The organism is Limnohabitans sp. (genome assembly GCF_031539105.1).
In the GTDB taxonomy this organism is placed as follows: Bacteria; Pseudomonadota; Gammaproteobacteria; order Burkholderiales; family Burkholderiaceae_C; genus Limnohabitans.
Window position 1 is genome coordinate 1 of sequence record NZ_JAVKLM010000036.1, and the last position, 55,254, is coordinate 55,254.

Genomic DNA, 55,254 nt, shown 5'->3' on the forward strand with positions numbered 1-55,254 from the left:
ATTTGGTATCGTTCTTCTCGGCTGAGGTGCTTGTACATTGGGCAACTTCGACTTGGCGGTTAAAGCGGCCATGATGCTCTCGCATCCTCAGCCACCTATAACCAGTTCATCTTTGTTGCACTTCGTCCTTGAATCCGCCAAAGAAGCCTTGGCGCTAGCTGCTGCTAAAGGCAACAAAGCGGCTAAGGCCTCAGAGTTTGTGTTGTACCCAGACGCACCACACGCGTTTCATGCCGACTACCGCGCCAGCTTCCGTGCTGGTCCCGCAGCTGACGGCTGGAGCCGCGCTATCGCTTGGCTCAAGCAATACGTCTAAAAGAAAAGCGTTTAGGCCACAAACACTCGCGCTTTGCGCGGTGTGAGCACCAAGGTCTCACCTTCCGTAAATCCCTGCTCGTAGAACTGCGATGCAGGGATTTGCGCTTCAATGATCTGCTGATCGGACGGGCCATCGCCCTCAGCCGCCACCAGCTCTAAGCGCGCAATCGGGCCCACCACAATGGCGCGGATGAGTTGCGCCACGATGCCGCCTTCGTCGTCTCTGCCAGATGCGTAGCGACGCACATCCAAATCGTGCGGGCGCACATAGGCAAAGGCTTTGGCGTCTTGTGCGGCGTGGTGTTCGGGGCTGGCCATGCGCACAGTTTGATCTTCCACACCAATGTGCATTTCGCCTTCATGGGCACGGCCATGGAACAAGTTCACATCGCCCAAGAAGCCATACACAAAGGGGCTGGCCGGGTGTTCCCACACCTCTTGCGGGCTGCCCACTTGTTCCACATTGCCTTTGTTCATCACCACCACGCGGTCGGCCACTTCGAGGGCTTCTTCTTGGTCGTGGGTCACAAAGATGGTGGTCACATTCAAGTCGTCATGCAAGCGACGCAACCAACGGCGCAGTTCTTTGCGCACCTTGGCGTCCAAGGCACCAAACGGCTCGTCGAGCAACAACACTTTGGGCTCCACCGCCAAGGCACGCGCCAAGGCAATGCGTTGGCGTTGACCGCCAGAGAGCTGCGAGGGGTAACGGTCGGCCAACCAATCCAGCTGCACGAGGCTCAACAAGTCGTGCACCTTCTTTTTGATTTGCTCTTCGCTGGGGCGTTCGCTGCGCGGCTTCACGCGCAGGCCAAAGGCCACGTTTTCAAACACCGTCATATGGCGGAACAAGGCGTAGTGTTGAAACACAAAACCCACTTGGCGCTCGCGCACATGCACGTGCGTGGTGTCTTCACCGCTGAACAAAATGGTGCCTGAGTCACCCGTTTCTAAACCCGCAATGATGCGGAGCAAGGTGGTTTTGCCGCAGCCCGATGGGCCCAACAAAGCGATCAACTCGCCAGAGTGAATGTCGAGGCTCACATCGCCCAGCGCTTGGAAGTCGCCAAACTGTTTGTGGATGTTTCTGATTTCGATGCTCATGATTCGGTACTCTTATTGATTTACGCGTGTGGATTCTCGGGAGGAAGATCAGCCGTGGCTTTGAGCTCACGCGCATGACGCCACTCCACCGTGGACTTGATGGCCAAGGTCACCAAAGCCAACAAGGCCAACAGCGAGGCAACGGCAAACGCCGCCACCGATTGGTATTCGTTGTACAAAATTTCCACATGCAAGGGCATGGTGTTGGTCTGCCCACGAATATGACCCGACACCACCGACACCGCACCAAACTCACCCATGGCGCGGGCGTTACACAAGATCACGCCGTAAATCAAACCCCACTTGATGTTGGGCAACGTGACATACCAAAAGGTTTGCCAACCTGTGGCACCCAACACAATGGCCGCTTGCTCTTCGTCATTGCCCTGCGCTTGCATGAGCGGGATCAACTCACGCGCGATGAAGGGGAACGTGACAAACACAGTGGCCAACACAATGCCGGGAACTGCAAAAATAATTTGAATGTCATGCGCTTGCAGCCAAGGGCCAAACCAGCCCTGCGCACCAAACATCAGCACATAAATCAAACCAGCCACCACGGGCGATACTGAGAACGGCAAGTCCACCAGCGTGGTCAAAAACGCTTTGCCTGTGAATTCATACTTGGCAATAGCCCACGCAGCTGCAACGCCAAACACTAGGTTCAAGGGTACGGCAATGAGTGCGGTGATGAAAGTCAGGCGAATGGCCGACCACGCATCGGGCTCTTGCAAAGCCACCCAATAGGCATCCAAGCCTTTGCGCAAGGCCTCGGTGAACACCGCCGCCAAAGGCAAAACCAAGAAGAAAAACATAAACGTCAGCGCCACACCTATCAGGCTGTAGCGCACCCATGCGGGTTCAGTCGTACCCGCTTGCGCCCTGCGCGCGGAAGGATTGATTGCTGCGGTACTCATGCTGGGGCTCCTGTGTGGCGACGTTGCCAAGCCTGCAGCGCATTGATGACCAACAACAAAATAAACGAGATGACCAACATCACCACTGCCACTGCGGTAGCACCTGCGTAGTCGTATTGCTCCAGCTTGCCAATGATGATGAGCGGTGTGATTTCAGACACCATGGGCATATTGCCCGCAATGAAAATGACCGAGCCATATTCACCAATCGCACGCGCAAAGGCCATGGCGAAGCCGGTCAACAACGCAGGCGCAATGCTGGGGAAGATCACCCGTGTAAACGTTTGCCAACGCGTGGCACCCAAACACGTGGCCGCTTCTTCGAGTTCTTTCTCTGCATCTTCCAGCACCGGCTGCACCGTGCGCACCACAAAGGGCAAGCCAATGAATATCAGGGCAATCACCACGCCATTGGGATTGAACGCGAGCTGAATGCCCATGGGCTCCAAGTACTGTCCCACCCAGCCGTTACCCGCCAACAAAGCGGTGAGCGAAATACCGGCCACCGCAGTAGGCAAAGCAAAGGGTAAGTCCACCAGTGCATCGACCACCTTCTTACCGAAGAAGTCGTAGCGCACCAGCACCCAAGCCACGAGCAAACCAAACACCACATTCACCAAAGCGGCAATGAGCGACGCACCAAACGTGAGTCGGTACGACGCCATCACGCGTGGGCCTGTGACAGCCTCAACAAATTGGTCCCATGTGAGTGTGAAGGTTTTGAAGATCAATGCGGAGAGCGGAATCAACACAATCAAGCTCAGGTAAGTGAGCGTGAAACCTAGCGTGATATTGAAGCCGGGAAGAACACGCGCCGCCTTGTGGCTGCGCGCCAGAGAAAACAATGCCATGAATGATTACTTCACCGTGTAAATCTTGTCGAACTGGCCACCATCATTGAAGTGCACTTTTTGCGCTTCGCTGAGTGAGCCGAAATACTCGCTCACAGGCACCAACTGAATGGGTTTGAAAGTCGATGCATATTTCTTGAGCAACGCGGGTGAGCGTGGACGCAAAGCATGCTTGGCAGCAATTTCTTGTGCTTCGTCTGAATACAAGTAGTTCAAATAAGCCTTGGCCAATTCGCCTGTGCCTTTTTTGGCCACCGTGCGCTCCACCACGGCTACGGGGTTCTCGGCAATGATGCTGACCGATGGATGCACGGCATCGACCTTGCCTTCGCCAAATTCGCGATCGACCGACACCACTTCGGATTCAAACGTCACCAACACATCGCCGATGTTGCGTTGCAAGAAGATGGTGGTCGCGTCACGGCCGCCTTTGGCGAGCACGGGCACGTTCTTGAAAATCTTGGCCACAAATTCAGCAGCTTGTGCATCGGTCTGGCCTTTTTTACGCGCATAGGCCCAAGCAGCCAAGTACGCCATGCGGCCATTGCCACCAGTTTTGGGGTTGACGATGATGACTTGCACGCCAGGCTTGGTCAGGTCGTCCCAATCTTTGATGCCCTTGGGGTTGCCATTGCGTGTGAGGAACAACATGGTTGAGGTGGTGGGAGACGCGTTGTTGGGGAACTTCTTCGCCCAGTCTTTCGCCACCACGCCGTTGCTGGCCAAGAACTCGATGTCGGTGGTGGTGTTCATGCTGACCACATCGGCATCTAAGCCATCGTTCACCGCACGGGCTTGTGCGCTAGAGCCGCCGTGGGCTTGGTCAATCTTGATATCTTTGCCCGTGGTCTTTTTGTAATGGGCAACAAAAGCGGCGTTGTAGTCTTTGTAAAACTCGCGGGCTACGTCATACGACGCGTTCAGCAATGTTTGTGCTGAGGCCAGAGAGCTGACTGCCAACAACGCAGCGGCCAAGGTGGTGTGTAGAAATTTTTTCATGCTGTTTGAAGCTCCAAAGAATGAATCGAAGTCGCAGCTGACGACGTTTTAAAAACCAAAGGTGTTTCTACCAATGACTGCAACAGCGCTAGCCCAAGTGGCCAGGCGCCAAAACCAGAATCGATGTTGATGTGCCCTGCGTTTTGCAATCGCACAAACTCGCTGCCCCAAGAGCGGGCATACGCGCCTGCAGTGCGCACAGGGCAATACGGGTCGTTGCTGCTGGCCACCACCACACTGCGGTAGGGGAGCGTATGGTACGGCACAGGCGCAAAGTCCACCAAAGGCGCACGTCTTTCAGGGTCAGCGGGGGCCACCAGCAAAGCACCCTGAATACGGGCCACCGCCTCGGGCGGTAAGTGGGTCGATGCAATGCAGCCTAGGCTGTGCGCCACCAACACCACGGGGCCGTTTTGGGCAAGGATGGTTTCGGCAATGCGGCCGACCCAAGCGCTGCGTGTGGGAGAAATCCAGTTGTCTTGTTGCACGCGCACCGCACCCTTGATGGACTCGGCCCACAGGCTTTGCCAGTGACCGGGGCCGGAATCGCGCCAGCCGGGCACGATGAGGATGGTGGGTGTTTGAGACATGGCTGCGATTGTGGGTGGCCTTGCACCAAACTCAAACGACTGTTTATTTGTTAGTTAATAACGCATCCGTATAAAGGAAAAAGCCCGCAAACATGCGGGCTTTGAAGGGTTGGGTCGCAATGGCCTTACAGAATTTGAGCCGCTTCGTCGAATGCAAAGCGTGGGCCGCGTGGGTACACACCCGCTGGGTCGGCCACACCGAGGTTGATGAGGAAGTTGGCTTTGAAGCGGCCATCGGCAAAGAAAGCCTCATTCACCAGCTGTGGGTTAAAGCCTGACATGGCGCCGCTGTCCAAGCCCAAGGCACGTGCGGCCACGATGAGGTACGCACCTTGCATGCTGCTGTTTCGCAAAGCAGTGGCTTCGGTCATGGCGGGATTGGCATCAAACAACGGCTTCGCGTCATAACCCGGAAACTGGGTGGGCAGATGCTCGGGAAAACGTGTGTCTTGCGCGACGATCACGGTCACCGCAGCACTTTGTACTTGGGGCACGTTGTTGGGCATCAACGCTGGCATGAGCTTGGCTTTGGCTTCAGCCGTTTTCAAAAACACATAGCGTGCGGGCTGCGCGTTGAAGGCGGTAGGGCCCCACTTGAGCAAGTCGTACAGCTGGTGAATCACCTCGTCAGACACAGGTGTGTCTTTGAAAGCGTGGACTGTGCGGGCTTCGCGAAACAGTTGGTTGAGTGCGGCGTCGTTGAGGACGTTAAATGACATGTTGATTTCCTAAAAAAAAGATGACGTGGCCTATGTTGCCACGTTAGCGCAGTCTTGATCGCGCTCATGCGCAATGACCCATCACTTCTTGATGTAAATCTGGTCAAACTGCGCGCCGTCGGCAAAGTGCTCTTTGGCCACTTTGTCCCAGTTGCCAAATGCACTTTCCAAAGTGAACAGGTTGAGCTTGGGCAACTGCTTCACATACTTGGCTTGCGCTTTGGCAGAGATGGGGCGGTAGAAGTTTTTGCCCGCAATGTCTTGGCCTTCTTCGGTGTAGAGGTAGTTGAGGTAAGCCTCGGCCACTTTGCGTGTGCCCTTGCGTTCGACGTTTTTGTCGACCACGGTGACAGGTGGCTCAGCCAAGATGCTGATGGATGGGTAGACGATGTCCACTTTGTTGCCGAATTCTTTTTCCAGCAAATGCGCTTCGTTTTCCCAAGAGATGAACACATCGCCTTGGTTGCGTTGTGCAAACGTGACCGATGAGCCGCGTGCGCCGGTGTCCAGCACGGGCACGTTCTCGTAGAGTTTTTTCACAAACTCTTTGGCTTTACTTTCATCACCTTTTGGACCGCCGTATTTGCGTTTGGCAAATTCCCAAGCGGCCAAGTAGTTCCAACGTGCGCCACCCGATGTTTTGGGGTTGGGCGTGATGACGCTGATACCGGGCTTGACCAAGTCGTCCCAGTCTTTGATGCCCTTGGGGTTGCCTTGGCGCACCACCAACACGATGGTGGAGGTGTAAGGCGACGAGTTGTGTGGCAAACGCTTTTGCCAGTCTTGCGGAATGAGGCCACCGTTTTTGTACAAGGCGTCTATGTCGCCAGCCAAGGCCAAGGTGACCACGTCGGCGTCGATGCCGTCAATGACCGAGCGGGCTTGTTTACCCGAGCCACCATGTGACTGCTTGATGGTCACGTCTTGGCCGGTTTGTGCTTTCCAGTGTTTGGCAAAGGCGGCGTTGAACTCGGAGTACAGCTCACGGGTTGGGTCATACGACACGTTGAGCAAGGTGACGGGCGCAGGTTGCGCGGCAGCCAAGCCGCTCACGGCCAACAAGGCTGTGGCCACCAGAGTTTTGAGAAAGTGTTTGCGTTGAATCATGTGGTTCCCTTTGAGTCCATCAAAAATGACGATGGACGGATTCTTAGTGCAGGCGCACTAAAAGGGAACGACAGAGTTATTGGTAGTTAATTACCGAAACATCTAAGGCAAATCAAATGGAGGCGACGGTGGCCTCGTCCGTGCGGGTATCGCCACGGTTGTCTTTCCACTGAATGGCCAGCTTGTCGCCAGCCTTGGTGCCTTTGAGAACGAACTGCCAAAACGGGTTTTTAGACACAGCGGTGCCCCACTCTGCGGTGATCACTGGCTTGCCATTGAGCAAGACCGTGACGTCTTGGATATGCCAAGCGGGAATGACTTTGCCGCTGCCGTCTTTGCGTTGGCCAGATTCCATTTCGTGGTTCATCAACACACGCACAGTGGCGTTGTTGCCAGCGGGAACGATGCGGATACGAGATGCTTCAGACATGGTGTGTGTTCCTCTCGTTATTCGCCGCAGCCACCGATGGTGACTTTGACTTCGCGTTTGGCAAAGAAGGCTTTGCCGTCTTGCGTCAAAGCCACGGCATACACGTCGGACGATTGGCTCATTTTGATGCGCAAAGAAAATTGAGGGTCAACGATTGGGCTGAGTTGAAAGTTAGCCACCAACGCTGATGGATTTTTTTCAACCAACAACAACACACGTTTCACGTTAGGCAGCGTTGTACCAAAGCTCAACAACACACTCGCACCACTGTCGGCAATCTCTGGCCCGTTGATGGTGACCTCTGTGCTGACCACCGGGGCAGATGCACCCAAGGCCTTCAAAGCGGCGTTCACCGACTTGGCGTCAAAGGCTGCTTTTTCATAGGCAATGGCTTTGAACGGCAAAAAGCCGGCTGTACCCAGCAGCGTGGCCACAGCCCAACTGTGTTGGAGGGTTTGACGTCGGTTCAACATGGTGTTTCTCTCGGTAAAAGCGCATCTTGCCTTAGCAAATCCGCTTAGACTTACGGCTTCGTTTTTATCAATTTTTAGATGAGCTGGAGTTCACCATGACACAACGCTTCTCTGTGCAACACCGCTTGGCTTTGATGGCCGCTGCGTCAGCATGTTTCATTTCAAGTGCCTACGCACAACCTGCCGCCGATGCGCTTTATCAACGCGCCACGGCCGCCACTTGCGCCAACTGCCACGGCACCGATGGCCGCACCACCGAAGGCTCTGCCATTCCTGCATTGGCTGGTATGCCCAAGGACTACATGGTATTGCAAATGAAAGCCTTCAAAGAAGGCACACGCCCTGCCACCGTGATGCACCAGCTCACCAAAGGCCTGACCGATGCACAAGTTGACAGCATCGCCACCTATTACGCCAGCCTCAAACGCTAAAAGGACACATCATGAAACGCCGTAGTTTTGTACAAGCCTCATTGGCCGTTGGTTCGTTGGGCGCCTTGATGGGTTGCGCGTCCACAGGTCGTATTCCAGAAAAAGCACGCGTGGTCGTGGTGGGTGGTGGTTATGGCGGCGCAACTGCTGCCAAATACATTCGCATGCTGTCGAACTACAAAATCGACGTGACCATGATTGAACCCAATTCAGCCTTTGTGTCGTGCCCGATTTCTAACTTGGTCATTGGCGGCAGCAAGACCATGGCCGACATCACCACACCGTACGACAAACTTTCCGGCAACCACGGCGTGAACGTGGTGCGCGACTATGTGACCAGCATTGATGCAGCCAAGAAAACCGTGACCTTGGCCAGTGGACCCAGCATTCGTTACGACAAGCTGGTGCTCTCACCTGGCATCGACTTGGTGTTGAACAGTGTGGAAGGTTTGCAGGCGGCCCATGCCTCCGGCCAAATCTTGCACGCATGGAAAGGCGGTCCAGAAACTTTGGGGCTGCGCAAGCAACTCGAAGCCATGGACGATGGCGGCGTGTTTGCCATCACCATTCCAGAAGCGCCCTACCGCTGCCCTCCCGGCCCGTACGAGCGTGCGAGCCAAGTGGCACATTACTTCAAGCAACACAAGCCCAAATCGAAGGTGTTGATTTTGGATGCCAACCCAGACGTCACCTCTAAAGGTCCGCTATTCAAAAAGTTTTGGGCTGACAACTACAAAGGCATCTTGGAATACCGCGGCCAGCACAAAACTGTGGGCGTGGACGCCAAAACCAAAACGCTCAAGTTTGAAGTGCAAGGCGATGTGAAGGCCGATGTGCTCAACATCTTGCCCACCATGCGTGCAGGCACGATTGCCATTCAAAGCGGCTTGGCCAACGCCAATGCGCGTTGGTGCGGTGTGAACTACCAAACCTTTGAATCCACCCAGGCCAAAGACGTGCACGTGATTGGCGACTCCATTTTGCTAGCCCCTGCCATGCCCAAGTCTGGCCACATGGCCAACTCGCAAGGCAAGGTCACGGCCGCGGCCATCGTGGCACAACTGTCTGACTTGCCTGTCAATCCAGACCCTTTGCTCACCAACACGTGCTACAGCTTTGTGAGCGACAAGCTGGTGGTGCATGTGGCCTCAGTGCATCAATACGACGCCAAAGACAAGACCTACAAAACGGTTCCCGGTTCTGGCGGTGTGTCAACAGCACCCAATGAGCTGGAAGGCATCTACGCTTTGAACTGGGCCCAAAACATTTGGGCCGATACCCTGCGTTAATTGGCGTGGCTGCGTAACGCAGCCACGGTGGCTTGCAGGTCTTGCGCCCAGTCTCGGCGACTGCGGCCATCGGCTACTTGCTTGTCGCCATAGCGCACTTGCGCCAGCAACGGTGGTGCGCACAACGTGCGCCACAGCGAGCTGACCAAGGTGTCGTCATCGCGGTAGCAAGGCGCAAGGCTGATGTCGTGGGTGTGCGCATCGATGAACTGCAAGGCAATGGGCTGAATGGGGGCCTCGGCCGAAATAGCGGCTTGCAAGAGGTTGGCATGAAACGGCAGCACCGTGATGCCGTCGCCCGTGGCTCCCTCGGGGAACACGGCCAGCACTTGGCCTTGGCGCAAGGCATCAGCCATTTGGTGGACCACGCGCATGGCGTCGTTGCGCGAACCGCGTTCGATGTAGAGCGAACCGCCACCCGTGGTGAGTGTGCCCAACACAGGCCAAGCGCGAATTTCAGACTTGGCCACAAAGCGGCAATGACAAGCGGCGTGCATGACCAAAATATCCAGCCACGAAATATGGTTGGCCGCCATCAGCACAGGGCCTTGTGCGGGGTGGCCTTTGACGCGCACCTCAATGCCAATGATGGCCAACATGCTGCGTGCCCACACCTCGACATAACGGGCTTGCTGCGCGTCATTGAGCTTGGGGAACTTAGTGCGTATGTCCCAATAAGCGCCCAAGATGCACGCGAGCACGCGCACAAACTTCGCAAGCGCAAGCACGTGTTTCATCATTTATTTTGGTAAGCCACGTGGCCCGCCACCAAAGTGGCTTTGACGCGAGCAGGCAAAGACATGCCCGTCATGTCAAACGCAAACGGCGTGTGTTTGCCTTGGCTGTGCAGGGCGTCGGGTGTGACGTGCCATTCAACCGCGGGGTCAAACACCACAATGTCGGCCACGCCGCCCACATGCAATTGGCCCAAGCTGGTGCTTTGGCCTTCGATCTTTCCCAACACTTTGGCGGGTTGCGCCGTCAGCACATCGAGCGCGCGCAACACACTCACCTTGCTGTCTTGCGCCCACTTGAGCGAGAGGCTGAGCAACAGTTCTAAGCCCGTCGCGCCTGATTCGGCTTCGGCAAATGGCAAGGCCTTGCCGTCGTTGTCAATGGGCGTGTGATCGGACACCAAAGCATCCAGCGTGCCATCGGCCAATGCGGCACGCAAAGCATCGCGGTCGCGCTGTTGGCGCAACACAGGCGTCACGCGTGCGCGGCTGTCAAAGTAGCCAATGTCGTGGTCGCTCAGGTGCAGTGAGTTGATGCTCACATCGGCCGTCACGGCCAAGCCTTCTTGCTTGGCGGCACGCACCAACTCCACACCTTCAGCGCTGGAGATGCGGCACAAATGCACCCGTGCGCGGGTAGCGCGCATGAGCGCAAAGATGGTGTGCAGTGCAATGGTCTCAGCTGCCACAGGCACGCCGCTCAAACCCAAACGGGTGGCGAGTGGGCCGCTGGCTGCCACGCCTTTGCCCAAATGCATGTCTTGTGGGCGCAACCACACGGTGTAGCCAAAGGTGGCGGCGTATTGCAAAGCGCGTTGCAACACTTGTGTGTTTTCTAGTGGCACTTCGGCTTGGCTAAAGCCCACACAGCCTGCATCGGTGAGGTCTGACATTTCAGTCAGCACTTCGCCTTTCAAACCACGGGTGAGTGCACCCAGTGGGAACACGCGAGCGCGGTGCAGTTTTTCAGCGCGGAACTTGAGCATTTCAATCAAGCCCGGCTCGTCCAACACGGGATCGGTGTCGGGCGGGCACACGAGGCTGGTGACGCCGCCGGCTACAGCGGCCATGAGCTCGGAGGCCAGCATGCCTTCGTGTTCGTAGCCGGGCTCGCGCAAGCGCACTTGCAAATCGACCAAGCCTGGGGCGACGATGCAGCCCTTGGCATCTATGGTGTGTTCTGCTTTGAAGTTCGCAGGCAACTTCTCACCTGCTTTTGCAATTGCTAGGACGTGACCATCTGCCACTGCCACATCGGCCACGTGGTCAAAACCAGAGGCTGGGTCAATCACGCGACCGTTTTGAATCAGGATGTTCATGCTTCATTCCCCGCCACGATCGACATCACGGCCATACGCACAGCAATACCAAACGTCACCTGCGACAAGATGACACTTTGCGGCCCATCGACCACGGCAGAGTCAATCTCCACACCTCGGTTGATGGGGCCCGGGTGCATCACGATGGCGTCGGGCTTGGCCAGTTGCAACTTCTCTTGCGTGAGGCCAAACGATTTGAAATATTCCTGACTCGATGGCAACAAGGCCCCGCTCATGCGTTCGTTTTGCAAGCGCAGCATGATGATCACGTCACAACCTTTGATGCCTTCTTCGAGGTTGTTGAACACCCGCACACCCATGGCCGACAGGTCGCTGGGCACCAAGGTCTTAGGGCCGACCACGCGCACTTCGGCGCAGCCGAGTGTGGTGAGCGCGTGAATGTCCGAGCGCGCCACACGTGAGTGCAACACATCGCCCACGATGGCCACGGTGAGGTTAGTGAAGTCTTTTTTGTAGTGACGGATGGTGTACATGTCCAGCAAACCCTGCGTGGGGTGTGCGTGACGGCCGTCGCCGGCGTTGACCACGTGCACATGCGGCGCCACGTGTTCAGCAATGAGGTAGGGCGCACCCGACTCGCTGTGGCGCACCACAAAAATATCAGCGGCCATCGCGCTCAGGTTGGCGATGGTGTCGAGCAGCGACTCACCCTTGGCTGCGGATGAACGTGCAATGTCGAGGTTGAACACATCCGCCGACAAACGTGTGGCGGCAATCTCGAACGTGGTGCGTGTGCGTGTGCTGTTTTCGAAGAACAGGTTGAACACGCTCTTGCCTCGCAAGAGGGGCACCTTTTTCACTTCGCGGTCGTTGACCGACACGAAGTTGGCTGCGGTGTCCAAGATGTGCGTCAAGATGTTGCGCGACAAACCTTCGGTAGAGAGCAGGTGAATCAGCTCGCCGTTTTTGTTGAGTTGGGGGTTGCGTTTGTAAAGCACTTTGGATCAGCCCTTCACTGAGAAATTAAATTGGCCGTGGTCGTCTTTGGTCAGCGCCAGCGATTGGGTAGCGGGCAAGGCCACACGCGCTGCCGCGTAGTCGGCCTGAATGGGCAGCTCGCGGCCACCGCGGTCGACCAGCACCGCCAACTGCACATGGGCAGGACGGCCATAGTCAAACAACTCATTGAGCACCGCGCGGATGGTCCGGCCGGTATAGAGCACATCGTCGAGCACGATGAGGTGCGCGCCGTTCACTTCAAACGGCAGCTTGGTTTGGCCGCCATCGGCCAAGCCGCGTTGCGCAAAGTCGTCGCGGTGCATGGCCGATGAAATGCTGCCGGCTTCGCCTTCGAGCTTCAAATCTTTTTGCAAGCGTGCCGCCAACCAAGCACCACCCGAGGTGATGCCCACCAACCGTGTGGTGGGCGTGAGCATGCTGCGCACGCCTTTGAGCAGCTCGGTGTACAAGCTCTCCGCGTCCAGCATGAGGTTTCCGTGGGTACTCATAAGTTCTCTCGAAAAAATTGATTGAGGATGATGCAAGCCGATGCAGCGTCTGCATCTTTGGCACCCTGGCTGTGGGCTTCGGTGGTGCTGTAACGCTCGTCCACTTCAAACACAAGCAGGTTGAAACGTCCGTTGAGTTGACGTGCAAATTTTTTGGCCTTGGCCGTGTTCTCGTGGGCCGCACCGTCGGGGTGATAGGGCACGCCCACCACCAACGCGTCTGGCTGCCACTCGGCAATGCACTTGGTGATGAGGGCCCAGCGGGCATCGCCTTCGGCATTTACCGTAGGTTGGGGTTGTGCGTCGCGCAACATGCGGCTGCCGTAGGCCACGCCGGTGCGTTTGACGCCGAAGTCAAAGGCCAAGAAAGATTGGAAGTTGGCGGGCACGGCGCTCATGAATGCCCCACTTCGCTAGACAACATCCACGACTCCAAGCCCAGCAACTTCATGGCACGCTCGTAACGTTGCTCCACCGGTGTGTCAAAAATCACCGCCATGTCTGCCCCCACAGTCAGCCAGCTGTTTTCAGCCAGCTCAGACTCCAGTTGGCCTTCGCCCCAGGCCGAGTAGCCCAGCGAGATCAGCACACGCTTGGGGCCCGCGCCAATCGACAGGGCTTCGAGCACGTCTTTGGACGTGGTCATCTCTAGGCCACCGGGGATGATCATGGTGGAGGCGTAAACAGATTCTTTGTCGCTCACGGCGCTGAGGGCCGCGGCCTCTTTTGCGGCTTCTTGTGCAGCCTCTCCACCTTCATCTGAAGGTAGCTGACTCGCGTCTTGGGGGCTTTCGCTTGCAGCAGCCTGAGCCCACATCGCATCGTGCAACACAAAGCCGCGCTCGGTGTGCACGGGGCCGCCTTGCAAAACAGGGGCGTTCATGAGGTCTTGGCGGTGCAGGGGCAAGTCGACTTTGTCGAACAAACCCTTCATCGACAACTCACCAGGTTTGTTAATAACCAGGCCGAGTGCACCACGTTCGCTGTGCTCGCACACATAGACCACGCTTTTGGCAAAAGTCTCATCCTCCAAACCGGGCATGGCGATCAAAAAATGATGCGTCAGGTTGATGGAGGCAGAATCAGCGGTCATGCAGCAATTTTAAAGGGTGAACATGCCTAGCCAGTCGTCTAAATCTACACACCACTTGCCCCACGTGGACAAAGGGCTGATGTGGTTCCGCCGCGACCTGCGCGCGTTCGACAACGCGGCCTTGTTTCAAGCGCTCAAAAGCTGCAACCAAGTGCACTGCGTGTTTGTATTTGACAAAGCCATCTTGGACAGCCTGCCCCGCGCAGACCGACGTGTGGAATTCATCCGCGAGTCACTGGCAGCGTTGGACGCCGAGCTTCACGCTGTGGCAGGCCAAGCAGGTGCGGGCCTGATCGTGCGCCACGCGGTGGCGGCATCGGAAGTGCCGCGCCTCGCCCACGAGCTGAGTGTGCAAGAGGTGTTTGCCAACCATGACGACGAGCCCGACTCACTGGCCCGCGATGCCCAAGTGCGTGGCAGCTTAGCCAACTTTGGTATTGGTTTTCAAACCTTCAAAGACCATGTGATTTTTGAGCGCAGTGAGGTGCTGACCCAAATGGGCAAGCCCTACGGCGTGTTCACCCCCTACAAAAACGCGTGGCTGCAAAAGGTGAACGACTACTATTTGAAGTCTTACCCCGTGGGCAAATACATCAAGGCGCTGGCCGCGCGGCCCAAGGCCTACCAGCTGCCTGTGCCGAGCTTGGCCGACATCGGCTTTGAAGCCACCAACCTCAGCAGCCTGCATGTGCCCACCGGCAGCCCCGGCGGCTTGGCCTTGTTTGAAGATTTCTTCGACCGCATGGACAAGTACGACGAAACCCGCAACTTCCCCGCCATCAAAGGCCCTAGCTACTTGGGTGTGCATTTGCGCTTTGGCACGGTGTCGATTCGCCAGTTGGCATCGACCGCCTACAAACGCATGTTGGTGGGCTCAGCAGGTGCAGAGGTGTGGCTGTCTGAGCTGGTGTGGCGCGATTTTTATCACCAAATCTTGCACCACCACCCACGTGTGGTGACGGGTGCTTTCAAGCCCGAATACAACGACATCAAGTGGGACCACCACAAGCACGCCAAAGAGCTGTTTGCCGCGTGGTGCGAAGGCCGCACGGGCTACCCGCTGGTAGATGCAGCCATGGCGCAAATCAACCAAACGGGCTACATGCACAACCGTTTGCGCATGGTAGTGGCGAGCTTTTTAACCAAAGATTTGGGCATCGATTGGCGCTGGGGCGAACGCTATTTCGCCGAACACCTGAACGACTTTGACCTCGCCGCCAACAACGGCGGCTGGCAGTGGGCCAGCTCGAGTGGTTGCGATGCGCAGCCCTACTTTCGCATCTTCAACCCCACCAACCAAAGCGAAAAGTTTGACCCAGAAGGCAAGTTCATTCGCCGCTACGTGCCTGCGCTGGCCAAGCTCAACAACAAAGCCATCCACGCACCGTGGCTGGCCAAACCGATGGAACTGGACGAAGCAGGTTTGGTGCTGGGGCGCGATTACCCCAGACCCATCGTGGACCACGCCGAGGCACGCACCCTCACGCTGGAGCGGTATGCGGTGGTGAAGAAGGTGAAATAAAAAAGCGAGGCTATTCGCCCCGACAGCGCGTCAGCGCTGTCACTCCGCTCTTAGTGCCGCCAACACATTCGGCTGCGGCTCGCGCATGCTGCCCACCGCAAAGTGTTGCAACAAACGGCTCACTTCTTGGGCACCGCTCAGGCTGGTTTTGATGTCGTCAGCCACGCGCTTGGCACGCAAGCGGGCCAGTTGCACGGCCAATGAATCGGCCACTTGCTGCACCGCGGTCAGCTGCACGTCTTGCGCCAGTTGGGCCATGCTTTGCACGTCCAGCTGGGCTTCGGTGGGCAGGTCAGACTCGGGCGACTCAGACCAATCGTTGAGGATGTTCACCAAGCGCTGCGAAATGACGTCGGCCTGCTCTAAAAACAACAGGTGATTGATGACTTGCAGACTGTCGTCGATGGGCGTGTCGTGTTCGTAGAACTGCTCGCGCAGCTGCAAACCACTCAGCACCTGGGAGGCAGCGCTGGCCTCAGGCTCTTCAATGCTGCGGTTGGGGGCCAAACGCAAGCCTTCAAAAAAGTGGGTGGCCAGCGACCAAAAGGTGCGCCAACCAGCAATGGTTTCAGCGTCTAGCTGACGCTGGCACAGCAGTTCTAGCTCGCGCGCTGCCTGCAAATTCACCGCTGGGCGCTGGCGCAGCAAGGCCAGCACTTGGGTTTCAAACTGCGCGCGAACTCGCATGGTGATTAGATTTGCACCATTTCGAAGTCTTCTTTGCGTGCGCCGCACTCTGGACAGGTCCAGTTCATGGGCACGTCAGCCCAGGCGGTGCCAGCGGCAATGCCGTGTTCAGGCGCGCCGGCCTCTTCGTCGTAAATCCATCCACAAATCAGACACATCCAGGTATTAGCCACAGTATTTCTTTCGTCAACGCATAGAATGAAAAGCATTGTATCGACCCACTTATGGCGCCAGAAAACACCCCTCCGTCCACCGAAATTGCTTTGTCTGACGAGACCAGCGGTGCACCCCCGTGCGTGCTGGTGTTCAACGCCAACGACCCCAGCGGTGCGGGCGGCTTGTCTGCCGACGTGTTGGCAGCGGGCTCCGTGGGTGCGCACGCGCTGCCTGTGGTGACGGGCGCCTACATGCGCGATACCGCTGAAATTTTTGACCACATTGCTTTTGACGAAGACGCCGTAGCCGAGCAAGCCCGCAGCGTGCTGGAAGACATCAGCGTGCAAATCATCAAGGTGGGGTTTTGCGGCAACCCCGACAACCTGAGCGTGATTGCCGAAATCAGCACCGACTACGCCGACGTGCCCGTGATCGCCTACATGCCCAACCTGTCTTGGTGGGAAGACGAAAAGATTGACGCTTATTTAGACGCCTTCCGCGAACTGATCTTGCCCCAAACCACCGTGTTGGTGGGCAACCACAACACCTTGTGGCGCTGGTTGCTGCCCGATTGGAGCAACGAGAAAAGCCCCAGCCCGCGCGACATTGCACGCGCCGCCGCTGAAGTGGGTGTGCCCTATGTGCTGGTCACTGGCATCAACCACCCTGACCAACACATTGAAAACGCTTTGGCCACCGCCCACACCGTCATGGTGAGCGAGCGGTTTGAGCGCTTTGACGCCAAGTTCTCTGGCGCAGGCGACACGCTCAGCATCACGCTGGCTGCCGTGTTGGCCGCAGGCACCGACCTTGAGCTGGCCACGCGCGAAGCCCTGAACTTCCTCGACCAAAGCCTCAACAGCGGCTTTCGACCTGGCATGGGCCACATCGTGCCCGACCGCATGTTTTGGGCCGAAGAAGATGACGAAGCCGAAGAAGGTGATGTCGCTGACGGCCTGCCCGCCACGGCCGAAGACTTCTCACTCCCCCGCCACGAAACCAAACATTGATTTTTAAAACCATGACTGACCTGAACCAAACCCTGTTTGACCGCGCTGCCAAAGTCATCCCCGGTGGCGTGAACTCGCCCGTGCGTGCGTTTCGCGCTGTGGGCGGCACACCGCGTTTTGTGCAACGCGCCCAAGGCGCTTACTTTTGGGATGCCAACGGCCAAAAGTACATTGACTACATCGGCTCTTGGGGCCCAATGATTCTGGGCCACGGCAACCCGGTGGTGCTGGAGGCTGTGCAAAAAGCAGCCCTCGACGGTTTTTCCTTCGGCGCCCCTACAGAGCGCGAGATTGAACTGGCCGAAGAAATTTTGAAACACGTGCCCTCCATGGAAATGGTGCGCTTGGTCAGCTCGGGCACCGAAGCGGGCATGAGCGCCTTGCGCTTGGCACGCGGTGCCACGGGTCGCAGCAAGTTCATCAAATTTGAAGGCTGCTACCACGGTCATGCCGATGCGCTGCTGGTCAAAGCAGGCTCGGGCCTGGCCACCTTTGGCAACCCCACCAGCGCAGGCGTGCCGCCTGAAGTGGTGCGCGACACTCTGGTGCTGGAGTACAACAACATCGCGCAACTCGAAGAAGCTTTTGCACTGCACGGCAAAGAACTGGCCTGCGTGATGATCGAACCCATCGCCGGCAATATGAACTTTGTGCGTGCGTCTGTCCCTTTTATGAAACGCTGCCGCGAGCTGTGCACCGAGTACGGCGCACTGTTTGTGTTTGACGAAGTGATGACGGGTTTCCGTGTCGCGCTGGGCAGTGCCCAAAGCGTGTATGCCCAACTCATTCCCGGCTTCAAGCCCGACGTGACCGTGCTGGGCAAAGTCATTGGCGGCGGCATGCCGCTGGCGGCATTTGGTGGGCCACGCGCCATCATGTCGCAACTGGCGCCCACGGGACCTGTGTACCAAGCAGGCACCCTGAGCGGCAACCCTGTGGCCACCGCTTGCGGCTTAGCCACCTTGCGTGAAATTGCCAAGCCTGGTTTTTATGAAGCATTGGGTGCACGCACACAAAGCTTGGTCCACGGGCTGACCAGTGCGGCGGCCAAAGCAGGCGTGCCATTCAGCGGTGACAGCCAAGGCGGGATGTTTGGCTTCTTTTTGTTGCCCGAATTGCCACAGAACTACACCAAGGTCATGACCAGCGACAGCCCCAAGTTCAACAAACTCTTCCATGGTTTGCTGGACCATGGTGTGTACATCGCGCCTGCGTTATACGAAGCAGGCTTTGTGAGCGCGGCGCACACCGAAGCTGACATTGCACAAACTGTGGCCGTGGCCGCAGAGGTGTTTGCACAGCTATGAAACAACTTTTGCTTGCCCTCGCTGTTGTAGCGGCGGCTCCTGCCGCGTGGGCTGATGTATGGGTGAACCCCGGCTTTTACTCACACCACTTCGACAAATCAAAAGACCTGAACAACAACAACCACGGTTTTGGCGTAGAAGCCTCCATCAGCAAAACCTATTCGCTCACAGCGGGCGTGTTTGAAAACAGCAATCGCGCCACGTCTCACTACATTGGCGCTTATGTCATGCCGTTTCAAATGGGCGCTTTCAAAGCCGGCGCGGCTGTGGGCGCATTTGACGGCTATCCCAAAATGCGTGAGGGCGGTTGGTTTCCTGCCGCTATTCCCACCATGGCCTTCGAAGGCCGTCGCGTAGGCCTCAACATCAGCTACACCCCAAAAATTGGCGACAAGGTCAGCAGTGCCTTGAGCTTTCAAGTCAAATTCAACATCGCGCCATAACGGCTTTGCGTTCAGCGCTTTCACTCTTTATTCTTCTCGTCCTTCCCGGGCGCATTTCCCCAAAGGACTCTCATGAAAAAAACATTCCAACTTCAAGTCGAAGGCAAGCACCCTGAGCGTTTGCTGGAAGCTATCAAGCACGACATTCGCAAATACCTCAAACGCGAGCGCCGTCGCGATCTGCTCGAAGGCGCAGACTTTTGGGACTTCGATTGCAAATTTGGCTTAACCGAGGAAGCCGCCGAAGTGGTGCATTTGGCCAACGTCATCACCTGCATCGACAACGCCGTGGCCAACCAAGCCACTCAGTTTTATGTGGAACTCTTGGCCAAGCCCGGCGTGCGCACCAAGCGCCCAGCGGGTGAAGCACTGGAACACCAAGAGCGTCACGCGTTTGACGGCTTGGACGACGGCAACGATTAAACAGCGCACACAAAACAAAACCCCACGCCCTTGTGAGGCGTGGGGTTTGTGAAACAGCTTAGCGCTTTGCTTACGCGTGCTGCGCCACCAACATGTGTTGGTCAATCAACAACTGTGCGGCTGTGGTTGACGAGGCGTTGTACACCGCGTAAGTGTGGTCGCCTTCGGTCACGGTGGCGCCGGTGTTGGCCCACTGTGACAGGTCAAGTTCCACCATGTCGTTGGCGTCGCCGGTCAAGGTGAGCTTGTGCACGCCGTTGGCGATGGAGGCATCGGCTGCCACACCCAACACATCGGCCAATGACAGTTTCACGGTGTTGGCACCCGTTGCGCCGTTCACCGCTGTACCGGTCAGGTCAATAGCTGTCAGGTTGTGATGGGCGGCCACGATGCTGGACAGGTCGAGCGTGGTGTTGCCACCCAACAAATGCAGCCTATCGCCACTGGCCGTGCCAGCCAAGGTGTAGTCCAACGACGTGTAGTCAAACATCGCGTCGGCCACCAACATGCTGGAGCCATCGGCCAACACCGCTGAGGACTGACCCACTTCCGTCACTCCCGCTGCGGGCGTGCGCACCACGTTGTCGCTGGTCAAGCCAATCGAGGCAATGCCAAGGTCGCCCAAGCTGCGCACTTCACCTGCATCAGACACGCCGTTTTGGTTGGCGTCTTGCCACACCTTGAACTGGGCAAACTTGGCGTCTTTGGCATCCAACACACCGTCGTGGTTGCTGTCAAAGCCTGCGGCCAAGCCTTGCAAGTCGGTGCTGCCCGCAGCGCCGTATTGGCTGAACGCGTATTGGCTGTTGTCGTGCACTTTGCCATCGGCATACTTGTCTAGCACCAGCACACCGTCTTGTGCCGCGGCCCATGCGGTTTGGTCAAGGTGGCCATCGCCGTTCACGTCCAACACCACTTGGGTGTAGCTCAGCACGCCGTCGCGGCTCAGGTCAAGCACCACAGGTGTGGTGGCGGTGATGATGTTCACCCCCATGGCACCGTACACCGGCGAATCGGAAATAGAACTGCTACCACCCGTTGAAGCGGTGTCGAGGTCGATGAAAGTGCCCGCCGTCACACCGTCTGTCATGTCCCATGCGCGATACCAAACTGCACCGGTTTTAAAACCTGTTGTACCCGCAACGGGCTTGTAAAAAATCCGGCTATTGGCATCCAGAAACACGGCATTGTTAACCGTCAAGTTGGTCAAGTTAATCCAGGTGCTTCCGCCATCGGTGCTGTAGTACAACGATTCATAACCAGCACCTGCACCCGTCACCAGAATGCCTTTTGGCACATTGCCATCTGGGTCTGTGATGGCATCCAACAGGGTGCCTACCAAGGTGCCTGCAGTGGTGTTGCCGTTCACAGGCGCTTGAGCATCCTGGAGAACCGAATTCAAATTGACCGTCGTTCCTTGGTTGATGACTGGTGCATCATTGACTGCGGTTAAGTTGACTGTGGAGGTCACAGGCGTGGAATCCAATTGACCGTCGTTGATCACGTAGCTCACGGTACGTGCTGCCGTGCTGGGCGCATCCGATGTGTTGCTGTAGGCCACTGCACGCAGGGCCGCTTGCCATTCAGCCAGCGTGGCGGTACTGCCTGCAGAGGTCAAGGTCATCACACCGCTGGCGTAGTTGCCGGCAATATTGCCCATGCTCACGTTGGTAAAGCTCAGCACATCTTGACCTGCCACGTAACCCGTGGTGATGCTGACCGTGGCTGAAGCCAAGCTGATGTTGTCCAAATCGGACACGGTCACCAAGGTATTGATCGGTTTTTCGGCGTCGTTTTCGGTATAAGCCAAGACGCTGGTATTGTTCAGAACGGGCGCATCGTCCACCGGGGTGATGTTGATGGTGAGCGTGTTGGCCGTGGCGCTGGTGTCAACACCGCCGTTGGCTGTACCACCATTGTCTTGAACTTTGAAGCCAATGGTCGTGTAAGCGTTGCCGTTGACATTGGCAGCTGGAGCAAACACGAGGTTGCCCAGGTCTGCGACTGCAATGCTTTGGTTCAAGGTCACGTTTGTACCATTGAGCTTGAGCGTGCCAGCGGTCGGCAACGTGGTGATGATGACAGCGCTCAGCGTATTGGCGTCCACGTCGTTGAAACCAAAGTCAGCGCCAGCAAATGGTTTGATGCCGTCTTCGAGCACGGCAATGGTGGTGTTCGTGCCAGTGGGAGCGTCATTCACAGGTGTGAACGTGAAGGTGATCGTGCTGCTGGTGGTGTTGCCCGCCGCGTCGGTGACGGTATACGAGAAAGCCTGATCTGTGTTTTGTGCGATGGCGTGGATGTTGGCTGAGTTGGGCGACAGGGTGTAAGTGCCGTTGCTGTTCATGTGCAAACCAGCATAGGTGCCGCTGACGTCGCCACTGCCGTTGGCACCCACGAGTGCATAAACCTCTGTGCCGTCTTTGCTGGTGTCGTTGGTAGACACGTTGCCTGTTGCGGTCACAAAGTCTTCGCTCAAGGTACGGTTATCAGCCACGACCACAGCCGCGGTTTTGTCAACAGTGATGCTGATGGCTGGGCTTTGGCCGCTTTCGTTGCCCGATGCATCGGTGAGGGTGTAGGTGATGCTCTTGGCACCTTCGCTCAGAGCCACATTGGGTGTAATGCGGCCCGTGGCGCTGTCGTAAGTGGCAGCCACTTTGACACCGTCAACATACAAACTGACGGTGTCGCTCAAGCCAGTGCCCACCAGCACGCCGGGGCTGTCGTCATCCGTACGGGCAGCCGTGCTCGTGGTACTGGTGATGGTGCCCACGTTGTCTGCGTAGCTGGCAGGTGCGCTGGCAGGTGTGGTGGGCGCGACTTTGTCGAGGTTGTCGACCAAGGTTTGCAGTTTGGCCAAAGTATCGGTTTCGCTGCCAGTGTCACTCTTGGCTGCCATGGCGGCCAACAGGGTAGGTAGATTGCTTGAGTTCACGCCAGTGGTGTCGAGCCCCAGTTTGGTGAGGTCGGCCACAGCGAGCGCTGGGTTGGGGGTGCCACCTGCTGCGGTCAGCTGGATGGCGTTGGCAATGCGGGCCAGCTCTTGCACTTCGGCCACGGTGTCAACATCAGCGGTCTGTTTGCCACCCACGATGGCATTGAGCAGAGCCAAGGTTTCTGTGTCAGTGGCGGCGTCGGTGGGGGCAGCGCCCAGGTTCACACCAATGGCGGCGTATTGCGCGGCTGTGGGGTTGCTGGCGGGATTGGCGTCAGCGGTGCCGTTGCCTGCTGTGTTGGCCGTGTCGTTGGCTTCGGCCAAGATAGCGTTGTAAGCATCAACGATGGTTTGCACTTTGGCTGCTGTATCGGCTTGTGCGCTTTGCACGGCGGTGTCGTTCAAGGCGCTTTGAATAGCGGCAATGTTTGTGCTGTCCACACCAGTCACGCCCGCGGTGGCAAACACGCTGGCAGCCACGTTTGTGTTGGTCGCGTCGTTGGCTTGGGCAGCAGCAGCAATGGCGCTGACGGCAGCTGCTGCGTTGGCGGCGCCTGTGTTGACAACGGTTTGCAATTCGCTGAGCGTGTCAACACCTGTGCCGTCGTCTGCGGTAGCGGCGATAGCCGCCTGAACAGCAAACAGGTTGGCATCGGTCACACCCGTGATACCGAGTGCTTCAAGTTGCGCTTTGGTGGGCGCGGTGCCTGAGGCTGCGCCGGTGATCACTGCAGCAGCGGCAGTGGCCAATGTTTGAAGCTCGCCGACGGTATCCACGTCGGCAAACGCTTTGGCGTCAACCACATCACCGAGCAAACTGGTTTTGGCAGCGTTGTCGATGCCGTTGACACCGATTGCGGCGTATTGCGCTTGGGTGGCGTTGGCGGTTGCGGCGCTGTCGGCGTTGGCTTTGATGGCGTTGAACGCGTCAACGATGGTTTGCACTTCGACGGTTGTGTCAGCGGCTAGGCCGTTGACGGCGGCGCTATCCAAAGCGCTTTGGATAGCGCTGAGGTTGGTGCTGTCCACGCCGGTAACACCGGCTGTGGCAAACACGCTGGCGGCCAAGTTGCCACTGGTAGCGTTGTCGGCTAGAGCAGCAGCAGCGATGGTCTCTAGCGCGGCAACCATCGCAGCAGCTGTGTCGGCCAAGGCTTGCACTTCGGGCGATGTGTTTGCTGCGCCTGTGGATTGCGCCAAGATGTTGGCGTTGACGGCAGCCAGATTCCCAGACGTAACACCGGTGATGCCAGCATCCACGAAGTCTTGCACGGTGAGGGCCGCGGACGTGGTGCCGTTGCCATTGTTGTAGGCCTCAATTTTGGCCAAGGCAGTGTTGGCTGCTGCAACCAAAGCCTGCACTTCGGGCGATGTGTCTGCACCAAGTGCGTTTTGTTTCAAGACTTGAGCGTTGACGGCCGGCAGGTTGTCCACCGTGACACCTGTGATGCCTGCATCTGCATAGTCTTGCAGGGTCAGGGCAGCAGGGTTGGTGCCATCGCTATTGTTGTAGGCCTCAATCTTGGCTAGGGCCGTTTGTGCGGGGGATGGCGCCGTGGTGGCACCGCCACCTCCTCCACCGCCCAATGCAGCAGCACCGACTGCGGCTGCACCTACAGTAAGTGCGCTGAAGCCAAGGCCACCTGCGCCCGCTACTGAGCCTGCGCCTGCCGCAAGAATGACGCCGCTCAGTGCAAAGCCGTCGCCCACTTGGCCGCCACCCAAGACTTGGCTTACAGGTTTAGCACCATCAGCCAGGTTGATAGGCATACCTTCGAGCCTTGGGTCTTCGGGGATGTATTCGTAAAGCTTTCCGTCTTCAGCGCGGCCATATAGGCCACGGTTGCTATCGGTGAGCATGGCGTCGTCGTAAAAATTTTCGATGATGAGGTCGGCTTCTTGACCGCCTTCGAGCATGACATGCAGGTTTTTGCCTACGCGCTTGCTGCGGATGTTTTCGGGGCCGACGTTTTTGGCGGCCAGGTCTTCAAACTGGTAGCGGGCACCTTTGATGGCTTTGATGGTGGTGGGTTTGCCGGCTTTGCCGCTGCCAGAGGCAACGTCAAATGCTTTGTTGGTTTGTTCGTTGCCTGTGTTGACGAGGACTTTGATGTTTTGGGCCATGATATTTTTCTCTCTAATTAGTGGGCTGTCGCTTGAACACTCACCACCACCACCACGCGGCGGTTGGGTTGGTTGCATTCGATGGATTTAGGGGTGGCAGTTTTGCCACAGGTGGCGATGACGGGCTGCTCTGCACCCACGCCGTCGCCGGTGATACGTTCGGCGCTCATGCCGCCTTGAATGAAGTAGTTGCGAATAGCAAGCGCACGGGCTTTAGACAGGCGCTTGTTGGCGTCGGGGTTGCCCAATGGGTCTGCATGGCCAGTGATTTGGATGACAGCGTCACTGCCATATTCTTTTTGCAAGCGGGCCATCACCTCATCCAGCGAGTAGCGACCCTTGGCAGAGATGCTTGGGATGTCAGATTTATCAAATTCGAACAGGGCATAAGCGCTAAGCACGATGGTTTCTTTGACCGCGTTTTCTTGTTTGGCACTGGGCGCAGACTGAATGCAGTCTTTGGCTTGGCTGTAACGGGAGGCTGCATGAATTTGGCGACGGGTATTTTTGAGTTCGGCCAAGGCGATGTTGGCGCTGACAGGCGTCAGGGTGGCACGGCTGTCGCCGTCAGTGATGACGCGCAAAAACAGGTTTTGAGCGGCTTCGGGTTTGAGTGTGGCGATGATGTCTTGAACGTTTTTGAATTCGCCGTCGATGAACACCATCTGAGCGGCGAGTTCAAAAGACGCAGGCTCAACACATATTTCAGTAAAACCGCCGCGTTGCAAGGAGGTGTGATAGTGGCCGTTGATCTCTAGTTGGGCAACACCTGACGCAAAACCCTGGGAGGGACGGTAGAGGGTGACACGGGCGAGTTTGGGGTTGAGCTTTGATGGGGCAACGTAGCCTTCACCCAGTGGCTCTGTGACGCTGCCCGTGATGTCGGCGTGAGCGGACGTATTGCTTTGAGGCTGTGCTTGCACGGACGTTGCAAACCCACACACAAGCGCAAGGGCTGTGACTGTGGCAGCGACGATGCTGCTAAGTTGGCGGGCATTTAATGAATTCATAAGTGCTCTTTTAAGTTGTGACCGATAAATTAGTGCGGTATTTTGCACTACATCTATTCGCTAGTTACGGATTAGGATTGACAGTTCCGTTATTTTTGCAACTTAAATGACCACAAAGTATTAAATCTTGTTAATGAATGCCAACTGCAACCTCAACTTCAACGCGTCGAGGGGAAAGGCCAAAGTGCTGGGCCTTTTGTTTTTCGTCTGAACCACGGCCCTCATAGGTCAGCGCCGTCGTGCGCAGACCCTGGGCTTTGAAGAAAGCACGAACGCTTTTGGCACGTTCTAGTGAGATGGCGCGGTTGAGCGCTTCGTTGGATTCATCGTCTGCAAAGCCCACCACGTGGACTTTGACGTCGGTAAAGGTTTTGTACTTGACGTTGATTTTTTCAATGATCTGTTTGAGCTCTTGTCGACCCTGCACGCTGATGGCTTGAATTTCGGTTTTCTTGGAATCAAAGATGGCGTCAGAGCCAAAGGTGATGACGTTGGGGTCAAAGTTAATGACGGCGGCTTCGGCTTCGCGGCAAGGCTGAACGCCAGGGACACGACTGAGCGCGTGCATTTGTTGCTTGGCGTTCGCAAGGTCTTTGTCTGCCGCTTGGACGGTGACGAGATCAATGCGGTTTTTGCCGTTAGGCATGTCGATCACGCGCAAATAAGTGGACTGACCACCCTTGAGAGAGACGGTGAGGCGGGTGTCGAGTTCGGGGTTGATGTCGGCGGTTTGGTCAGGCAACAAGCGGGTGCGCACGTCGACTGTGGCGCCGGTGAGGCAAACGACCGAGAAGGCTTCTCTTTGCAAAGAGGTGTGATAACGCTCGTGAAGGTAGACCGACACAACACCTTGTTTGTCACCTGACTTCGCGGCTGACTTCTCAGCTTTGACAGGAGCGCGGTAGAGGACAAGACGGGTTTGATCGCTCGCTACGCTTGGAGCAGGGGTATAGCTGTCTCCCAAAGGTTTGTTGACACCGTATTTGGTTTGCGCATGCGTTGGTGAGCAAAGCACCAAGACGGAGAGTGAAACAACAGCAAGGGTCCAAGGCCTTGAAGCTTGTTTAAAAATTGACAGCATAAAAAATCAAAAAACCGGAAATCGCATTCGCTAGAAACATCAAAAACCGAAGAGTTACTGAATAAAGCACCTAAACGCTTAAATTTAAAAAAAAGGATTTTCTGGAGTTTTGCCAATGACGTAAATACGCCAACTGGCGTATATGGCGAATTCCCAACCTACTGTTACTTATTTTTTCAGCGGCACTTACAAAACAAATGGGGCATAAAAAAAACCTGCTGCACCTTCAAAAAGGTGAGCAGGTTTTGGGTGGCTTTAAAGGCTGATTAAAAACAATACATGCCGTTTATTTTTGCTGTTCTGCAGCGGCGGCGGCCCGCAACTTGTCTTTCTTGCTTGGGCGCTTGCCTTTGATGCCCCCTGTGTTGTTGCCATCGATCAAGGGTGACACAGGTGGTGTCACTTCGGTCGGCTCGAAGCCTTCCAACACTTCCACGGGTAGCAGGACTTGGGCGCGTTTTTGAATCAGCTGCCAATGCGCGAGCGTAGCTGCGGTGACAAAGCTCACCGCCTCGCCATGCGCACCCGCACGTCCTGTGCGGCCAATGCGGTGGGTGTAGTCGGTGGCGGAGCGCGGCAGATCGTAGTTGACCACCACGGGCAGCTGCGCAATGTCGATGCCGCGCGCTGCGAGGTCGGTGGTGACCAGCACTTCCCAGCGTTCTTCTTTGAATTCGGCCAACACATCTTGGCGCGCGCCTTGGCTCATTTCGCCATGAAACGCGGTAGCAAACACGCCCGCTTTGTAGAGCTTGTTGGCCACATGCTCACAGGCGTAGCGCGTGGCGACAAACACCAACACGCGCTTCCACGCATGCGTTTTGATGAGGTGACGCAACAAAGCTGTGCGGCTTTTTTCGTCCACCTGAATGGCACGCTGTGCAATGTCGGGCGCGTGCGCTTCGGTGTGCGCAATGGTGATGCGTGCAGGATTGCTGAGCAGCGCCTCGGCCAAGGTTTGCACCGCAGGCTCGAAGGTGGCGCTGAACAACAGGTTTTGGCGCTTGGCGGGCAGCAGCGCCAAGATGCGTTGCAACTCTTCGGCAAAGCCGAGGTCGAGCAAGCGATCGGCCTCGTCTAGCACCAAGTGTTGAACTTGCCCCAAGTTCAAGGCGTTATGGTCCACGATATCCAGCAAGCGACCAGGCGTGGCCACCACCACATCGGCACCGCTGCGTAGGCTCATCATTTGCGGGTTGATGGACACACCGCCAAACAAAGTGCCCACTTTGATGGACTGCGCCAAAGGCCGCGCCAAATCGCGCAGCACGTCGCTCACCTGTGTGGCGAGTTCGCGCGTAGGGACGAGCACCAGTACTTGGGTGATGCGCTTGGTTTTGGCATGTCTTGGATCTGCGGCTTCGTCGCGCGAGGCGGCAGTGGCTATGAGCAGCTGCAACACGGGCAACACATAGGCGGCTGTTTTGCCAGAGCCAGTTTGTGCAGTAGCCAATACATCGCGGCCGTTCAGCACGTGGCCAATGGCTTCGACCTGAACCGGTGTGGGCGTTGTAAAGCCTGCTTGGGCGGCAGAGCTTTGCAGTTCGGCGTTAAGGCCGAGTTGGGCGAAGCTCAGGACAGATTGCGCCGCATCGAGCGGCGCGTGGGTGTTGTCAATGTTCAATGTGGGCGATCAATGACGGAAGTGACGCACACCGGTGAACACCATTGCCACGCCACGCTCGTTGGCGGCGTCAATCACTTCTTGGTCGCGCATGGAGCCACCAGGCTGGGCCACGCAGGTGGCACCTGCGTCCACCACCACGTCGAGGCCGTCGCGGAAGGGGAAAAAGGCGTCGCTCGCCACCACGGTGTGTTGCAGGCTGAGCTTGGCGGCTTCGGCCTTGATGCTGGCGATGCGGGCGGAATCGAGGCGGCTCATTTGGCCTGCGCCCACGCCCATGGTCATGCCGTTTTTGCAGAACACGATGGCGTTGGATTTGACGAACTTGGCCACTTTCCAGGCGAACAACAAGTCGTTGAGCTCTTCAGGTGTGGGTTGCTTGATGGTAACGATCTTCAGATCGGCCAAAGCCAGCTCGTGGTTGTCGGCGCTTTGCAGCAAGAGGCCTGAACCCACGCGCTTGGTTTCGAGCGCGTTGCGCACGTCGCCGGAATTGGCGGGCAAGGCGATTTTCATCAAGCGCACATTCACTTTGCTCTTGAACACTTCGAGCGCTTCGGCGCTGAAGTCGGGGGCCATGAGCACTTCCACAAACTGCTTGCTCACCGCTTCGGCAGCGGCTTTGTCCACGGGACGGTTAAAGGCGATGATGCCGCCAAACGCGCTAGTGGGGTCGGTTTGAAAAGCTTTGCTGTAGGCCTCAAGTGGGTTCGCGCCCACAGCCACGCCGCAAGGGTTGGCGTGTTTGACGATCACACAAGCCGAGGTCTCGAAGCTTTTCACACATTCCCATGCCGCGTCGGCATCGGCGATGTTGTTGTAAGACAGTTCTTTGCCTTGCAGCTGCACGCCGGTGGCGAGTGAGCCAGCAGCTGGGGCCAGATCGCGGTACCAGGCGGCTTGCTGGTGGCTGTTTTCGCCGTAGCGCAGGTCTTGCACTTTCACGTATTGCTCGTTGAACTGGCCGCTGAATTGGGCGCGCTCGGGCACGTATTCTTCGCTCAGCTTCTCGGCTTCGAAGTTCACGCTTGAGAGGTAGTTGCTGATCGCGCCGTCGTATTGGCTGATGCGGTTGAACGCGGCCACCGACAAAGCAAAGCGCAGTTTGTCGCTCAACTTGCCGCTGGTCTTCAACTCAGCAATCACGTCAGCGTATTGGCTGGCGTCGGTGACGATGCCCACGTCTTTCCAGTTCTTGGCGGCAGAGCGCACCATGGCTGGGCCACCGATGTCGATGTTTTCGATCGCGTCGGCCAGCGTGCAGCCGGGCTTGGCCACGGTGGCTTCAAACGGATACAGGTTGACGATGAGCAAGTCAATCGTGTCGATGTTGTGTGCCTTCAAAGCGGCCATGTGCTCGGGCGTGTCGCGACGCGCCAGCAAGCCGCCGTGCACTTTGGGGTGCAGTGTTTTCACACGGCCATCGAGCATTTCAGGAAAGCCTGTGACTTCGGCCACCTCGGTCACGGGCAAGCCTTGTTCGGCCAAGAGCTTGGCGGTGCCGCCGGTGGAGATCAGGCCCACGCCCAAGGCGTGCAAATCACGCGCGAGTTCGACGATGCCGGTTTTGTCAGAGACGGAGATGAGTGCTTTCATTGGGCGTGCAGTCTTATTTAATGAGTTTGTGATCGAGGAGTTTTTTGCGCAGCGTGTTGCGGTTCAGGCCCAGCCATTCGGCGGCGCGTGACTGGTTGTGGTCGGCGTGTTGCATCACCACTTCAAGCAGTGGTTTTTCAACGACGCGCACCATCATGTCGTGCATGTTGTCGGGCTCTGTGCCTTTGAGGTCGCGGAAATAGGTATCGAGGCTGGCACGCACCACCTCTTCAATGTGTTTTTTACTCATGCAAAGCTAACGGTTCTTCTAATAAAACGGGGTCGGGCAAGCGCTCGTGACGCTTGGCCAAGTCATCGAAGAAGGCAGCCACGGCAAGGTGTTGCGACGCGCTGTCTTCTAGGGTGTTCATGCGTTGGCGAAACGCCTCGCCACCGGGCAAGCTGCGGACGTACCAAGCAATGTGTTTGCGGGCGCTGCGCACGCCAGTGCTCTCGCCATACAGGGCGTAGTGCTCATCTAGGTGCGCCAGCAACAAGCGGCTCACCTCTTCCACCAATGGCTGGGCCAAGTGTTCGCCCGTGGCCAAGTAGTGCGCGATCTCGCGGAAGATCCAAGGACGACCTTGCGCGGCGCGGCCAATCATCAGCGCGTCAGCGCCGGTGAGCTTCAAAACTTCTTTGGCTTTCTCGGGCGAATCAATGTCGCCGTTGGCCACCACGGGCACGCGCACCGCTTGCTTGACCGCGGTGATGGTGTCGTATTCGGCAAAGCCTTTGTAGCCCTGTTCGCGGGTGCGGCCGTGCACGGTAATCATTTGCACGCCTACGGCTTCGGCGGCGCGGGCCAAGGCCACGGCGTTTTTATGCTCGTCGCACCAGCCGGTGCGCATCTTCAAGGTCACGGGTACGTTGTGGGGCTGGGCGGCATCGACCACCGCTTGCACGATGGACATGGCCAAGGGCTCGTCTTGCATCAAGGCTGAGCCCGCCCATTTGTTGCACACCTTCTTGGCGGGGCAACCCATGTTGATGTCTATGATTTGCGCGCCACGCTCAATGTTGTACACCGCGGCCTCAGCCATCATGGCCGCATCGGTGCCGGCAATTTGCACGGCGATGGGGCCGCTCTCGCCCGTGTGGTCGGCGCGGCGTGAGGTTTTGAGGCTGGTCCACAAGTCTTTGCGCGAAGTGACCATCTCGCTCACGGCATAGCCCGCGCCCAACTGCTTGCACAACATGCGAAACGGCCGGTCGGTCACGCCAGCCATCGGCGCGACAAACAGGTTGTTTGCCAATGTGTAGGGGCCGATGTGCATGGGGTGGGAAGAAGTGAGGGGTGCTTAAAAAGGAGGCGTGATTGTACCTGCTCAAAATTTCAGCATGTGGTCTGAAAATGACCATTTTGTAAGGCTTGGCGAAGGATTTGAAATATTTGGCAATTGGCATCACTACACTGGCGGGCATGGAAATTTGGATGCAATCTGTGTTGGCCGCCTTGGCCCTGCCTGAATACGGCCTGAGCACCGTGTTTGTGGTGTCACTGGTGTCGGCTACCTTGCTGCCGCTGGGCTCAGAGCCCGTGGTGTTTGGCTTGGTCAAGCTCAACCCCGAACTGTTTTGGCCCGCCATCGCGGTGGCCACCGCTGGCAACACGATTGGCGGCGCCATCAGCTGGTGGATGGGCAGCGGCATACACAAGGTGAGCGACCAGCTGCGCCACCGCGAAACCACAGGCCACGAAGCCCGCGCCCTGCGATGGCTGTACGCCCTTGGCCCCAAAGCCTGCTTGCTGAGCTGGCTGCCCGGCGTGGGCGACCCACTGTGCGCCGTGGCCGGCTGGCTGCGCCTGCCCTTTTGGCCTTGCGTGGCCTACATGGCAGTGGGCAAGTTTGCGCGGTATGTGGTGATGACGGGTGGCTTGCTTTGGGTGTTTCCGCAGCATTGGGGGATTGGGTAGAGCTAGTTCGGCTCTGTGATTAAGCAAGCTCACCGACACAACAAACCGTCTTGTAAGGCATAGCATTCAACCGAAACCTCGATCACCACCCCGAATTTGTAACTAAAATTAGGTTACAAAATCGACTTTTCGGACTAAGATGCATGTCACGGCACGAAAAACTGATTCTCAAGCTCAAAGCCAAGCCCACCCCATCAGATGTGAAGTGGGACGAACTCAAAGCGGTTCTGAAACACCTTGGCTACGAAATGTTGAGCAACAAGGGATCAAGACGAAAGTTTGTGCATTTAGAGAGCAAAGAGGTCATCAGCTTGCACGAGCCGCATCCACAACCCGAGGTGAAAACCTACGTGATCAAACAAGTGGTGGAACAGCTGCAAATGAGCGGCAGGATTTAAGGAGTCATCGTGGAAATGCTTGCCCACAAGGGATACAACGGTTCGATTGAAACATCCGTGGAAGACAACGTGCTGCACGGCAAGGTGCTGTGCATCAACGATTTGGTGACTTACGAAGCCACCACACTGGCGGAGTTGAAAAAAGAATTCATCGCCGCGGTGGATGACTATTTAGAAACCTGCAAGCTCGCGGAGAAAACACCCGACAAACCATTCAGCGGTTTGTTCAACGTGCGCACAGGCAGCGAGCTGCACCGAAAAGCCTATTTGCGCGCCATGAAAGACGATGCAACGATCAACCGCGTGGTGGTGGCCGCACTCGACAAATACTTGGCGACCTGAACCAGCCAAACACCCAGCAAAAAGCCGCTCACTGAGCGGCTTTTTCTTTGCTGCAAAGCAGTTACTTAAGACGAGAACAAGAAGTTCATCACGTCGCCGTCTTTCACCACGTATTCCTTGCCTTCGGCGCGCATCTTGCCTGCGTCTTTGGCACCTTGTTCGCCTTTGAAGGCGATGAAGTCATCAAACGCAATGGTCTGGGCGCGGATGTAGCCCTTCTCAAAGTCGGTGTGAATCACGCCGGCTGCTTGCGGGCCGGTGTCGCCCACGTGGATGGTCCATGCGCGCACTTCTTTCACGCCCGCGGTGAAGTAGGTTTGCAAGCCCAACAGGGTGTAAGCCGAACGAATCAAGCGGTTCAAGCCAGGCTCATCTTGGCCGAGTTCTTTCAAGAACTCCAAGCGATCGGCATCGTCCATTTCAGACAACTCGGCTTCGATCTTGGCGCAAATGGCAACCACGGGCGCGTTTTGCGCTTGGGCAAAGGCCTTTAGGCGGTCAAGGAATGGATTGTTCTCAAAGCCATCTTCCGACACGTTGGCCACAAACATGGCGGGCTTGGCGGTGATGAAGAAGAACTGCTTGAGTTCGACCAACTCTTCTTTGCTGAAGTCGATGGTGCGCACAGGCTTGGTGTCGTTCAGTGCGGTTTGGCACTTTTCAAGAATCGCCATTTGCTTGACGGCTTCTTTGTCGCCAGAGCGGGCAATTTTGCTCACGCGGTGAATGGCTTTTTCCACGGCGGCCAAGTCGGCCAAGCACAGCTCGGTCTGAATCACTTCGATGTCGGCAATGGGGTCAACCTTGTTGGCCACGTGAATCACGTTGTCGTCTTCAAAGCAGCGCACCACGTTGACGATGGCGTCGGTTTCGCGGATGTGGGCCAAAAACTTGTTGCCCAGGCCTTCGCCGGTACTGGCACCAGCCACCAAACCTGCAATGTCCACAAATTCCACAATCGCTGGCACGATGCGCTCGGGCGTGATGATCTCGGCCAATTGCTGCAGACGTGGGTCAGGTACTTCGACCACACCCGTGTTGGGCTCGATGGTGCAAAAGGGGTAATTCTCTGCCGCGATGCCCGCTTTGGTCAGGGCGTTGAACAGGGTGGATTTGCCAACGTTGGGCAAACCCACGATGCCGCATTTCAAACTCATAAAAATATCCTTGTAACTGCCTCAGATTGTAATGAGGCAGCTCGGCAGCTTTAAAACGCCCAATCGGCGCTGACGCGTTGCCCCACGCGCAACTCTTGTCCAATGCCTGCCACTGGCACGCAGTTCATGCCAAAAGTCAACGCGCCGTTGACGCGCGGGTCTTGCCGATAGACCTGCAAAGTGTCATTCACCGCTGGATGGCTTTGGGCTGAATCGGGGTCGATATTAGGAATAGGACACCGCGGGCACGGCTTGACGGGCTGCAACTGCACGGACTCACCTTGGGTGTGCAAGGTCAGCGTGCCGATACGGTCCTCGTCGTGCGGCATGAGCTCGTGGGCATGTGGTGCAGCGCTGTGACCCAACACCACATTGGCCCGAAACCGACGCATATCCACTGCCGCCTCGCCCTTGGCTTGCAAGCGGGCATTGAGTTCATCCAACGAGGCGGTGCTGGCAAGCAACACCGGAAAACCATCGCTGAACTGGTTGAGCGATGGCAGACCTTGCGTCCACTTGGCGCTGCTGGGGCGCTGGTGATCTGGGTCAAAGCGAACCAAACGCAAAGGCCCTAGGCTGCTGCCCAAAAACTCGGTCAGCCACACGCTGGCTTCATCACCCATGTTGAAAGCGGGCACTTGGTCGCCCCAGACGCGGACGTGGATGGCATGGTTTTCGGTTGGGTAGTCAGTCGTCAACGGCAAGTGCAATGCAACCATGCCATGGGCATGAAGCACCAGCTCAGTCACGCTCACACCCGGGCACACCAACTCAGGCTGAATCAGGGCCATGCGCGGCAGTTCGCGCTGGGTCACCATCTCGCCATCGGCGTCGACCACCATCCAGGCGCGGTCGAAGGCTAGGCCCGTGGGTATAAGCAACGCGTGCTGCACCGAGATGCCAGCGCACGACTTGATGGGGAACACCCACAAGGCGGCAATGCAGGCTTCAAACGCGCTAGGCGAATGCATGGGCAAAGCAGCCCCTTGAACTTGTGGAGTGGAGGGCTGAAAGCTGGACGTCATGCGGCATTGTGCCGCCCTCCTACAATCGACTTCATGGCTCAAAAACTGGACGTTTGTATTCGTGGCGATGGCATGGTGGGACGCACCTTGGCCTTGCTGCTCGCACGCCAAAAACTGCGCGTGGGTTTGGTCAGCTCGACCTCAAAAACATCGCAAGACGTTAGGGCTTACTCACTCAACAGTGCTTCTCGCGACTTGTTGTCTGGCTTGCGCTGCTGGCCAGACGCCTTGCACGCCACGCCCGTGCAGCACATGCGCGTGTGGGGCGACGATGGCGGTTTTGCCCACTTTGAAAGCCCCACGCCCGAAGGTCTCACTTGGATCGTGGACGTGCCGGTGCTGGAAGCCCAACTGGCCGATGCTGTGCGTTACCAAGCCGAAATTACGCCCCTCACCGCCCCCGAACCCGCAGCTTTGACGGTGGTGTGCGAAGGCCGCGCCAGCACCACCCGCGCTGAGCTGGGTGTGAGCTTTGACGTGCTGCCGTATCAACAACACGCCGTGGCCGCTCGCGTGCGTTGCAGCACGCAGCACCGTCAACAAGCGTTGCAATGGTTTCACCACGGCACACAGGGCTTAGAAATTTTGGCGCTGCTGCCTTTGGGCGGCGTGCAGGGTGACACCGCCAGCTTGGTGTGGTCGCTGCCCCCCGAACGCGCCAAAGACATGCTGGCCTTAAGCGCTGAAGCATTTGGCGTGGCACTTGAACACGCCAGCCACGGTGTGCTGGGCCAAATCGAGCTGACCAGCGAACGCGCCATGTGGCCGCTGCAACTGGCCCGCGCCGACCGCTGGACAGGCAACTTTGCCGATGGCAGCGCTTGGGCGCTGGCAGGCGATGCAGCGCACAACATTCACCCCCTCGCGGGACTTAGCCTCAACCTCGGCCTGGCCGATGTGGCCGAACTGGCAAACGTGCTGAAAGCCCGCGAGGCCAAAGACTACTGGCGCAGCGTCGGCGACCGTTACTTTATGCGCCGCTATGAACGTGCCCGCAAAGCCGACATGGTGCCCACATGGCTGGCTTGTGATGGCTTGCAACGCCTATTTGCCCACCCCAACCGCGGCGTGCAGTCGCTGCGCAACTGGGGGATGAATGGGTTCAACAGCATGGCACCGTTGAAGGCTTGGGTCATGCAGCAAGCGATGGGTTAAACATTTAAAAGAAGCTCCACATGCAACACACCTTCCGCTCAATCGCCACCGCCGCCCTCATGGCTCTCAGCTTTTCCAGCGCCTTGGCCCAAAGCCACGAAGCCACCATCCGCAAAAACTTGAGTGAGCGCATTCCGCAAATCCCCAAGATTGAAGAAATCACCGCCACACCCTTGGCTGGCATTTACGAGCTGCGCCTGAGCACCAACGAGATTTACTACAGCGACGCCGCAGGCAACTACCTAATTCAAGGCAACTTGATTGACACCAAAAGCAAACGCAACCTGACCGAAGAGCGTGAAGCCAAACTCAGCGCGATTGACTTCAACGCCTTGCCCCTCAAAGACGCGATCACCCTCGTGCACGGCAATGGCAAGCGCAAGCTCGCCGTGTTTGAAGACCCCAACTGCGGCTACTGCAAGCGCTTCGAGCGCGACTTGGCCAAGGTCGACAACGTGACGGTGTACTTGTTCTTGTTGCCGGTTCTCGGGCCTGGCTCGGTCGAAAAATCGCGCAACGTGTGGTGCGCCAAAGACCCGGGCACCACATGGGTCAACCTGATGCAAAAAGACACGCCCGCCCCTGCCGCACAGTGCAACACCGCTGCGATTGACCGCAACTTGGAGTTCGCGCGCAAATACAAAATCACCGGCACACCCACGCTGATCGCGCAAGACGGCACGCGCGTTCCTGGCGCGATTGACAGCGCCAAAATTGAACGCCTGTTGGCCGACGCCAGCAAGTAATCAAGTCAAGTCATCAAGAAACGAGTACGCCATGGTTCACACCCCCATCACCCCCGACAGCGAAGCAGGCCAACTGATTGAACGCTTGGGCTATGCAGGCCTCATTCCCTTCGTGGTGCTGGCCATCTTCATGTGGATCGTCACCCCTGAAGCGCACCCGTTTGTCGCCATCGCACTCAGCGCTTATGGCGCCACCATTGCTGCGTTTTTAGGAGGCATCCACTGGGGCATTGGCCTGCGCCACAACGCGCCGCAGCGCAAACTGCACATGGTGTGGGGCGTGATTCCTTCGTTGGTGGCGTGGATTGCCGTCATCATGCCGGCCTTCGCTGGCTTGCCTTTGCTGGCGTTGTTGCTGGTGGCCTGCTATTTGGTGGACCGCAAAACATGGCCTGAAGCGGGCCTGCGCGATTGGATGACCATGCGCTTTCGCTTGACGGTGGTGTCCACCTTGGCTTGCTTGCTTGGCGCAGCCGCAACCTAACGCCATGCATTACCGCATCGAAGCTGCCGACCTGCACGCCCACCTGTATGGCGTGACGCTGACCATTGCACGACCCGCAGCAGGCCAACGCGTGTCGTTGCCTGTGTGGATTGCCGGTAGCTACATGGTGCGTGAATTTGCCAAGCAAATCACAGGCATCAGCGCACGCCAAGATCAACGCGCCATGGCTGTGCAGCAGCTCGACAAGGCCACTTGGGCGATCGACTGTGAAGCAGACAAGCCCCTCACCCTGCACTACCAAGTGCATGCGCATGATGACTCGGTGCGTACCGCATGGCTGACCACGCAACGTGGTTTTTTCAATGGCACAAGTTTGTGTTTGCAGGCTCAAGGCTTGGCTGATGTGCCGCATCAACTTGAACTCGTCGCCGATTCATTCAACGCGCACAAAACATGGCAAGTCGCCACTGGCCTCACGCCCGTCAAAACCGACCGCCAAGGCTTTGGCACCTATGTGGCGACCAACTACGACGAGCTGGTGGACTGCCCCGTGGAGATGGGCACGTTTTGGAGCGGCAGCTTCAAAGCTTGCGGCATCGACCACCGCTTTGTGGTGGCCGGTGCGGCACCTGCGTTTGACGGCGAGCGTTTGCTGCGCGACAGCCAAAAGATTTGCGAAACCGCCATTCGTTTCTGGCATCCAAATTCAGGGCATGGCAAAAAGCGCTCAGACACGCCGCACAAACACTATGTGTTCATGCTCAACGCCGTGGCCGATGGCTATGGCGGCTTGGAGCACCGCAACTCGACAGCCCTCATTTGCAACCGCGCTGACTTGCCGCGCCGTAGCACCAACGATGGCTCTGCCAAGGACGCCAAACAAAGCGAGGGCTACACCACACTGCTGGGCCTGATCAGCCACGAGTATTTCCACACCTGGAACGTCAAGCGCTTGCGCCCCGCCGAGTTTGCGCGTTACGACTACACCCAAGAAAATTACACAGAGTTGCTGTGGTTCTTTGAAGGCTTCACCAGCTACTACGACGATTTGCTGTTGCGCCGCGCAGGGCTGATTGACGACGCACAGTACTTGAAGCTACTCAACAAAACCATCAACCAAGTGCTGCAAACGCCGGGCCGCCAAGTGCATAGCGTGGCGCAGTCGAGCTTTGAGGCGTGGACCAAGTACTACCGCCAAGACGCCAACAGTCCCAACCTGACCGTGAGCTACTACACCAAGGGCGCACTGGTGGCTTTGTGCTTAGACCTGACGCTACGCCAGCACGGCGTGAAAAACCACAGCGTGTCGCTGGACGATGTGATGCGTGCCCTGTGGGCGCGCTGCTGCGCCAGCAAAGGCAGCGACAAAACACGGGGCCCCATGCTTGAGGCCGATGTGCTGGCGGTACTCAAAGAACTCACAGGCCGGTCATGGTCGACCGAGTTCAAAGCTTGGGTACACGGCACACGCGACTTGCCAATTGACAAACTACTCGCCCACCACGGCGTGAGCGTGCAACACGACCCAGCGCAACTGGCCCAACGTTTGGGCTTACGTGTGGCGCAAGACCACAGCGTTCACATCAAAACCGTACTCAGTGGCAGTGCGGCGCACAAGGCTGGCTTTGCGCCGGGTGACGAATGGCTGGGTGTGGAAGTGGCTAGCAAAACAGCAGCGCAAACAACCTCAGCGTGGCGTCTGAAAAAGCTAGACGACTTGCTGCTGTATGCAGGCACGGCCAAAAAGGTGACAGCGCTTGTGAGCCGCGACCACCAACTACTCAAGCTCACGCTCGCTTTGCCAGATGCAAAAGCCAACAGCACGTGGCGTCTCGTTCTGGACAACCCCAAGCTCGTGGCCAAGTGGCTCAGCCTATAGTTCAGTTCAAAAATATTTAACCTGCCTTGACCTCTCTTTGGAAAGCCACCCCATGAGCTACGAATTCATCACCGTCCACACCGAAGCCGACAAAGTGGGCGTCATCACACTCAACCGCCCCAAGCAGCTCAACGCGCTCAACGCAGGTTTGATGATTGAGTTGGGCCAAGCCCTCAAAGACTTTGATGTCAACGAGGCCATTGGCTGCATGGTCATCACCGGCAGCGAAAAAGCATTTGCCGCGGGTGCCGACATTGGTGCCATGGCGACCTACAGCTTTGCCGATGTGTACAAGAACGATTACATCACCCGCGATTGGGAAACCATCCGCAGCATCCGTAAACCCGTCATCGCAGCCGTCAGCGGCTTTGCCTTGGGCGGCGGCTGCGAACTGGCCATGATGTGCGACTTCATCATCGCCGCCGACAACGCCAAGTTTGGCCAACCCGAAATCAAACTCGGCGTCATCCCAGGCGCAGGCGGCACGCAACGTTTGCCACGCGCCGTGGGCAAAGCCAAAGCCATGGACCTGGCTTTGACGGGCCGCATGATGGACGCCACCGAGGCTGAACGCTCAGGCTTGGTCAGCCGCGTCGTCCCATTGGAAAAACTCATGGAAGAAACCTTGGGCGCTGCACTGATGATTTGCGGCTATTCACAGATCGCCGCCATGGCTGCCAAAGAGTCGGTCAACCGCGCCTTTGAAGGCGGCTTGGCCGACGGCGTGATGTTCGAGCGCCGCTTGTTCCACGCCTTGTTTGCCACGGCAGACCAAAAAGAAGGCATGGACGCGTTTGTCAACAAACGCCCTGCTGCTTTCAAGCATCAATAAGCATTCGCCCGCACAGCACGTTAAATGCCCACAGTTTGTGGACTTTTACGTGCTCGTTACCATGCGTTGATCTGAATTAGAAAGCACCGCATGGAACTCCTGACCGACCCACAAGCGTGGATTGCCTTTGCCACCCTCACCGCACTCGAGTTGGTGCTGGGCATCGATAACATCATCTTCATCTCGATTCTGGTGGACAAGCTGCCACCTGAAAAACGTGAGCTTGCGCGACGCATTGGCTTGTTCATGGCCATGTTCATGCGCATCGGTTTGCTGCTGTTGCTGTCGATCATCGTGGGCTTGGTGGCCCCTTTGTTCACGGTCTTTGGCCAAGAGATTTCAGGCCGCGACCTGATTTTGATTTTGGGTGGCCTGTTCCTGATTTGGAAAAGCACGGGTGAAATTCACCAATCGCTCGAAGGGGAGGAAGAACACGGTGGCTCAGCTGCGGGTAACACCATGGCAGCCATCATTTTGCAAATCATGGTGATTGACTTGGTGTTCTCACTCGACTCCATCATCACAGCGGTCGGCATGGTGGACGAAGTGGCCATCATGATTGCCGCCGTCATCGCATCGGTGGGTTTGATGATGGCGTTTGCCTCAGGCATTGGCCGCTTTGTGTCCAACCACCCCTCTATCAAAATGTTGGCCCTCACCTTCTTGGTGGTGGTGGGCGTGGTGTTGATGGCCGAAGGCTTGGGCCACCACATCCCGAAGGGCTACATCTACTTTGCCATGGCGTTTTCACTGGGTGTGGAGATGCTGAACATCCGCTTTCGCAAACGTGCCAAAACGGTGGTGCAACTGCACCAGCAGCAGCCCTGAAGTAGAAAAACACCCCGTCTATTTGTTGAAATTAGAATAGACGGGATGCAATCCCAAGAAAAAATCAGCCTTCACACACAAACTGTCTTAGTTCTTGTGTGTTCGATAGCGTACTTTTACGCCTATCAGCTGAACCTGTATTGGTTTGATTGGTTTGAGTTTTCTTACGGCACCAATTGGGTTTATCTTCCCAGCGGGTTGCGGTTGTTGCTGGTGCTCGTGTTGCCAGAAACAGGCGCTTTGGCCATCGCTGCTGCGTCTCTGTACATCAACTACAGCACGGGCTCACCTGACGCCCATGTGTTCAACATCGTGACCTCTGCCCTGTCTGCAGCCGCACCTTATGTGTCGCGTCTGATCGCGATTCACTTCCTCAATCTCAGCTCTGAGCTTTCAGGTTTGACATCCGCTGGGTTTTTCAAAATTTCGGTGATGTTTGCCTTGTTCAGCGCGACGGTGCATCAAATTTGGTTTTATTGGCAAGGCGTCACTGATCACTGGCTTGAAAGCACATTTGCCATGGGCATGGGCGACTGGTTGGGCACCGTGCTTGTCTTGGCATTTGCAAGCCTGATGATCAAGGGCTACAAATTCATGGCCGACACCTTCGTCAGCCGCTAAAGGCGTGACAACAATGTCATTGTGTGCACGCCGGGTGAGGCCTAGAATTTGAATCCAAATGACTCAAACTCACAGGCCCCTCTTTGAACGGCGTCGACACAAGGTCTTCTTGCGCCAAGAAAGACAGCTCAGCAATCCCGAATACGCCAAGTACTTGTATGAAAAATACAAGGTCACGTTTTCTATGAGTGAGTTGCAGTTCACCTTCAATGGGCAGCAGTTTGCGCGTGCCGAACCATTGATGAAAATTCTGCATCGGTACGAAAGCACAGAGTTCAATCTCAATACGTACGTGCTGTTGCTGTTTTTAACTTTGCTGTGCTTAGTGACTTACGCTGTTTATTCAATCGATCAGTACTTGCAAGCATTTCGCTAATTTGCAGTTTTAGATGCATCCTAGAGTTTCAATACCGCTGTTAGCCTTGGTCATTTGCGGTGTCTTGCTGACACACATCCATGTAGTGAGAACTGAAAATGGCAACTTGCTCTCCATAGACGGACGCGAGGTGGACGTTTTGGGTGAGGTAAAAAACCATTGGGTCGCACTGAACAGAAACTGCAAAGACGTGACGGTTATGAACGCTGACAAGGCTGCTTACCGACAAGCTCAAGACCTCATCCAAGCCTACAGTCCGCCCAACTCCCAATCAGCAAAAATTGCCAGTGCTTGGTCAAGTGACAGGTGGCTTTTGATGGAAGTTGAATTTGATGAACTGTTGCCTGCGGTGGTCACACTCAAAGAAACAAATGGTGAATTCACCATCGTTCCTCATGCTGTTTGGAGCGGCTACACACATCCTTGGGTTGCAGCGCCTTTTATTCGAGACTACTTGTACCGACAGGCACCAGACATGCCTTCTGCTTTATTGAAATGCTTCACGCCTCAATCTCAGTCGTTTCAGTAACAGTCCTCAACCCTGCTGCGTGACCCAAGACGACACACCCAAGAAAAAACCCACAGCCAAAAGACTGTGGGTTTTTATTTTTGGTGGTGGTAGCGGGATTTGAACCTGCGACATCAGCATTATGAATGCTGCGCTCTAACCAACTGAGCTATACCACCGAACAGGGCAAGATTGTAAACCATTTCAGCTGCTGTCTATTCGAGAACCTTGAACAACAAGGCTGAAAAGAAGCCGCTCAATGTGGCCAAGCCCACCCAATTGGGCGGTGCCAAGTGTGTGGCTTCGGGCAACATGGCGGCGCAAATCATGGTGAGCATGGCGCCTGCGGCCAAGCCCTCAATAAACACCATGGCATTGTGTGGCACCCACTCGCCCATCACTGCACCCAATGCTGCGGCAATGCCCGTCATCAACACCAAAGACAACCACATGAGGAGGATGCGTTGCACACCCATGCCCTGCATGCGCATTTGGGCAGAGCTAGACAAGGCCTCGGGCAAGTTGGATAAAAACAAACCTGCCAACAAGGTGTAGGGCAACACATCCCAAAACACCACAGGAGAACCGGCTTGCACACTGGCGGTGACAGTGGCCATCAACACCGTGCCAACCACAAAGCTCTCGGGCAAACCGTCCAGCAAGTTGCCCAGCCAAATGGCCACCGCCGCATTGCCGTGCGCAGCATGCTTTTTTTCTAGCTCTTCGCCTGTGGGCAAGGGCGCCTGCTCATGCATGAATTTAGAAATCAGGTATGCGGTTTTACGCAAGTAACCGCCGTGCTCGATCAGCACCCAGTCGAGCATCACAAAAACAATGCCGCCGACAAAAGCGCCGGCCACCAAATGAAAGAAGTTGCGCACCTCATGTGCACGCACCTCAGCCGAACTGGCACGCATGAAGGCGTCAATGGACGGGGCTACCAGCTCAATGGCCAAAGCCGAAAGCAAAGCACCCGCGCCAAATGCCGCCATCAAACCCACGATGCGCTTGGACATCTTGAAATAAATCCCCAGCAACGCGCCGATCACCAAAGAGACCGAACACATCACACCGAGGATGAACGCCCAAGCGACGTAAATGTCCACAGGCTCAGTCCTCGAAGGGCGCGAGCACGCCAAAGTTGCGTTGTGCATAAGCTAAGCCATGGCCCGCTTGCACGCCGAAATCAAGCACTTCGCCAATCAAGATGTCGTGATCACCCGCTGACACCACTTGTGCGATGCGGCAGTCAAACCATGCAATCACACCCTCGAGGCGCGGGTGTTGGTTCACACCACGCACCAACTGTTGGTCGGCAAAACGTTCGGCCTGCGTGCCCTGTGCAAAGTTGAGCGCGATGTCTTTTTGCTGTGCACCCAACACGTTGACCATGTAGCCACCCGCTGTGACAAACGCCTCGTGGCTGGCTGATGTTTTGCGCACACTCCACAACACCATCGCTGGATCCAGCGATACGGTGTTGAAGGAGTTGCAAGTCATGCCCCAGTCAAGGCCTTTGGTGTGAGCTGTCACCACGGTCACGCCGGTGGTGAAGCAGCTCATCGCGTCTTTGATATTCACGCCGTGCTTTCTAAATTGTTTTTATAAAAACGCAAGTGCTTCTTGTGCAGCCACTCGACCTTCGTCGGTGGGAACGACCCACACCTCGATGGCGCTATTGTCGGCGTGAATCGATACCGCTTGATCGCCCGTGGCCTTGGCATTGCGTGCAGCATTCACCTGCACGCCGAGGTAGGCCAAAGCATCACCCACTTGTTGGCGCAGCACGGCGTCATGTTCGCCAATGCCGCCCGTGAAAACCAACACATCAAGACCACCCACACAAGCGCTGAGTGCGCCCACTTCGCGCACCACGCGATGGGCAAACAAGTCGGTGGCAAAGCGTGCCGCCTCAGAGCCTGCTGCGCTTGACGCACGCAAGGTGCGCATGTCAGCGCTCTCGCCCGACACACCCAGCAATCCACTTTGTTTGTAAAGCAGCTTTTGAAGTTTGTCGTGATCCCAACCCTGCTCCATCAAATACAACAGCACACCTGGGTCGAGTGCACCGCTGCGCGTGCCCATCATCAAACCATCCAGGGCCGAGAAGCCCATGGTGGTGGCCCGACTTTGGTGGGCAATGGTCGCGCACACGCTGGCACCATTGCCCAAGTGAGCCATCACGGTGCGACCTGCTGAGCGAGGCACGTCACGTTGTAGCACTTGGCTCACATATTGGTAAGACAGCCCATGAAAACCATAGCGACGCACGCCTTGTTCGGTGAGCTTTTTGTCAATCGCAAACGTAGTTTCTAGGCGTGACAAGGTGCGATGAAACGCTGTGTCAAAACACGCCAGCTGTGGCACATCGGGAAACGATTCAGCAAACGCGTTGATACCCGCCAAATTGTGCGGCTGGTGCAATGGCGCCAAAGCATTCAGTGTGGTGAGCTGCACCATCACTTCGGGCGTCACACGCACGCTGCTGTTGTAAAACGCACCGCCATGCACCACACGGTGCGCGATGGCTTGCACCTGCAAATGCGCAAAGCGTGACACCAGCAAAGCCTTGAGGGTGGTGAGCGCGGCATCAAACACGTCTTGTGCAGGCTGCACCGTCACGGCGGCAGATTCCTTCGCTTGGCCAGCAACACGAAAACTGATGCGTGGTTGACCAGAAGGCTCTAAGCCTTCAATGTTGCCTGTGACTTCAGCCTCACCAATACAAGCATCAGCGCCTTTGCCTTGAATGGGATAGAGCGCAAATTTGAGGCTCGACGAGCCCGCGTTAACAGACAGAATGCTCATGCGGGATGCGTACGGTAGTGGTGGGCAACGAGCTTGGCCAACAAGGCAGAAGCGCTGCGTGTGGTGGCGGTGTCGGCACGGCTGGTCAGTGCAATCGGCACGCGTGCCCCCAACACCACGCCGGAACCAGAAGCGCCAGCCAAATACTCCAGCTGCTTGGCCATCATGTTGCCCGACTCCAAATCGGGGGCTACCAAAATGTCGGCTTGGCCTGCTACCGCAGAGGCAATGTGTTTGATCTCTGCCGCGTGGCTAGACACCGCGTTGTCAAAGGCGAGCGGGCCATCGAGCAAACCGCCTTTGATTTGCCCACGGTCGGCCATCTTGCACAGGGCAGCGGCGTCGAGTGTGGAAGGAATGTTGGGATTGACGGTTTCAACCGCCGAGAGAATGGCCACCTTCGGCTCGGCCACGCCCATGATTTGCGCAAACAAAATCGCGTTTTGCACGATGTCGGCTTTCTCGGCCAAGGTGGGTGCGATGTTGAGCGCGGCATCGGTGATGTACAGCGGCTTGGGGTACATGGGCGCTTCAAAGCGAAACACGTGTGACATACGCCGTCCCGTGCGCAGCCCTTTTTGCGACACCACGGCATGAATTAACTCATCCGTGTGCAAGCTGCCTTTCATCAGGGCTTCTAGTTTTTTATCGGCAGCCATTTGTGCCGCCACGTCAGCGGCATCGTGGCTGTGCGCCACGTCAATCACTTCGATGCCCGTCAAATCAATGCCGGCCTCTGCGGCCACCCTGCGCAGCTTTTTCTCGGGCGCAATCAGCAACGCTTGAATCAGCCCCGCATGGTGCGCGTCCATCGCGCCTTGCAACGAGTCGGCATCGCAGGGGTGCACCACACCGCAACGCACAGGCTCTAGATGTGCGCCCAGCGCCAGCAAATTGGCATGGCGTTGCTCGGGATCAAACAGGCTGATGTGCGGCGCAGGGATGCGCGGCATGCGCAGCTTTTCGGTGGGAGCCATGACTTTGGCCACGCCATACAAAACGCGCTCGCCTTTTTGGTTTACCAACAAACAATCGAGCTCTACCGTTTTTTTGTCGTCTTGTTTGCTGATGCAAGTGACGGTCACGTTCAGTGTGTCGCCGATTCGCACAGGCCGGCTGAAGTGCAGGTTTTGCTCAAGGTAAATCGTGCCGGGGCCTGGAAAGACGGTGCCCAACAAACTGCTGATCAGCGAGCCGCCCCACATGCCGTGGCCAATGACGCCATGAAACAAGGTGGCGTTGGCGTAAGTGGGGTCGAGGTGCGCTGGGTTGGTGTCGCCTGACACGGCTGCAAAGGCTTGGATGTCAGCCAAAGAGAGCGTGCGCACCAAGCGTGCCGCTTGCCCCACCACGATGCTGTCGTAGGGGTAGTTTTCTAGCCACTCGTTCGTCGGGTCGTTGGTGAGGTCAGTGATGGGGTTGGTGATGTCGTTCATGGTGCGCTTCAGTTCACGGCGTGGCTGCCGGCATCTACATAAATGGTTTGGCCTGTCATGCCACTGGCTGCATCGGTGCACAAGAAAGTACTGAGGTTGGCAATTTCTTGCAGCGTCACCAATCGGCCCAGTGGCGCTTTGGCGATGTTGCTTTGCATTAGCGCGTCAAAGTCCTCAATGCCCGAGGCCGCACGTGTGGGAATGGGCCCAGGCGACACCGCATACACGCGCACGCCTTGGGGCCCAAGCTCTGCCGCCATGTAGCGCACCAACGATTCAAGCGCCGCCTTGACGGGCCCCATCAAGCCATAGTGCGGCACAGCCTCGTCAGCACCCAAGTAAGACATGGTCACCAGGCTGCCGCCGTGCGTCATGTGCGGTGCACACAGTTTGGCGAGCGTGGCAAACGAGTGGCACGACACCTCCATGGCGCGGGCAAAGCCTAGGCTCGAGCTGTCAATCACACGGCCATGCAAATCGGCCAGTGGTGCCCAAGCGATGGAGTGAATCACAAAGTCCAAGCGGCCCAGTTTGGCCACGGCATAAGCCACCAGTTTTTCTAACTCTTCAGGCGTCTCGATGTTGCAGGTTTGCAGCTCCATGCCCAAGGGCTGAGTGAGTGGCTCAACAAACGGACGGGCCTTGTCGTTCAGGCATGACGCCACCACCTCAGCGCCCATGGCCTGCGCTTGGCGCGCACAGCCCCATGCAATGCTGTGTTCGTTGGCTAGGCCCAGCACCAAACCTTTTTTGCCTTGAAGGTCAAAGGCGGACATCGTGTTCATAAAAACTCCTCAAAACCAAGGGGGGGCTCAAAACGGCCCGCCACAAAACGTAAACGCGTGGGCCCAGGCATGGCGCGTTGCGACAACGAATGACGCACATCACCTGGGTAGCACAGGGTGCGCACACCGTCGTCATCGTCAAACGGCTCGGGAAGAATCAACGCTGGCGTTTGCTGCTTGGCACAGTTCAACACACTGTCCGTACTGGGGTGTGACAACAAAGACACCAAGGTCATGATTTGCGGCGGTGCCAGCGGCAAGCCACCGGCCCAATAGCGGGTCAATGCGTCCATCGGGCTCAGCCACACGCTGTCAATAGCCTCAATGTTGTCGTGCACCGGCTGCTGCCCTGCTGGCAGCACCGCCACAAAAAATCGCGTGTCAAAACGCCTGTTGGTCACCGACGGTTGCACCGGCGTGATCCAACGCGACCACGGCGCCAAGAGCTGCGTGTCCACACGCAAATCCGCACGTTGCAACACCTCGGCAAAGCCTTGACCACCATGCAGCGCTTGCTGCCACTGTTGGCGTTGCGCGGCATCATGGGCCAAGGCCTCGTTATGTTTCAAGCGGGCATACAACACACCGCACTCTTCCAACACTTCGCGCACGGCGGCCACATACAGACCGGCAGCGGTGTGCAACGACAAGTCGGGCTCACCCAAGGCGCTGTGCAGCACCTGCGGTGAAGTGTCTAAATAGGCGTGTACATCAGGCGTGCAATCGGCATCGTCTAATTTGCCACCTGGAAAAACATAAGCACCACCCAACACAGCCGAAGCTTTGTGGCGGCGCAGCAAAAAGACCTGCAAGCCTTTTTGGGGCTCATCACGTAACAACACCACCGTGGCCGAAGCCCGCGGTGGTGTTGTGATGATCTCGCTGTTGAGTTGCATGAACTCAGCGATGAATCTGAAGATTACTTAGCGATGTAGGCCACATCAGCACGGCGGTTTTGCGCCCAAGCAGCTTCATCGTGGCCTTCAGCCTTTGGCTTTTCACTACCAAAGCTCACTGGCTCGGCTTGGCTGTCTTTCACGCCATAAGCCTTCAAGCCGCGCACCACAGCCTCAGCGCGCTTTTGGCCCAGGGCCAAGTTGTACTCACGGCCACCACGTTCGTCGGCATTGCCTTCGACGCGCACTTTCAAGGCACCGTTGGCAGCCAAGTATTTGCCCTGGCGCTCAACCACCGCAGCTTGGTCAGCCTTGATGTCGAACTGGTCGAAACCAAAGTAAACACTGCGCTCTTTAGAGATGGCGCTGTTGGGGTTCAAGTGGTCGGCCACCACAGCAGCCACTGAAGAAGATGCTTTGGCATCGGAGACGTTGCTGTTGTCGAGTTTGGTGGAGCTGCAAGCAGACAACAACGCGACAGACACGATTGAGAAGATGGCAAGTAAACGTTTGGACATGGTTTTTTTAGTTTGTAAAATTAACCCTTGAATTTTAACGGATACCTTTCAGCTTGAAAGTGTTGTTTTTTTTGACACATACGGAAAATCTTTTATAAATCAATGACATAGAGAATTTTGTTAATATTAATTCTTTTATTTATACAGATCAATTAAAAAGTATTCAATTGGTCATAAAAATCAAGGTTCCGCCGCTATGTGCCGATAAAACAGCACATTGACCACGGTGGCAGTGCCCATGTAAATTCCATTCCCCGTTAGAAATTTCGGGTGTTTGAAATACAAAAATATGAAGTGCTGCTAGCTCAGCTCGAAGGGTAAGACGATGTCAACATTCAAAATTCTGGTCACCAGTCAAAAAGGCGGCGTGGGTAAAAGCACGGTTTCTGCCAATTTGGCCGCCTATTTGCGCCGCCAGGGTCAAACCGTGACGATGATCGACTTTGACACCCATGGCTCCTCCAGCACTTGGCTGACACGCGCGCCCAATATTGGCGTGGTGGTACAGCACCACATCTTGCCTTTGGACCAAGGCGGCAATCGCCCCATCTTGGATGCGCGCCTGCACCTGCGCCGCGCGGCCAGCAGCAGCGACGTGGTGATTTGCGACTTGACATGGACCGACTCCATCGCGGGCGAGTTGATGTTTGAATACGACTTGGTGATCGTGCCAACGTCGGTGTCGGAAATTGAGTTGGCGGCTACAGCTGGCTTCTTAAGCCGCCACCGTTGGGTGTTTGACTCGGCCATCCACACCCCTCCCACACTGTTGGTGTGTCCCACCCGCGTTCACCCTGAGCAGCTGCACAGCGACATTTTTTCAAAGCAACGCTTTCCCGTCAGCTTCATGCTCGCGCCGCCTGTGCTCGAAGCGCAATCGGCCCGCGAGATGTTTGAACGTGGCTATTTGATGGACTTGCAAGACGCTTGTGGCGCATCGTTCAATGAATTTGGCAAATCGGTTTGCGCAGCGCGCGAAATGCGCGAGTCAGCACAAGGCATGCGCCAAACTGCCAATACACGCATCACGGCGCCCGTCATGCGCAGCCCAGGCTCACCCAACATGGCGGCAACCGGCGTGAAACGTAACAGTTTGCTGGCAAACTCGGCGACGCTTTCTAGCCAATATTCCATCTTGGGTCGCCACCGCATGCAAAAAATTCGCCCTGAAGAGATGGCCAACAAATCGGCACCTCACGTCGTTGCTCCAGAAAGCACGCACATTGCATCAATGGGCATTCCGCAATTCCTCAAACGCATGTCCATGGGTGTGTTGAATAAATGAGCTCCGAACCACAATTTTTGTCCTTCAAAGGACTCAAGCAATACACACCTGAAGACGGATGGGGGCAAGTCAATTCGATTTTGCAATCCCACACGCAACAGGCTGCCGCACCCACGCAGCCACAGCATTTCAATGCGGTGCCTGAGAACGTGCCCACGCTGACTGAAACACCAGACAGCATGTCAGGGCAAGCATCCCCTATCTTTGACCCACTCATCAATGAGCTGTTCGAGCAACTGCGCGTGCCGCCCAACGATGACCTGACCCAAACCTGGCGCACCATTGCCGCCGAAGTCAATTTGCTCACCGAGCGCATGGCCTTGCAACGCGAGCTGCAAGAGCGTTTGCACAAGCTGGAGCATGAGCTGGTCAACTTGCGCGGCACGATTTTGTCGCACCTGTCTGATGTGCAACAGGCCGCTGACCAACAGCTGAGCTCGGCGCGTTTGCGTGCCGAAGTGTCAGCCTTGGCCCAAACCAAACTGTCAGCCAAACTCAAACCATAAACACCACCCAATCGCCTAGGAGCGCCGCGCATGCTGGACAAACTCAATCAGATTTATCCGGTGCGCTACACAGCGTTCATTGCATCGGTTGTTTTACTCGTCTTCTCGCTCTTGGGCGCCGGCGTGATGGGCCTGAGTGGCTGGTGGCCCACCGTGTTTTTGTTGTTATGCCTGGTCGGCCTGCACGACTTGCAGCAATCGCACCATGCCATTTTGCGCAACTACCCCATCATTGGGCACTTGCGCTTCATGCTCGAAACCATTCGCCCCGAGATTCGCCAGTATTTCTTAGAGTCAGAAACCGAAGCCTCCCCGTTCTCGCGCGCCCAACGCACCTTGGTCTACACACGCGCCAAGGGCCAAACTGACAAACGCCCCTTTGGCACACAACTCGATGTGCGTGCCATTGGCTATGAGTGGATCAACCATTCCATCGCGCCATCCCAATTGGACGGGCATGACTTCCGGATTCAAGTGGGCGGCAAAGACTGCACACAACCCTACAGCATCAGCCTGTTCAACGTGTCTGCCATGAGCTTTGGTGCGCTCAGCGCCAATGCCATCCAAGCCCTGAACCTCGGGGCCAAGATGGGTGGCTTTGCACACGACACGGGCGAAGGCTCGATCTCACGCCACCACCGCACACATGGCGGCGATTTGATTTGGGAAATCGGCTCTGGCTACTTTGGCTGCCGCGACGCGCATGGCCATTTCAGTCCCGAGCACTTTGTAGAAAACGTGCGCTCACCGCAAGTCAAGATGGTGGAGATCAAACTCAGCCAAGGTGCCAAGCCGGGCCACGGCGGTGTGCTGCCCGGCCCCAAGGTGACCGAAGAAATTGCAGAAGCGCGCGGCGTGATGGTCGGCCAAGACTGCGTGTCGCCCGCCACCCACAGCAGCTTCAGCACACCATTAGAAATGATGGCCTTCATTCAGCAACTGCGCACCTTGAGCGAAGGCAAGCCCGTGGGCTTCAAGCTGTGTATTGGCCATCCATGGGAATGGTTTGCCATTGTCAAAGCCATGTTGGAGACCGGCATTCAGCCCGACTTCATCGTGGTGGACGGCGCCGAAGGCGGCACAGGTGCAGCACCGTTGGAATTCTCTGACCACATGGGCATGCCCCTGCAAGAAGCCTTGCGCTTGGTGCACAACACCTTGGTTGGCGCGGGTTTGCGCAACAGCATTCGTGTGGGTGCCAGCGGCAAGATTGTGAGCGCCTTCGACATGGCGCGTGCCTTGGCATTGGGAGCTGATTGGTGCAACAGCGCACGCGGCTTTATGTTTGCGTTGGGCTGTATCCAAGCCCAAACTTGCCACACCGGCAACTGCCCCACAGGCGTGACCACGCAAGACCCAACGCGTCAAATGGCACTGGTGGTCCCTAGCAAAGCCGAGCGCGTTGAAAACTTCCATGAACACACATTGGAAGCCTTGCAAGAACTCATGGAAGCCTCGGGCCTCAAAACCCCGCACGACTTCACACCGCGTCACATCATGCGCCGCGTGAGCGAAACGCAGACCTTGCATTTGTCGGACTTGGTCGACACCCTAGAGGCGGGTGCCTTGCTCAAAGACGATGTGAGCGCCTTGCCTGCCGTGTTCAGCGACTGGCAACTGGCCAGCGCCAAACAGTTTGGCATTTAATCCGGTACGCGTGGGTACTGAATAGGTTTTTCGCGAACCACCGGTGGCACGCTAGCAGCGGCCGCGGCAGCTGCAGCCACACGGGCTTTTTCGGCTGCAGCACGCTCTGCGGCAGCGGCCTTGTCGGCAGCAGCTTTGTCAGCAGCCGCCTTCGCAGCGCGGGCCGCACCAGCGCGTTCAGCCGCTGCTTTTTCTTCGGCAATTTGCTCTGCCGACTTCACCGGTTTTTCAGGCTGCATGCGCATGGCCACGGCACGCTCGGCGGCAGCTTTTTGTTGCGCAAGACGTTCAGCGGCAGAAGCTTTTTCAGAAGCAGCAGCAGCTTTTTGAGCCTCGCTTGCAATCTTGGCTGACAGTGCAGCCTTGTCAGCTGCCTTTTGCGCATCACCAGCAGCCACAGCGGCTTTGTCGATGGTTTTCTCGATGTTCTTGAGTGCTGTTGCCTCTGCTGCAGTTTGCGTGCGCTCGCGCACTTGCACAGCGGCATTCAGGTCAGACTTGATCTTTTGAATTTCAGTCAACAACACTTGCGTGCTGGGGCCTTGGCTCGCCACCGCTGCAGCAGCAGGCGAGCGCGAGGTTTTGTCCGCCATGCTTTGCAACTTGCCATCAAACGATTGCAACTTGCTCTCCAGCGTGGTCAGCTGCTTTTGCATGTCTTTGAACTTAAGGTCGCTCGACTTGTTGGCTTCTGTCGCCACCACCGTGGGCATGGCAGCTAGGCTTTTGCCCAATTCTTCCAAGCGTTTGGCCACTTGGGTTTGGGTGGTGATGACTTCGTCTTGCTTTTCGGTAATTTCTGAAAAATCCGAATTGGTTTTACCAATTGCTGTCAGGCTGGCATCCACCTCAATCACGCGCTTGGCCATGGCATACACCATGGTGTCGAGTTCTTTGATGGACTTGGTCATCTTCATGGTGATGGCAAAGAAAATGGCCATGGCAATCAACAAGCAGGCGCAAAAAGCACCCAGCATGATGCGCGAATGCATCACGTTGCGGCGGTTGTTTTCTTGAATCTTGAACACCACGGCACGCATGGTGGCGCTCACGTCAGCCGCAATCGACGCAGAACGTGTGGACACCTCAGCCGAATCAAGCACCACCGAGGTGAGCTCTTCAATCTGACGTGCCACCTCATTGGTGTCCAACGACTGCGATGCGATGTCGTTCAGACGATCGGCCGTTGCATCGACGTCCAAGATGGCTTCTGTAGGCGCAATCGCCTCTTCCGTCGGTATTTGTTCGTCAGCCATGTTCAAACCTTTGCCTTGTTTTGGTCCTCAAGCCGATCCAGTCGGGTGTTGAGTGTGTGTATGTCGTCAGTGAGCCTGCCCATGCGGACATGCAAAGCTTCAGTCCATGTATCGGCTTGAACGGGGATGTCTTGAGCAGGCGCCACAACTGGCTCGTCGATGACGGGCTCAACTTGGGGCACAGGGGCTTCTTCTGTCAGCGTAGGAATTTGCTCCAAGGCTTCGGCCGTCAAGCCTTGCGCATCGTCGGCTAAGTCAGGCACCGAAATTTTGGGCAAGTTTTCAGGCTGATAGCCAAGCTCAAATGGCGAAGCCTCGGTATGAATACCTTCAGACGCGACAGCCTCTGGACTTGTTTTTTCGTGTTCTTGGCTCATAAGCTGGTTCCTAGCCTGCGCTTTAGGACTTTGTAAATTGGGCGGTCATCGACTTGGTGCTGCGCAACCAGCCTTTGGCCAACAAGGGGCTGGACTGCATGAAAGCATCGGCTTGAGCCTTGGTTTCAAAAGGCCCCGCCACCAAAATGAAATAACGCTTGCCTGAGTCTTTTTGACGTGCGCGCATGATGCGTGCCTTGGCGTAGGCTGCATTGCTGCGCTGAAAGCTTCGCATGTCCTCTTGGGTGTCCATGGCAGCGAGCTGAACCACATAGCCATTGGCCGGCAATTGCTTGACCCAAGCTTCGTCCGAATTGGCCTCGGGCTTGGTCTCAGTTTTGGCCGCAACAGCCACGGGCTCTGAAGCCACAGGCACAGTCGCAGGCGCAACCGCTACCGAAGCCACCGCACTAGCGGCAGAGGCCGCCTCTTCGGCTTGGCTGGCCACACGGGCCGCTTCAGCTGCCACAGAGGCCGCAAGCTCGGCGGAAGCCAAAGCTTCGGCACTCGCAGCAGACGCTGCAGCAGCCGCCGCACTGGCGGCTTCGTCGGGCGCGGCCGCGGCAGGCGTCCCGCGCAGCAGGTATTTCTTCAGCAACTCGGCTTCTTCTAAAACCCAGTCTTTGTACATGGCACCAAATGCAGCCATGGACATGAGCAAGACCAACAACACCCAACCCGCGCGTGATTTGCGGGGTTGGCGTTTGAACAAGTCGCCATCCTCTGCGCCAGTAGCGGCCGCCAACGCGGGCGCACGCAACTCGGGTTCGCGTGAGGTGTCAGCCGCCATCACGGGCGCAACTGGAACAGGCGTCGAGGCAGGCGCAGGAACCGGCATCGCCGGTGGCACAAAGGCGGGCAAGGGCTCGGGGCTCAGCGCAGGTTCTTCTTTCTTACCAAAGCCAGGCACACGCCATGCGGTTTTGGTGGGCAAGTTGAGCAACTTAGACACAGGCACCACCTCATCGCTCAGCGTGGGCGGATCGGCCAAGAAAGTAGGCTCGATCTTTGACGCTGCCACATAAGGCTCGGGCTCGGTGACCACCCAATCGGTCAGTTTTTGTTTGGCTTCACCGGCTTCGGTTTCGACGTTCCACTTGAGCAAGTTTTTACCAAACGCATCCACTTTGCTTTGGTAGTTGGCCGCGCTGTTGATGAGCAAAATCACACTGATGTTGCCCGCTGGAAAACCGTTGACCAAACGGGCCAACAGTTGCAGCTCAAAGTCTTGCATCAGAACGGAATCGCGGAATACCAAGAAGCGACGGGGCGCGTGTTTTTTGTCTTTTTCCAGCGCTTGGTCGAGCGTGATTTCAGACAAGATTTCGTTGAATTGTTGAACCAAGCGCTCAGAGTTGGTGGAGCTGCACCACTCGATGTGGGTTTCGCCCTTGGCACGCAAACGCTCTTCAAACAAGCTGCCGTAGTAATCGAGCACCATCTCGTGATCGCTCAACACTGCGAGATTGATACTGCCTTCGGTCAATGACTTCAGGAGTATTTCAAATCGCAACCGGTCACCGGGGCTTTGGTAAATGTCTGTCATGCGGCTCAAACTTCAGGTCTTAAGAGTTCATCAAAGCGCCGTTCGAGTCGAACTTCATGTCGTTCGGAACGGAGGGCGATGGCTTGACCACTTCCTGGCCACGACCATAAGACTGGTTCAGGCTGAACACATAGGCAATGACCTGCGCAACAGCGTGGTACAGCGCCTCTGGAATCGGGTGATCCAGCTTGGTCGTGAAG

At 56.8% G+C, this 55,254-nt stretch carries 59 protein-coding genes, 1 tRNA gene and 1 pseudogene (1 of these 61 only partly in view); 23 read left to right on the top strand and 38 right to left on the bottom strand.

The window, feature by feature from the left end; translation table 11 throughout:
- Positions 1-157 precede the first annotated feature (157 nt).
- Positions 158-316: pseudogene (locus RMR24_RS13545) on the top strand (dienelactone hydrolase family protein); the annotation flags it as partial.
- 11 nt (positions 317-327) lie between these two features.
- Here RMR24_RS13545 and RMR24_RS09505 read toward each other — a convergent pair.
- From RMR24_RS09505 to soxY, 9 genes are all read right to left on the bottom strand, one after another.
- Positions 328-1,422 (bottom strand): sulfate ABC transporter ATP-binding protein, encoded by a 1,095-nt coding sequence (locus RMR24_RS09505; RefSeq protein WP_310614842.1) that lies wholly within the window; start codon positions 1,420-1,422, stop codon positions 328-330.
- A gap of 20 nt (positions 1,423-1,442) precedes the next feature.
- Positions 1,443-2,339: a sulfate ABC transporter permease subunit CysW gene (gene cysW / locus RMR24_RS09510; protein ID WP_310614843.1), complete on the bottom strand. Its 897-nt coding sequence runs from the start codon at positions 2,337-2,339 to the stop codon at positions 1,443-1,445.
- Positions 2,336-3,190, bottom strand: a complete 855-nt coding sequence (gene cysT, locus RMR24_RS09515; protein WP_310614844.1) for a sulfate ABC transporter permease subunit CysT — start codon at positions 3,188-3,190, stop codon at positions 2,336-2,338. Before cysT ends, cysW begins: the two co-directional genes overlap by 4 nt.
- A 6-nt stretch (positions 3,191-3,196) precedes the next feature.
- Positions 3,197-4,189 (bottom strand): sulfate ABC transporter substrate-binding protein, encoded by a 993-nt coding sequence (locus RMR24_RS09520; RefSeq protein WP_310614845.1) that lies wholly within the window; start codon positions 4,187-4,189, stop codon positions 3,197-3,199.
- The gene (locus tag RMR24_RS09525; protein ID WP_310614846.1) at positions 4,186-4,779 is read right to left on the bottom strand and encodes an alpha/beta hydrolase; all 594 of its coding nucleotides are present in this window, start codon (positions 4,777-4,779) and stop codon (positions 4,186-4,188) included. Before RMR24_RS09525 ends, RMR24_RS09520 begins: the two co-directional genes overlap by 4 nt.
- A gap of 125 nt (positions 4,780-4,904) precedes the next feature.
- A complete protein-coding gene (locus RMR24_RS09530; RefSeq protein WP_310614847.1) occupies positions 4,905-5,498 on the bottom strand; it encodes a malonic semialdehyde reductase in 594 nt (197 codons plus the stop codon).
- A gap of 81 nt (positions 5,499-5,579) precedes the next feature.
- The gene (locus RMR24_RS09535) at positions 5,580-6,605 is read right to left on the bottom strand and encodes a sulfate ABC transporter substrate-binding protein (RefSeq protein ID WP_310614848.1); all 1,026 of its coding nucleotides are present in this window, start codon (positions 6,603-6,605) and stop codon (positions 5,580-5,582) included.
- A gap of 112 nt (positions 6,606-6,717) precedes the next feature.
- Positions 6,718-7,035 carry a thiosulfate oxidation carrier complex protein SoxZ gene (gene soxZ / locus RMR24_RS09540; RefSeq protein WP_310614849.1) on the bottom strand — a complete coding sequence of 106 codons (318 nt, stop codon included), beginning with the start codon at positions 7,033-7,035 and terminating at the stop codon, positions 6,718-6,720.
- A 17-nt stretch (positions 7,036-7,052) separates the two neighbouring features.
- Entirely contained in the window at positions 7,053-7,508 is a 456-nt protein-coding gene (gene soxY / locus RMR24_RS09545) for a thiosulfate oxidation carrier protein SoxY (protein ID WP_310614850.1), read from the bottom strand.
- A 95-nt stretch (positions 7,509-7,603) separates the two neighbouring features.
- On the opposite strand from soxY, the gene RMR24_RS09550 reads away from it, so the two are divergent.
- Positions 7,604-7,939 (top strand): c-type cytochrome, encoded by a 336-nt coding sequence (locus RMR24_RS09550; RefSeq protein WP_310614851.1) that lies wholly within the window; start codon positions 7,604-7,606, stop codon positions 7,937-7,939.
- An 11-nt stretch (positions 7,940-7,950) separates the two neighbouring features.
- Positions 7,951-9,228 carry an NAD(P)/FAD-dependent oxidoreductase gene (locus RMR24_RS09555; RefSeq protein WP_310614852.1) on the top strand — a complete coding sequence of 426 codons (1,278 nt, stop codon included), beginning with the start codon at positions 7,951-7,953 and terminating at the stop codon, positions 9,226-9,228.
- On the opposite strand, the gene RMR24_RS09560 is transcribed toward RMR24_RS09555, so the two are convergent.
- Genes RMR24_RS09560 through RMR24_RS09585 form a run of 6 tightly spaced genes read right to left on the bottom strand, consistent with a single transcriptional unit; the run spans position 9,225 to position 13,843 of the window.
- Entirely contained in the window at positions 9,225-9,965 is a 741-nt protein-coding gene (locus tag RMR24_RS09560) for a lysophospholipid acyltransferase family protein (RefSeq protein ID WP_310614853.1), read from the bottom strand. The genes RMR24_RS09555 and RMR24_RS09560 overlap by 4 nt on opposite strands.
- On the bottom strand, positions 9,965-11,281 hold the full coding sequence (locus RMR24_RS09565; protein WP_310614854.1) for a dihydroorotase: 1,317 nt from the start codon (positions 11,279-11,281) through the stop codon (positions 9,965-9,967). Before RMR24_RS09565 ends, RMR24_RS09560 begins: the two co-directional genes overlap by 1 nt.
- Complete coding sequence (locus tag RMR24_RS09570; protein ID WP_108283141.1) at positions 11,278-12,240, bottom strand: aspartate carbamoyltransferase catalytic subunit; 963 nt, start codon at positions 12,238-12,240, stop codon at positions 11,278-11,280. The genes RMR24_RS09565 and RMR24_RS09570 overlap by 4 nt, the downstream gene beginning before the upstream one ends.
- A 6-nt stretch (positions 12,241-12,246) precedes the next feature.
- Positions 12,247-12,750, bottom strand: a complete 504-nt coding sequence (gene pyrR / locus RMR24_RS09575; RefSeq protein WP_310614855.1) for a bifunctional pyr operon transcriptional regulator/uracil phosphoribosyltransferase PyrR — start codon at positions 12,748-12,750, stop codon at positions 12,247-12,249.
- Positions 12,747-13,148, bottom strand: a complete 402-nt coding sequence (gene ruvX / locus RMR24_RS09580) for a Holliday junction resolvase RuvX (protein WP_310614856.1) — start codon at positions 13,146-13,148, stop codon at positions 12,747-12,749. The genes pyrR and ruvX overlap by 4 nt, the downstream gene beginning before the upstream one ends.
- The gene (locus RMR24_RS09585) at positions 13,145-13,843 is read right to left on the bottom strand and encodes a YqgE/AlgH family protein (RefSeq protein ID WP_310614857.1); all 699 of its coding nucleotides are present in this window, start codon (positions 13,841-13,843) and stop codon (positions 13,145-13,147) included. Before RMR24_RS09585 ends, ruvX begins: the two co-directional genes overlap by 4 nt.
- A gap of 22 nt (positions 13,844-13,865) precedes the next feature.
- On the opposite strand from RMR24_RS09585, the gene RMR24_RS09590 reads away from it, so the two are divergent.
- Positions 13,866-15,365: a deoxyribodipyrimidine photo-lyase gene (locus RMR24_RS09590; protein ID WP_310614858.1), complete on the top strand. Its 1,500-nt coding sequence runs from the start codon at positions 13,866-13,868 to the stop codon at positions 15,363-15,365.
- Between the two features lie 39 nt (positions 15,366-15,404).
- Here the strand turns inward: RMR24_RS09590 and RMR24_RS09595 are convergent, their stop codons facing one another.
- Together RMR24_RS09595 and RMR24_RS09600 are read right to left on the bottom strand one after the other, a co-directional pair.
- Positions 15,405-16,052, bottom strand: a complete 648-nt coding sequence (locus RMR24_RS09595) for a hypothetical protein (protein WP_310614859.1) — start codon at positions 16,050-16,052, stop codon at positions 15,405-15,407.
- Between the two features lie 5 nt (positions 16,053-16,057).
- Complete coding sequence (locus RMR24_RS09600; protein WP_104801383.1) at positions 16,058-16,261, bottom strand: rubredoxin; 204 nt, start codon at positions 16,259-16,261, stop codon at positions 16,058-16,060.
- A 15-nt stretch (positions 16,262-16,276) separates the two neighbouring features.
- Between RMR24_RS09600 and RMR24_RS09605 the strand changes: the two genes are divergently transcribed.
- The 4 genes from RMR24_RS09605 to RMR24_RS09620 all read left to right on the top strand — a co-directional run bounded on the left by RMR24_RS09605 (position 16,277) and on the right by RMR24_RS09620 (position 19,391).
- Entirely contained in the window at positions 16,277-17,218 is a 942-nt protein-coding gene (locus RMR24_RS09605) for a bifunctional hydroxymethylpyrimidine kinase/phosphomethylpyrimidine kinase (protein WP_310614860.1), read from the top strand.
- Positions 17,219-17,229: 11 nt separating this feature from the next.
- The gene (gene hemL, locus RMR24_RS09610) at positions 17,230-18,525 is read left to right on the top strand and encodes a glutamate-1-semialdehyde 2,1-aminomutase (protein ID WP_310614861.1); all 1,296 of its coding nucleotides are present in this window, start codon (positions 17,230-17,232) and stop codon (positions 18,523-18,525) included.
- Positions 18,522-18,968 (top strand): hypothetical protein, encoded by a 447-nt coding sequence (locus RMR24_RS09615; protein ID WP_310614862.1) that lies wholly within the window; start codon positions 18,522-18,524, stop codon positions 18,966-18,968. The genes hemL and RMR24_RS09615 overlap by 4 nt, the downstream gene beginning before the upstream one ends.
- 72 nt (positions 18,969-19,040) lie before the next feature.
- Complete coding sequence (locus tag RMR24_RS09620) at positions 19,041-19,391, top strand: DUF6172 family protein (RefSeq protein WP_310614863.1); 351 nt, start codon at positions 19,041-19,043, stop codon at positions 19,389-19,391.
- Positions 19,392-19,461: 70 nt separating this feature from the next.
- On the opposite strand, the gene RMR24_RS09625 is transcribed toward RMR24_RS09620, so the two are convergent.
- The 7 genes from RMR24_RS09625 to dusB all read right to left on the bottom strand — a co-directional run bounded on the left by RMR24_RS09625 (position 19,462) and on the right by dusB (position 31,041).
- On the bottom strand, positions 19,462-24,453 hold the full coding sequence (locus RMR24_RS09625; protein ID WP_310614864.1) for an Ig-like domain-containing protein: 4,992 nt from the start codon (positions 24,451-24,453) through the stop codon (positions 19,462-19,464).
- Between the two features lie 17 nt (positions 24,454-24,470).
- Positions 24,471-25,463 carry an OmpA family protein gene (locus tag RMR24_RS09630; protein WP_310614865.1) on the bottom strand — a complete coding sequence of 331 codons (993 nt, stop codon included), beginning with the start codon at positions 25,461-25,463 and terminating at the stop codon, positions 24,471-24,473.
- Between the two features lie 130 nt (positions 25,464-25,593).
- Positions 25,594-26,478: an OmpA family protein gene (locus tag RMR24_RS09635; protein WP_310614866.1), complete on the bottom strand. Its 885-nt coding sequence runs from the start codon at positions 26,476-26,478 to the stop codon at positions 25,594-25,596.
- Positions 26,479-26,830: 352 nt separating this feature from the next.
- On the bottom strand, positions 26,831-28,120 hold the full coding sequence (locus tag RMR24_RS09640; RefSeq protein WP_310614922.1) for a DEAD/DEAH box helicase: 1,290 nt from the start codon (positions 28,118-28,120) through the stop codon (positions 26,831-26,833).
- Between the two features lie 57 nt (positions 28,121-28,177).
- The gene (gene purH, locus RMR24_RS09645; protein WP_310614867.1) at positions 28,178-29,764 is read right to left on the bottom strand and encodes a bifunctional phosphoribosylaminoimidazolecarboxamide formyltransferase/IMP cyclohydrolase; all 1,587 of its coding nucleotides are present in this window, start codon (positions 29,762-29,764) and stop codon (positions 28,178-28,180) included.
- A gap of 13 nt (positions 29,765-29,777) precedes the next feature.
- On the bottom strand, positions 29,778-30,014 hold the full coding sequence (locus tag RMR24_RS09650) for a helix-turn-helix domain-containing protein (protein WP_310614868.1): 237 nt from the start codon (positions 30,012-30,014) through the stop codon (positions 29,778-29,780).
- Complete coding sequence (dusB, locus tag RMR24_RS09655; RefSeq protein ID WP_310614869.1) at positions 30,007-31,041, bottom strand: tRNA dihydrouridine synthase DusB; 1,035 nt, start codon at positions 31,039-31,041, stop codon at positions 30,007-30,009. The genes RMR24_RS09650 and dusB overlap by 8 nt, the downstream gene beginning before the upstream one ends.
- Positions 31,042-31,187: 146 nt before the next feature.
- Between dusB and RMR24_RS09660 the strand changes: the two genes are divergently transcribed.
- From RMR24_RS09660 to RMR24_RS09670, 3 genes are all read left to right on the top strand, one after another.
- Positions 31,188-31,682 (top strand): YqaA family protein, encoded by a 495-nt coding sequence (locus RMR24_RS09660; RefSeq protein WP_310614923.1) that lies wholly within the window; start codon positions 31,188-31,190, stop codon positions 31,680-31,682.
- A 143-nt stretch (positions 31,683-31,825) separates the two neighbouring features.
- Positions 31,826-32,080: a type II toxin-antitoxin system HicA family toxin gene (locus RMR24_RS09665; RefSeq protein WP_310614870.1), complete on the top strand. Its 255-nt coding sequence runs from the start codon at positions 31,826-31,828 to the stop codon at positions 32,078-32,080.
- Between the two features lie 15 nt (positions 32,081-32,095).
- On the top strand, positions 32,096-32,422 hold the full coding sequence (locus tag RMR24_RS09670) for a type II toxin-antitoxin system HicB family antitoxin (protein ID WP_310614924.1): 327 nt from the start codon (positions 32,096-32,098) through the stop codon (positions 32,420-32,422).
- 65 nt (positions 32,423-32,487) lie between these two features.
- Here the strand turns inward: RMR24_RS09670 and ychF are convergent, their stop codons facing one another.
- Positions 32,488-33,579 (bottom strand): redox-regulated ATPase YchF, encoded by a 1,092-nt coding sequence (gene ychF / locus RMR24_RS09675; RefSeq protein WP_310614871.1) that lies wholly within the window; start codon positions 33,577-33,579, stop codon positions 32,488-32,490.
- A gap of 50 nt (positions 33,580-33,629) precedes the next feature.
- Entirely contained in the window at positions 33,630-34,550 is a 921-nt protein-coding gene (locus RMR24_RS09680; RefSeq protein ID WP_310614872.1) for an MOSC N-terminal beta barrel domain-containing protein, read from the bottom strand.
- A gap of 87 nt (positions 34,551-34,637) precedes the next feature.
- On the opposite strand from RMR24_RS09680, the gene RMR24_RS09685 reads away from it, so the two are divergent.
- The 9 genes from RMR24_RS09685 to RMR24_RS09725 all read left to right on the top strand — a co-directional run bounded on the left by RMR24_RS09685 (position 34,638) and on the right by RMR24_RS09725 (position 42,015).
- Positions 34,638-35,759 carry an FAD-dependent monooxygenase gene (locus RMR24_RS09685; protein ID WP_310614873.1) on the top strand — a complete coding sequence of 374 codons (1,122 nt, stop codon included), beginning with the start codon at positions 34,638-34,640 and terminating at the stop codon, positions 35,757-35,759.
- Positions 35,760-35,779: 20 nt separating this feature from the next.
- Positions 35,780-36,505: a DsbC family protein gene (locus RMR24_RS09690; RefSeq protein ID WP_405023333.1), complete on the top strand. Its 726-nt coding sequence runs from the start codon at positions 35,780-35,782 to the stop codon at positions 36,503-36,505.
- Between the two features lie 31 nt (positions 36,506-36,536).
- Positions 36,537-36,989, top strand: a complete 453-nt coding sequence (locus RMR24_RS09695; protein WP_310614874.1) for a DUF3429 domain-containing protein — start codon at positions 36,537-36,539, stop codon at positions 36,987-36,989.
- 4 nt (positions 36,990-36,993) lie between these two features.
- The gene (locus RMR24_RS09700) at positions 36,994-38,829 is read left to right on the top strand and encodes a peptidase M61 (RefSeq protein WP_310614875.1); all 1,836 of its coding nucleotides are present in this window, start codon (positions 36,994-36,996) and stop codon (positions 38,827-38,829) included.
- A 52-nt stretch (positions 38,830-38,881) separates the two neighbouring features.
- Positions 38,882-39,661 carry an enoyl-CoA hydratase gene (locus RMR24_RS09705; RefSeq protein WP_310614876.1) on the top strand — a complete coding sequence of 260 codons (780 nt, stop codon included), beginning with the start codon at positions 38,882-38,884 and terminating at the stop codon, positions 39,659-39,661.
- Positions 39,662-39,751: 90 nt separating this feature from the next.
- Positions 39,752-40,489, top strand: a complete 738-nt coding sequence (locus tag RMR24_RS09710; RefSeq protein WP_310614877.1) for a TerC family protein — start codon at positions 39,752-39,754, stop codon at positions 40,487-40,489.
- A 45-nt stretch (positions 40,490-40,534) separates the two neighbouring features.
- Positions 40,535-41,110, top strand: a complete 576-nt coding sequence (locus RMR24_RS09715) for a hypothetical protein (protein ID WP_310614878.1) — start codon at positions 40,535-40,537, stop codon at positions 41,108-41,110.
- Positions 41,111-41,219: 109 nt separating this feature from the next.
- Entirely contained in the window at positions 41,220-41,486 is a 267-nt protein-coding gene (locus RMR24_RS09720; protein ID WP_310614879.1) for a hypothetical protein, read from the top strand.
- Positions 41,487-41,550: 64 nt separating this feature from the next.
- Positions 41,551-42,015, top strand: coding sequence for a hypothetical protein (locus RMR24_RS09725; RefSeq protein WP_310614880.1), 465 nt, complete (start codon positions 41,551-41,553; stop codon positions 42,013-42,015).
- Positions 42,016-42,096: 81 nt separating this feature from the next.
- On the opposite strand, the gene RMR24_RS09730 is transcribed toward RMR24_RS09725, so the two are convergent.
- The 8 genes from RMR24_RS09730 to pal all read right to left on the bottom strand — a co-directional run bounded on the left by RMR24_RS09730 (position 42,097) and on the right by pal (position 48,437).
- Positions 42,097-42,173, bottom strand: a tRNA-Met gene (locus RMR24_RS09730).
- 36 nt (positions 42,174-42,209) lie between these two features.
- A complete protein-coding gene (locus RMR24_RS09735) occupies positions 42,210-43,100 on the bottom strand; it encodes a hypothetical protein (protein ID WP_310614881.1) in 891 nt (296 codons plus the stop codon).
- 4 nt (positions 43,101-43,104) lie between these two features.
- Entirely contained in the window at positions 43,105-43,575 is a 471-nt protein-coding gene (locus RMR24_RS09740; protein WP_310614882.1) for a flavin reductase family protein, read from the bottom strand.
- 21 nt (positions 43,576-43,596) lie between these two features.
- Positions 43,597-44,802: an acetate/propionate family kinase gene (locus tag RMR24_RS09745; protein WP_310614883.1), complete on the bottom strand. Its 1,206-nt coding sequence runs from the start codon at positions 44,800-44,802 to the stop codon at positions 43,597-43,599.
- A complete protein-coding gene (locus RMR24_RS09750; RefSeq protein ID WP_310614884.1) occupies positions 44,799-46,238 on the bottom strand; it encodes a bifunctional enoyl-CoA hydratase/phosphate acetyltransferase in 1,440 nt (479 codons plus the stop codon). The genes RMR24_RS09745 and RMR24_RS09750 overlap by 4 nt, the downstream gene beginning before the upstream one ends.
- A gap of 8 nt (positions 46,239-46,246) precedes the next feature.
- The gene (gene fabI / locus RMR24_RS09755) at positions 46,247-47,014 is read right to left on the bottom strand and encodes an enoyl-ACP reductase FabI (RefSeq protein WP_310614926.1); all 768 of its coding nucleotides are present in this window, start codon (positions 47,012-47,014) and stop codon (positions 46,247-46,249) included.
- Positions 47,015-47,019: 5 nt separating this feature from the next.
- Positions 47,020-47,919: an NUDIX hydrolase gene (locus tag RMR24_RS09760; protein ID WP_310614885.1), complete on the bottom strand. Its 900-nt coding sequence runs from the start codon at positions 47,917-47,919 to the stop codon at positions 47,020-47,022.
- Between the two features lie 23 nt (positions 47,920-47,942).
- Positions 47,943-48,437, bottom strand: a complete 495-nt coding sequence (gene pal, locus RMR24_RS09765) for a peptidoglycan-associated lipoprotein Pal (protein WP_310614886.1) — start codon at positions 48,435-48,437, stop codon at positions 47,943-47,945.
- A 325-nt stretch (positions 48,438-48,762) separates the two neighbouring features.
- Here pal and RMR24_RS09770 point away from each other — a divergent pair, with 325 nt between their 5' ends.
- The 3 genes from RMR24_RS09770 to RMR24_RS09780 are packed head-to-tail and all read left to right on the top strand — an operon-like array spanning position 48,763 to position 51,875.
- Complete coding sequence (locus RMR24_RS09770; protein ID WP_310614887.1) at positions 48,763-49,722, top strand: ParA family protein; 960 nt, start codon at positions 48,763-48,765, stop codon at positions 49,720-49,722.
- The gene (locus RMR24_RS09775) at positions 49,719-50,228 is read left to right on the top strand and encodes a hypothetical protein (RefSeq protein WP_310614888.1); all 510 of its coding nucleotides are present in this window, start codon (positions 49,719-49,721) and stop codon (positions 50,226-50,228) included. Before RMR24_RS09770 ends, RMR24_RS09775 begins: the two co-directional genes overlap by 4 nt.
- Before the next feature lie 30 nt (positions 50,229-50,258).
- A complete protein-coding gene (locus RMR24_RS09780) occupies positions 50,259-51,875 on the top strand; it encodes an FMN-binding glutamate synthase family protein (RefSeq protein WP_310614889.1) in 1,617 nt (538 codons plus the stop codon).
- Here RMR24_RS09780 and RMR24_RS09785 read toward each other — a convergent pair.
- The 4 genes in view from RMR24_RS09785 to flhB are tightly spaced (at most 22 nt apart) and all read right to left on the bottom strand, a layout consistent with a single transcriptional unit that may run on beyond the window.
- The gene (locus RMR24_RS09785) at positions 51,872-53,131 is read right to left on the bottom strand and encodes a hypothetical protein (RefSeq protein WP_310614890.1); all 1,260 of its coding nucleotides are present in this window, start codon (positions 53,129-53,131) and stop codon (positions 51,872-51,874) included. The two genes, RMR24_RS09780 and RMR24_RS09785, sit on opposite strands and share 4 nt — an antisense overlap.
- Before the next feature lie 2 nt (positions 53,132-53,133).
- On the bottom strand, positions 53,134-53,508 hold the full coding sequence (locus tag RMR24_RS09790; RefSeq protein ID WP_310614891.1) for a hypothetical protein: 375 nt from the start codon (positions 53,506-53,508) through the stop codon (positions 53,134-53,136).
- Between the two features lie 22 nt (positions 53,509-53,530).
- The gene (locus RMR24_RS09795; protein WP_310614892.1) at positions 53,531-55,054 is read right to left on the bottom strand and encodes an SPOR domain-containing protein; all 1,524 of its coding nucleotides are present in this window, start codon (positions 55,052-55,054) and stop codon (positions 53,531-53,533) included.
- A 19-nt stretch (positions 55,055-55,073) separates the two neighbouring features.
- Positions 55,074-55,254, bottom strand: partial view of a flagellar biosynthesis protein FlhB gene (gene flhB, locus RMR24_RS09800; RefSeq protein WP_310614893.1) — the end only. 968 nt of this gene lie beyond the right edge of the window; the window shows 181 of its 1,149 coding nt (coding positions 969-1,149); the start codon falls outside the window, past its right edge; its stop codon occupies positions 55,074-55,076.

What these genes read in the sequence shown, in the direction of transcription:
- RMR24_RS09565 (WP_310614854.1), bottom strand. Translation starts at nt 11,281, where the DNA reads ATGAACATCCTGATTCAAAACGGTCGCGTGATTGACCCAGCCTCTGGT.
- hemL (WP_310614861.1), top strand. Translation starts at nt 17,230, where the DNA reads ATGACTGACCTGAACCAAACCCTGTTTGACCGCGCTGCCAAAGTCATC.
- RMR24_RS09785 (WP_310614890.1), bottom strand. Translation starts at nt 53,131, where the DNA reads ATGGCTGACGAACAAATACCGACGGAAGAGGCGATTGCGCCTACAGAA.
- RMR24_RS09625 (WP_310614864.1), bottom strand. Translation starts at nt 24,453, where the DNA reads ATGGCCCAAAACATCAAAGTCCTCGTCAACACAGGCAACGAACAAACC.
- ychF (WP_310614871.1), bottom strand. Translation starts at nt 33,579, where the DNA reads ATGAGTTTGAAATGCGGCATCGTGGGTTTGCCCAACGTTGGCAAATCC.
- fabI (WP_310614926.1), bottom strand. Translation starts at nt 47,014, where the DNA reads ATGTCCGCCTTTGACCTTCAAGGCAAAAAAGGTTTGGTGCTGGGCCTA.
- RMR24_RS09665 (WP_310614870.1), top strand. Translation starts at nt 31,826, where the DNA reads ATGTCACGGCACGAAAAACTGATTCTCAAGCTCAAAGCCAAGCCCACC.
- RMR24_RS09590 (WP_310614858.1), top strand. Translation starts at nt 13,866, where the DNA reads ATGCCTAGCCAGTCGTCTAAATCTACACACCACTTGCCCCACGTGGAC.
- RMR24_RS09550 (WP_310614851.1), top strand. Translation starts at nt 7,604, where the DNA reads ATGACACAACGCTTCTCTGTGCAACACCGCTTGGCTTTGATGGCCGCT.
- RMR24_RS09705 (WP_310614876.1), top strand. Translation starts at nt 38,882, where the DNA reads ATGAGCTACGAATTCATCACCGTCCACACCGAAGCCGACAAAGTGGGC.
- RMR24_RS09630 (WP_310614865.1), bottom strand. Translation starts at nt 25,463, where the DNA reads ATGAATTCATTAAATGCCCGCCAACTTAGCAGCATCGTCGCTGCCACA.
- RMR24_RS09670 (WP_310614924.1), top strand. Translation starts at nt 32,096, where the DNA reads ATGCTTGCCCACAAGGGATACAACGGTTCGATTGAAACATCCGTGGAA.
- RMR24_RS09700 (WP_310614875.1), top strand. Translation starts at nt 36,994, where the DNA reads ATGCATTACCGCATCGAAGCTGCCGACCTGCACGCCCACCTGTATGGC.
- pal (WP_310614886.1), bottom strand. Translation starts at nt 48,437, where the DNA reads ATGTCCAAACGTTTACTTGCCATCTTCTCAATCGTGTCTGTCGCGTTG.
- RMR24_RS09620 (WP_310614863.1), top strand. Translation starts at nt 19,041, where the DNA reads ATGAAAAAAACATTCCAACTTCAAGTCGAAGGCAAGCACCCTGAGCGT.
- RMR24_RS09520 (WP_310614845.1), bottom strand. Translation starts at nt 4,189, where the DNA reads ATGAAAAAATTTCTACACACCACCTTGGCCGCTGCGTTGTTGGCAGTC.
- soxY (WP_310614850.1), bottom strand. Translation starts at nt 7,508, where the DNA reads ATGTTGAACCGACGTCAAACCCTCCAACACAGTTGGGCTGTGGCCACG.
- RMR24_RS09595 (WP_310614859.1), bottom strand. Translation starts at nt 16,052, where the DNA reads ATGCGAGTTCGCGCGCAGTTTGAAACCCAAGTGCTGGCCTTGCTGCGC.
- RMR24_RS09750 (WP_310614884.1), bottom strand. Translation starts at nt 46,238, where the DNA reads ATGAACGACATCACCAACCCCATCACTGACCTCACCAACGACCCGACG.
- RMR24_RS09715 (WP_310614878.1), top strand. Translation starts at nt 40,535, where the DNA reads ATGCAATCCCAAGAAAAAATCAGCCTTCACACACAAACTGTCTTAGTT.
- purH (WP_310614867.1), bottom strand. Translation starts at nt 29,764, where the DNA reads ATGAAAGCACTCATCTCCGTCTCTGACAAAACCGGCATCGTCGAACTC.
- RMR24_RS09780 (WP_310614889.1), top strand. Translation starts at nt 50,259, where the DNA reads ATGCTGGACAAACTCAATCAGATTTATCCGGTGCGCTACACAGCGTTC.
- RMR24_RS09585 (WP_310614857.1), bottom strand. Translation starts at nt 13,843, where the DNA reads ATGACCGCTGATTCTGCCTCCATCAACCTGACGCATCATTTTTTGATC.
- RMR24_RS09615 (WP_310614862.1), top strand. Translation starts at nt 18,522, where the DNA reads ATGAAACAACTTTTGCTTGCCCTCGCTGTTGTAGCGGCGGCTCCTGCC.
- RMR24_RS09560 (WP_310614853.1), bottom strand. Translation starts at nt 9,965, where the DNA reads ATGAAACACGTGCTTGCGCTTGCGAAGTTTGTGCGCGTGCTCGCGTGC.
- RMR24_RS09660 (WP_310614923.1), top strand. Translation starts at nt 31,188, where the DNA reads ATGGAAATTTGGATGCAATCTGTGTTGGCCGCCTTGGCCCTGCCTGAA.
- pyrR (WP_310614855.1), bottom strand. Translation starts at nt 12,750, where the DNA reads ATGAGTACCCACGGAAACCTCATGCTGGACGCGGAGAGCTTGTACACC.
- cysT (WP_310614844.1), bottom strand. Translation starts at nt 3,190, where the DNA reads ATGGCATTGTTTTCTCTGGCGCGCAGCCACAAGGCGGCGCGTGTTCTT.
- RMR24_RS09770 (WP_310614887.1), top strand. Translation starts at nt 48,763, where the DNA reads ATGTCAACATTCAAAATTCTGGTCACCAGTCAAAAAGGCGGCGTGGGT.
- RMR24_RS09760 (WP_310614885.1), bottom strand. Translation starts at nt 47,919, where the DNA reads ATGCAACTCAACAGCGAGATCATCACAACACCACCGCGGGCTTCGGCC.
- RMR24_RS09555 (WP_310614852.1), top strand. Translation starts at nt 7,951, where the DNA reads ATGAAACGCCGTAGTTTTGTACAAGCCTCATTGGCCGTTGGTTCGTTG.
- RMR24_RS09695 (WP_310614874.1), top strand. Translation starts at nt 36,537, where the DNA reads ATGGTTCACACCCCCATCACCCCCGACAGCGAAGCAGGCCAACTGATT.
- RMR24_RS09680 (WP_310614872.1), bottom strand. Translation starts at nt 34,550, where the DNA reads ATGCATTCGCCTAGCGCGTTTGAAGCCTGCATTGCCGCCTTGTGGGTG.
- RMR24_RS09650 (WP_310614868.1), bottom strand. Translation starts at nt 30,014, where the DNA reads ATGAGTAAAAAACACATTGAAGAGGTGGTGCGTGCCAGCCTCGATACC.
- RMR24_RS09790 (WP_310614891.1), bottom strand. Translation starts at nt 53,508, where the DNA reads ATGAGCCAAGAACACGAAAAAACAAGTCCAGAGGCTGTCGCGTCTGAA.
- ruvX (WP_310614856.1), bottom strand. Translation starts at nt 13,148, where the DNA reads ATGAGCGCCGTGCCCGCCAACTTCCAATCTTTCTTGGCCTTTGACTTC.
- RMR24_RS09685 (WP_310614873.1), top strand. Translation starts at nt 34,638, where the DNA reads ATGGCTCAAAAACTGGACGTTTGTATTCGTGGCGATGGCATGGTGGGA.
- RMR24_RS09505 (WP_310614842.1), bottom strand. Translation starts at nt 1,422, where the DNA reads ATGAGCATCGAAATCAGAAACATCCACAAACAGTTTGGCGACTTCCAA.
- RMR24_RS09795 (WP_310614892.1), bottom strand. Translation starts at nt 55,054, where the DNA reads ATGACAGACATTTACCAAAGCCCCGGTGACCGGTTGCGATTTGAAATA.
- RMR24_RS09535 (WP_310614848.1), bottom strand. Translation starts at nt 6,605, where the DNA reads ATGATTCAACGCAAACACTTTCTCAAAACTCTGGTGGCCACAGCCTTG.
- RMR24_RS09745 (WP_310614883.1), bottom strand. Translation starts at nt 44,802, where the DNA reads ATGAGCATTCTGTCTGTTAACGCGGGCTCGTCGAGCCTCAAATTTGCG.
- RMR24_RS09710 (WP_310614877.1), top strand. Translation starts at nt 39,752, where the DNA reads ATGGAACTCCTGACCGACCCACAAGCGTGGATTGCCTTTGCCACCCTC.
- RMR24_RS09525 (WP_310614846.1), bottom strand. Translation starts at nt 4,779, where the DNA reads ATGTCTCAAACACCCACCATCCTCATCGTGCCCGGCTGGCGCGATTCC.
- RMR24_RS09600 (WP_104801383.1), bottom strand. Translation starts at nt 16,261, where the DNA reads ATGCTTTTCATTCTATGCGTTGACGAAAGAAATACTGTGGCTAATACC.
- RMR24_RS09775 (WP_310614888.1), top strand. Translation starts at nt 49,719, where the DNA reads ATGAGCTCCGAACCACAATTTTTGTCCTTCAAAGGACTCAAGCAATAC.
- cysW (WP_310614843.1), bottom strand. Translation starts at nt 2,339, where the DNA reads ATGAGTACCGCAGCAATCAATCCTTCCGCGCGCAGGGCGCAAGCGGGT.
- dusB (WP_310614869.1), bottom strand. Translation starts at nt 31,041, where the DNA reads ATGCACATCGGCCCCTACACATTGGCAAACAACCTGTTTGTCGCGCCG.
- RMR24_RS09530 (WP_310614847.1), bottom strand. Translation starts at nt 5,498, where the DNA reads ATGTCATTTAACGTCCTCAACGACGCCGCACTCAACCAACTGTTTCGC.
- soxZ (WP_310614849.1), bottom strand. Translation starts at nt 7,035, where the DNA reads ATGTCTGAAGCATCTCGTATCCGCATCGTTCCCGCTGGCAACAACGCC.
- RMR24_RS09605 (WP_310614860.1), top strand. Translation starts at nt 16,277, where the DNA reads ATGGCGCCAGAAAACACCCCTCCGTCCACCGAAATTGCTTTGTCTGAC.
- RMR24_RS09690 (WP_405023333.1), top strand. Translation starts at nt 35,780, where the DNA reads ATGCAACACACCTTCCGCTCAATCGCCACCGCCGCCCTCATGGCTCTC.